Annotated in this window: 39 protein-coding genes and 2 pseudogenes (2 of these 41 running past the window's edge); 24 read left to right on the forward strand and 17 right to left on the reverse strand. The window is 71.8% G+C overall.

The genetic code is table 11. From position 1 onward, the window contains the following. The 3 genes from ACZ48Z_RS06860 to ACZ48Z_RS06870 all read left to right on the forward strand — a co-directional run. Nucleotides 1-20, forward strand: partial view of an arabinofuranosidase catalytic domain-containing protein gene (locus ACZ48Z_RS06860; RefSeq protein ID WP_468734732.1) — the final stretch only. The gene continues 1477 nt to the left of window position 1, outside the view; only the last 20 of its 1497 coding nucleotides appear in the window; its start codon lies off the left edge, out of view; it ends in the stop codon at nucleotides 18-20. Between the two features lie 193 nt (nucleotides 21-213). Next, nucleotides 214-2823: a LamG-like jellyroll fold domain-containing protein gene (locus ACZ48Z_RS06865; RefSeq protein WP_468734733.1), complete on the forward strand. Its 2610-nt coding sequence runs from the start codon at nucleotides 214-216 to the stop codon at nucleotides 2821-2823. Nucleotides 2824-3048: 225 nt separating this feature from the next. Continuing rightward, entirely contained in the window at nucleotides 3049-5622 is a 2574-nt protein-coding gene (locus ACZ48Z_RS06870) for a beta-galactosidase (RefSeq protein WP_468734734.1), read from the forward strand. Between the two features lie 235 nt (nucleotides 5623-5857). Here the strand turns inward: ACZ48Z_RS06870 and ACZ48Z_RS06875 are convergent, their stop codons facing one another. After that, on the reverse strand, nucleotides 5858-6535 hold the full coding sequence (locus tag ACZ48Z_RS06875) for a uracil-DNA glycosylase (RefSeq protein WP_328745105.1): 678 nt from the start codon (nucleotides 6533-6535) through the stop codon (nucleotides 5858-5860). A gap of 118 nt (nucleotides 6536-6653) precedes the next feature. Between ACZ48Z_RS06875 and ACZ48Z_RS06880 the strand changes: the two genes are divergently transcribed. Both ACZ48Z_RS06880 and ACZ48Z_RS06885 read left to right on the forward strand, forming a co-directional pair. After that, the gene (locus tag ACZ48Z_RS06880; RefSeq protein ID WP_468734735.1) at nucleotides 6654-7673 is read left to right on the forward strand and encodes an N-acetylglucosamine kinase; all 1020 of its coding nucleotides are present in this window, start codon (nucleotides 6654-6656) and stop codon (nucleotides 7671-7673) included. 95 nt (nucleotides 7674-7768) lie between these two features. Next, on the forward strand, nucleotides 7769-8692 hold the full coding sequence (locus ACZ48Z_RS06885) for a sirohydrochlorin chelatase (protein WP_468734736.1): 924 nt from the start codon (nucleotides 7769-7771) through the stop codon (nucleotides 8690-8692). Between the two features lie 78 nt (nucleotides 8693-8770). On the opposite strand, the gene ACZ48Z_RS06890 is transcribed toward ACZ48Z_RS06885, so the two are convergent. Together ACZ48Z_RS06890 and ACZ48Z_RS06895 are read right to left on the reverse strand one after the other, a co-directional pair. Further along, a complete protein-coding gene (locus ACZ48Z_RS06890) occupies nucleotides 8771-9802 on the reverse strand; it encodes a lactonase family protein (protein WP_468734737.1) in 1032 nt (343 codons plus the stop codon). 108 nt (nucleotides 9803-9910) lie between these two features. After that, nucleotides 9911-11398 carry an FUSC family protein gene (locus ACZ48Z_RS06895; protein WP_468734738.1) on the reverse strand — a complete coding sequence of 496 codons (1488 nt, stop codon included), beginning with the start codon at nucleotides 11396-11398 and terminating at the stop codon, nucleotides 9911-9913. 208 nt (nucleotides 11399-11606) lie between these two features. Here ACZ48Z_RS06895 and ACZ48Z_RS06900 point away from each other — a divergent pair, with 208 nt between their 5' ends. Further along, nucleotides 11607-12083 (forward strand): Lrp/AsnC family transcriptional regulator, encoded by a 477-nt coding sequence (locus ACZ48Z_RS06900; RefSeq protein WP_468734739.1) that lies wholly within the window; start codon nucleotides 11607-11609, stop codon nucleotides 12081-12083. 44 nt (nucleotides 12084-12127) lie between these two features. Here ACZ48Z_RS06900 and ACZ48Z_RS06905 read toward each other — a convergent pair whose 3' ends face one another. The 3 genes from ACZ48Z_RS06905 to ACZ48Z_RS06915 form a co-directional block, all read right to left on the reverse strand. After that, nucleotides 12128-13543 (reverse strand): FAD-binding oxidoreductase, encoded by a 1416-nt coding sequence (locus ACZ48Z_RS06905; RefSeq protein WP_468734740.1) that lies wholly within the window; start codon nucleotides 13541-13543, stop codon nucleotides 12128-12130. A gap of 112 nt (nucleotides 13544-13655) precedes the next feature. Next, nucleotides 13656-16316: an ATP-binding protein gene (locus tag ACZ48Z_RS06910; RefSeq protein WP_468734741.1), complete on the reverse strand. Its 2661-nt coding sequence runs from the start codon at nucleotides 16314-16316 to the stop codon at nucleotides 13656-13658. Between the two features lie 321 nt (nucleotides 16317-16637). Further along, the gene (locus ACZ48Z_RS06915; RefSeq protein WP_468734742.1) at nucleotides 16638-17135 is read right to left on the reverse strand and encodes an FBP domain-containing protein; all 498 of its coding nucleotides are present in this window, start codon (nucleotides 17133-17135) and stop codon (nucleotides 16638-16640) included. A 70-nt stretch (nucleotides 17136-17205) separates the two neighbouring features. On the opposite strand from ACZ48Z_RS06915, the gene ACZ48Z_RS06920 reads away from it, so the two are divergent. Both ACZ48Z_RS06920 and ACZ48Z_RS06925 read left to right on the forward strand, forming a co-directional pair. Beyond that, complete coding sequence (locus ACZ48Z_RS06920; protein WP_468734743.1) at nucleotides 17206-17775, forward strand: TetR/AcrR family transcriptional regulator; 570 nt, start codon at nucleotides 17206-17208, stop codon at nucleotides 17773-17775. A 16-nt stretch (nucleotides 17776-17791) separates the two neighbouring features. Further along, nucleotides 17792-18961, forward strand: coding sequence for a GDSL-type esterase/lipase family protein (locus ACZ48Z_RS06925; RefSeq protein ID WP_468734744.1), 1170 nt, complete (start codon nucleotides 17792-17794; stop codon nucleotides 18959-18961). A 179-nt stretch (nucleotides 18962-19140) separates the two neighbouring features. Here ACZ48Z_RS06925 and ACZ48Z_RS06930 read toward each other — a convergent pair whose 3' ends face one another. Continuing rightward, nucleotides 19141-19932: a LysR substrate-binding domain-containing protein gene (locus ACZ48Z_RS06930; protein WP_468734745.1), complete on the reverse strand. Its 792-nt coding sequence runs from the start codon at nucleotides 19930-19932 to the stop codon at nucleotides 19141-19143. Nucleotides 19933-19990: 58 nt separating this feature from the next. On the opposite strand from ACZ48Z_RS06930, the gene ACZ48Z_RS06935 reads away from it, so the two are divergent. Further along, the gene (locus ACZ48Z_RS06935; protein WP_468734746.1) at nucleotides 19991-20374 is read left to right on the forward strand and encodes a DUF5997 family protein; all 384 of its coding nucleotides are present in this window, start codon (nucleotides 19991-19993) and stop codon (nucleotides 20372-20374) included. A gap of 75 nt (nucleotides 20375-20449) precedes the next feature. Further along, on the forward strand, nucleotides 20450-22621 hold the full coding sequence (locus tag ACZ48Z_RS06940) for a TerD family protein (protein ID WP_468734747.1): 2172 nt from the start codon (nucleotides 20450-20452) through the stop codon (nucleotides 22619-22621). 209 nt (nucleotides 22622-22830) lie between these two features. Here the strand turns inward: ACZ48Z_RS06940 and ACZ48Z_RS06945 are convergent, their stop codons facing one another. Beyond that, nucleotides 22831-23706 carry a fructosamine kinase family protein gene (locus ACZ48Z_RS06945; RefSeq protein ID WP_468734748.1) on the reverse strand — a complete coding sequence of 292 codons (876 nt, stop codon included), beginning with the start codon at nucleotides 23704-23706 and terminating at the stop codon, nucleotides 22831-22833. Between the two features lie 172 nt (nucleotides 23707-23878). On the opposite strand from ACZ48Z_RS06945, the gene ACZ48Z_RS06950 reads away from it, so the two are divergent. The 5 genes from ACZ48Z_RS06950 to ACZ48Z_RS06970 are packed head-to-tail and all read left to right on the forward strand — an operon-like array spanning nucleotide 23879 to nucleotide 29240. Then, nucleotides 23879-25213: an ABC transporter substrate-binding protein gene (locus ACZ48Z_RS06950; protein WP_468734749.1), complete on the forward strand. Its 1335-nt coding sequence runs from the start codon at nucleotides 23879-23881 to the stop codon at nucleotides 25211-25213. After that, nucleotides 25210-26115, forward strand: coding sequence for a carbohydrate ABC transporter permease (locus ACZ48Z_RS06955; RefSeq protein ID WP_468734750.1), 906 nt, complete (start codon nucleotides 25210-25212; stop codon nucleotides 26113-26115). The genes ACZ48Z_RS06950 and ACZ48Z_RS06955 overlap by 4 nt, the downstream gene beginning before the upstream one ends. Further along, on the forward strand, nucleotides 26112-27056 hold the full coding sequence (locus tag ACZ48Z_RS06960; protein ID WP_468734751.1) for a carbohydrate ABC transporter permease: 945 nt from the start codon (nucleotides 26112-26114) through the stop codon (nucleotides 27054-27056). The genes ACZ48Z_RS06955 and ACZ48Z_RS06960 overlap by 4 nt, the downstream gene beginning before the upstream one ends. Before the next feature lie 25 nt (nucleotides 27057-27081). Then, complete coding sequence (locus ACZ48Z_RS06965; protein WP_468734752.1) at nucleotides 27082-27990, forward strand: 5-dehydro-4-deoxyglucarate dehydratase; 909 nt, start codon at nucleotides 27082-27084, stop codon at nucleotides 27988-27990. Then, nucleotides 27987-29240, forward strand: coding sequence for a glucarate dehydratase family protein (locus tag ACZ48Z_RS06970; RefSeq protein ID WP_468734753.1), 1254 nt, complete (start codon nucleotides 27987-27989; stop codon nucleotides 29238-29240). The genes ACZ48Z_RS06965 and ACZ48Z_RS06970 overlap by 4 nt, the downstream gene beginning before the upstream one ends. Nucleotides 29241-29337: 97 nt before the next feature. On the opposite strand, the gene ACZ48Z_RS06975 is transcribed toward ACZ48Z_RS06970, so the two are convergent. Next, nucleotides 29338-33285 (reverse strand): nSTAND1 domain-containing NTPase, encoded by a 3948-nt coding sequence (locus ACZ48Z_RS06975; protein ID WP_468734871.1) that lies wholly within the window; start codon nucleotides 33283-33285, stop codon nucleotides 29338-29340. A 249-nt stretch (nucleotides 33286-33534) separates the two neighbouring features. Between ACZ48Z_RS06975 and ACZ48Z_RS06980 the strand changes: the two genes are divergently transcribed. From ACZ48Z_RS06980 to ACZ48Z_RS07000, 5 genes are all read left to right on the forward strand, one after another. Continuing rightward, complete coding sequence (locus tag ACZ48Z_RS06980) at nucleotides 33535-33999, forward strand: hypothetical protein (RefSeq protein WP_468734754.1); 465 nt, start codon at nucleotides 33535-33537, stop codon at nucleotides 33997-33999. A gap of 355 nt (nucleotides 34000-34354) precedes the next feature. Next, nucleotides 34355-35167, forward strand: coding sequence for a hypothetical protein (locus ACZ48Z_RS06985; protein ID WP_468734755.1), 813 nt, complete (start codon nucleotides 34355-34357; stop codon nucleotides 35165-35167). A gap of 174 nt (nucleotides 35168-35341) precedes the next feature. Next, a complete protein-coding gene (locus ACZ48Z_RS06990; RefSeq protein WP_468734756.1) occupies nucleotides 35342-36397 on the forward strand; it encodes an NAD-dependent epimerase/dehydratase family protein in 1056 nt (351 codons plus the stop codon). Between the two features lie 138 nt (nucleotides 36398-36535). Beyond that, nucleotides 36536-38239, forward strand: coding sequence for an NlpC/P60 family protein (locus ACZ48Z_RS06995; RefSeq protein WP_468734757.1), 1704 nt, complete (start codon nucleotides 36536-36538; stop codon nucleotides 38237-38239). Between the two features lie 411 nt (nucleotides 38240-38650). Next, complete coding sequence (locus ACZ48Z_RS07000; RefSeq protein WP_468734872.1) at nucleotides 38651-41554, forward strand: glycosyl hydrolase 115 family protein; 2904 nt, start codon at nucleotides 38651-38653, stop codon at nucleotides 41552-41554. A 93-nt stretch (nucleotides 41555-41647) separates the two neighbouring features. Here the strand turns inward: ACZ48Z_RS07000 and ACZ48Z_RS07005 are convergent, their stop codons facing one another. The 7 genes and pseudogenes from ACZ48Z_RS07005 to ACZ48Z_RS07035 all read right to left on the reverse strand — a co-directional run. Continuing rightward, nucleotides 41648-43123 carry an MFS transporter gene (locus ACZ48Z_RS07005; protein ID WP_468734873.1) on the reverse strand — a complete coding sequence of 492 codons (1476 nt, stop codon included), beginning with the start codon at nucleotides 43121-43123 and terminating at the stop codon, nucleotides 41648-41650. A gap of 107 nt (nucleotides 43124-43230) precedes the next feature. Further along, entirely contained in the window at nucleotides 43231-44688 is a 1458-nt protein-coding gene (locus tag ACZ48Z_RS07010; RefSeq protein ID WP_468734758.1) for an alpha-amylase, read from the reverse strand. Continuing rightward, nucleotides 44685-47402, reverse strand: a complete 2718-nt coding sequence (locus tag ACZ48Z_RS07015; protein WP_468734759.1) for an MGH1-like glycoside hydrolase domain-containing protein — start codon at nucleotides 47400-47402, stop codon at nucleotides 44685-44687. The genes ACZ48Z_RS07010 and ACZ48Z_RS07015 overlap by 4 nt, the downstream gene beginning before the upstream one ends. A gap of 114 nt (nucleotides 47403-47516) precedes the next feature. Further along, entirely contained in the window at nucleotides 47517-50891 is a 3375-nt protein-coding gene (locus ACZ48Z_RS07020) for a pyruvate carboxylase (protein WP_468734760.1), read from the reverse strand. Nucleotides 50892-51026: 135 nt separating this feature from the next. Further along, on the reverse strand, nucleotides 51027-51815 hold the full coding sequence (locus tag ACZ48Z_RS07025) for a DUF427 domain-containing protein (RefSeq protein ID WP_468734761.1): 789 nt from the start codon (nucleotides 51813-51815) through the stop codon (nucleotides 51027-51029). A 46-nt stretch (nucleotides 51816-51861) separates the two neighbouring features. Next, nucleotides 51862-53070: a cysteine desulfurase-like protein gene (locus tag ACZ48Z_RS07030; protein ID WP_468734762.1), complete on the reverse strand. Its 1209-nt coding sequence runs from the start codon at nucleotides 53068-53070 to the stop codon at nucleotides 51862-51864. Between the two features lie 42 nt (nucleotides 53071-53112). Further along, nucleotides 53113-53328, reverse strand: a pseudogene (locus ACZ48Z_RS07035) (MerR family transcriptional regulator); the annotation flags it as partial. Here ACZ48Z_RS07035 and ACZ48Z_RS07040 point away from each other — a divergent pair. From ACZ48Z_RS07040 to ACZ48Z_RS07050, 3 genes and pseudogenes are all read left to right on the forward strand, one after another. Next, nucleotides 53325-53459: pseudogene (locus ACZ48Z_RS07040) on the forward strand (alkene reductase); the annotation flags it as partial. The pseudogenes ACZ48Z_RS07035 and ACZ48Z_RS07040 sit on opposite strands and share 4 nt — an antisense overlap. A gap of 74 nt (nucleotides 53460-53533) precedes the next feature. Further along, nucleotides 53534-54793, forward strand: coding sequence for a glycosyltransferase family 4 protein (locus ACZ48Z_RS07045; RefSeq protein ID WP_468734763.1), 1260 nt, complete (start codon nucleotides 53534-53536; stop codon nucleotides 54791-54793). Beyond that, complete coding sequence (locus ACZ48Z_RS07050; RefSeq protein WP_468734764.1) at nucleotides 54790-55560, forward strand: hypothetical protein; 771 nt, start codon at nucleotides 54790-54792, stop codon at nucleotides 55558-55560. Before ACZ48Z_RS07045 ends, ACZ48Z_RS07050 begins: the two co-directional genes overlap by 4 nt. Before the next feature lie 60 nt (nucleotides 55561-55620). On the opposite strand, the gene ACZ48Z_RS07055 is transcribed toward ACZ48Z_RS07050, so the two are convergent. Then, the gene (locus ACZ48Z_RS07055; protein ID WP_468734765.1) at nucleotides 55621-56778 is read right to left on the reverse strand and encodes a cytochrome P450; all 1158 of its coding nucleotides are present in this window, start codon (nucleotides 56776-56778) and stop codon (nucleotides 55621-55623) included. A 124-nt stretch (nucleotides 56779-56902) separates the two neighbouring features. Here ACZ48Z_RS07055 and ACZ48Z_RS07060 point away from each other — a divergent pair, with 124 nt between their 5' ends. Continuing rightward, a protein-coding gene (locus ACZ48Z_RS07060; RefSeq protein ID WP_468734766.1) for a hypothetical protein crosses the window boundary here: on the forward strand, nucleotides 56903-57671 show its 5' portion. The gene runs 593 nt beyond the window's last position; only the first 769 of its 1362 coding nucleotides appear in the window; its start codon is at nucleotides 56903-56905; its stop codon lies beyond the right edge, outside the window.

A 57671-nucleotide genomic window follows, 5' to 3' on the forward strand; every position in this document is an offset into this window, starting at 1 on the left:
AGTGGAACATCGCCCCCTGACCGAACGACCGACCCGCCGATGGTCCGCCGCCTCCTCCCCGGCGGCGGACCATCGGCCCGTCCCGGACCACGGTCACGCCGCCGCTCCCCGCGGACGCCCAGACGGCTTGACCGAAGAGATAGGGGCACCCCCCGTCACGCCCTCGCCCTCAGCCGTTTCGACCGATCCGTCTCGCAAAAGAGGAACTGCCGCATGCCTTCAGAAGCCGGACTCCCCCGCAGAACCGTCCTGACCGCCCTCGGTGTCGCCTCCCTGGCCGGGACCTTCGCCGCTTCCGCTCCTGCCCGGGCCGCCGAACGCTCCGGCACCGCCGCGGCCGCGGACCTTCCCGCCCCGGCCGCGCACTGGAGTTTCGACGAGGGTTCCGGCACCTCCGCCGCGGACGCCTCCGGCAACGACCGCACCGCGACCCTCCAGGGCGCGGCCGGCTGGGACACCGGCAAGGTCGGCGCCCACAGCCTCGGCCTCACGGCGGGCGGCAACGCCACCGCTTCGGGGCCCGCCCTCGACACCTCCAAGGCGTTCTCGGTCGCCGCCTGGGTCAACCTCAGCCAGCTGGGCGGCTACCAGACCGCCGTGAGCATCGACGGCAAGGTCGTCAGCTCCTTCTACCTGGGGCTGCGCGACGACACCGGCACCTTCGCCTTCGCCCGGCTCGACTCGGACGCCACCCAGAACGCCGCCGTGGCTGCCGCCGCCTCGGCGCCCACCGCCGGCACCTGGACCCATCTGACCGGCGTCAGCGACCCCTCGGCCGGCGTCACCCGCCTCTACGTCAACGGCGTACTCGAAGGGCAGGCCGACTACACCGCGGGCTGGGCCGGCACCGGCGACACCGCCATCGGCCGGGCGCTCTACGGCGGCGGGCACGTCGACCAGTGGCACGGCCTCATCGACGACGTGTGGATGTTCCCGACCGCCCTGACCTCCGACCAGGTCGCGACGCTCGCCGGGGTGCCGGTGGAGACCACGACACCGCTGCTGAGCGTGGACGTCGCCCACCCCGCGCACGCCGTCTCCCCCATCCTTCCCGGCCTGATGTTCGAGGACATCAACCACTCCGGCGAGGGCGGCATCTACGCCGAACTGGTGCAGAACCGCTCGATGATGGCCGACGACAGCACGCCCGTGCACTGGTCCGCGGTCGGCGGGACGACCCTCGCGCTGGACATGACGACGCCCCTCAACGACGTCCTCACGCGTTCCCTCAAGGTCGTGCTGCCGAGCGGCACCGGGGCCGGCCACCGGGCAGGCGTGGCCAATGACGGGTTCTGGGGCATACCCGTGCGCCCCCGGACCACCTATACCGCCCGCCTGTTCGCGAAGGCGTCACGACGCATCGGTCCGCTTACGGTGGCGCTCGAGTCGGCGGACGGCGCGACCGTGTACGCGTCGGCGAGGGTGCCTCACATCGGCACCGCCTTCCCCGACCGCCCCTTCGAACTGACCCTGCGCACCGGCTCGGGCGCCCCCGTGACCGGCGACGCGAGGCTGACCGTCACCACCGCAGACCCCGCCGCCGCGGGCGGGACCCTGTGGCTCCAGCACGTGTCCCTCTTCCCGCCCACCTACCACAACCGCCCCAACGGCCTGCGCATCGACCTGATGGAGAAACTGGTCGCCCTGAAGCCGAAGTTCCTGCGCTTCCCCGGCGGAAACTTCCTTGAGGGCAACACCATCGCCACGCGGTTCAACTGGAAGAACACCATCGGTCCGGTCTGGGAGCGCCCCGGCCACATGGACGACGCGTGGGGCTACTGGTCCACGGACGGGCTCGGGATCCTCGAATACCTGGAATGGGTCGAGGACATGCGCGCGCAGCCGGTGCTCGCGGTCTTCGCGGGCTACGCGCTGAGGGGCGAACACGTCACCGGCGACGCGCTCAAGCCGTTCATCCAGGACGCCCTCGACGAGATCGAGTACGTCACCGGCCCCGTCACCAGCACCTGGGGTGCGAAACGGGCCGCCGACGGACACCCGAAACCGTTCCCGCTGGAGTTCGTGGAGATCGGCAACGAGGACTGGTTCGACTCCTCGGGGTCCTACGACGAGCGGTTCGCGGCCTTCCACGACGCGATCAAGGCGAAGTACCCGCACCTGAAGCTGATCGCCACGACGACGGTGACGAGCCGCACGCCGGACCTGATCGACGAGCACTACTACCTCGCCCCGTCCGCCGCCCAGGCCTCCACCCACAAGTACGACAACCGGGACCGCGGTTCGACCAAGGTCTTCGTCGGTGAGTGGGCCGCGCAGGAGGGCCGCCCCACCCCCGACCTCAACGCCGCGCTCGGCGACGCCGCCTGGCTGGCCGGGCTGATACGCAACTCCGACCAGGTCCTCATGGAGTGCTACGCGCCCCTCTTCTCGCACGTCAAGAACAACGTCTGGGCGACCAACCTGATCGCCTACGACAACCTGACCAGCTATGTCTCACCCAGCTACTGGGCCCAGCAGATGCTGACCAGCCGGCTGGGCGACACCGTCCTGCCGGCCACCGCACGCGCGCTTCCCGCCGTCGCCACGGTCGCCACCCGGGCCGGCAACCGTCTCTACCTCGCGATCGTCAACTGCGGGACGGAGAAGGTGGATGTGCCGGTCGAACTGAGCGGCCTGGCCAAGGGGGTCAGGAAGCACGCCACCGCCACCGTCCTGACCGGCCCCTCGCGCACGGCCACGAACACGCTGACCGAGCCTGCCGCGCTCACGCCCAGGACGAGCACCGTCACCGGCGCGGCGGCGGCGTTCACCAGCACGCTGCCGCCGCTGTCCGTCACCGTCCTGGAACTCCACCTGACCTGACAGGCGGGGTTTCACCGTCCGGGCCCTCCCCGCGATCTTCGGGGGAGGGCCCGGCCCCACACCTGTGACCACAGCCGCGATGCCTGCCGTTTCAACGCCACCCGGCCCACCCGACCCGCGAAACCCACCGGAAACAGGGTCTTGTACCGGACTTATGACGACAGTTAGCTTAACCACTGTTCGAAGTCCGGCTCGATCATCCACGGGAGTCACGTGAGCCACCCCATGACAGTCGGCACCGGCGTCACCCTCGACGCCCGGGGCATCCGCACCGAGGGCGGCCCGCGGGTCGTGCTGTGCGCGTCCCTGTTCTACTTCCGCCTGCCGCGGGAGCAGTGGCGTGCCCGGCTCGAACAGGTCCGGGACTCCGGCTACACCTGCGTGGACGTCTATCTGCCGTGGAACTTCCACGAAACGGCGCCCGGCCGCTGGGACTTCGAGGGCCGGCGTGATGTCGCCGCGTTCCTGGACCTCGCGCAGGAGGCCGGGCTGTACGTCATCGCGCGGCCCGGTCCCTACATCTGCTCGGAGTGGGACGGCGGCGCGCTGCCGGCCTGGCTGGGACTCGACCCCGACCTGCGCGTACGGCAGCACGAGCCGCGCTACCTCGCCCAGGTCACCGCCTGGTTCGACCAGGTGCTGCCGCTGCTGGCCGAGCGCCAGTACCCGGCCGACGGACCTGTCGTGATGGTGCAGTTGGAGAACGAACTGGACTTCTTCGACTGCGAGGACCGCACCGGATATCTCACCGCCCTGCGCGACCAGGCGAGCCGCCACGGCATCACCGTGCCGCTGATCGCCTGCTCCGGTCAGGGCGACATCGAGGGGGCAACCGGCGACGTCCCCGGTGTCGTCCCGGCGTGCAACTTCTACCCGGACGACGACTCCCCGGACATCGAACCCGAAGTCCGGCGCTACGCCGAGGTGTTGGCGGAGCGCGGCCTGCCGCTGCTGATCACCGAGACCAACCGGCGCCATCGCACCCTGCGGCGCCTCCTGGCGAGCGGCGCCTCGCTGATCGCGCCGTATCTCCAGTCGTCCGGCTGGAACTTCGGGTACACGCCGTCCACGGGGAACTGGGGCGACCCCGGCAACTTCATGAGTCACGGCTACGACTTCGGCGGCTACGTCTCCTCCACCGGATCCGAACGTCCCGAGTACGCCCAGGGGCAGTTGCTGGCACGGGTGATCGACACTCTGGGGCCTCAACTCGCCCTGGCCACCTCGGCGTTGCCCCGGGTGCCGGTGACGGCGGACTTCCCGACGAGTTCGTCGCCGTCCGCCCTGGACCTCGACGGGGGCGGCCAGTTGATCGCCGTACCCCATCTGGGCCCGGCCTCCGGCACGGCCGTCGTGAACGGTGTGCCCGTCGCCGTCGCCCCGGACTCGTGTCCGCTGATGCTGGTCGACGTGCCTCTCCAGCCGTGGGGTCATGACGGGACGCTCGGCCTCGCCTCGGCGGATCTCGTCGCCGCGAAGGACGGCGTACTGACGTTCTCCTCCGAGGTGCCGGTCACCGTCGTCCTGGGGGACACACGGGTCGAGATCCCGGCGCCGAGGGCCGGCGTGCCCGAGCGGGCGACAGTCCAGGGGCTGATCCTCGTCGCGCTGGCGCCGGAGGACGCCGTACGCCTGCGGGCGACGGACCGCGACGGCACGGTGCGCCTGGCCGACGCGCCGTCCGCCCGGAACACGGCACCGCCCGTTCCCGTGCACGAGGTGCGGCGGCGGGCGTCAGCGGCTCCCGAGAAGCCTGCGGGGACCCACGAACTGCCGCCGCCACTGGAGGCGTTGGGTGTGTACCGAGGGCGCGGAGCCTACCGGACCACGGCCGATCTGACCGGTGTCGACGAGCTGCTGCTCGTCGGTGCGGCGGACATCGTCGACCTGTCGGTCGGTGGGCGGACGCATCCGACGATCGCCGGGTTCGGCGCGGCCGAGCGCATCGACGTCCGCGAGGCGACCGGCCGGGTCGATGTCGAGGCCGTCGTGGAGATCTGGGGGCACGCCAACTTCGACGACGCGCGGCTGCCGGCCCTGCGCCTGGGCGCCCTGCGGGGGCTCGGCGCGCTGTGGGCGGTCCGGGGGCTGAGGGACGTGTCCGCCCTGTGGTCGGTGGAGGGCCACTGGACAGGTCGACCGGCGCCGTTGCGCACACTCGGCGGATGGAGCAGCACCCGTGTCGGCCTGCCCGTCACCTACACGCGCGAGATCGGTTCGGCCACCGCGTCGGCGCTGCACCTGCGGGGTGTGGTCGAGCCGCTGCGGGTGAGCGTGGACGACGGTGAGCCGTGGACCGTCCATGCCGAGGACCCCTGTGTGCTGCTGTCCGCCGGGACCCATCGGGTCTCGGTCACGCTGCCGCACCACCCGAGCGGCGGCGGCCTGCGTGCCGAACTGCTCGACCTGGAGCCGGTGACGGACTGGTCGTGCGCCGCCCAGGACGACGAGCTGCTGACCGGGTTCGCCGCCGCGGCCGACACCGCGCAGGGACAGGACATCCGGCTCCCGCTGGCCCTGAAACCGGGGCAGGAGGTGTGGCTCGACGTCGATCTGCCGGCGTCCGGGGACGGCCGTCTGGTGCGGCTGGAGGGTTCGCAGATCCGGGTGACCGGATGGGCCGCCGGGGAGTGCGTGGGCCGGGTCTGGCTCGGTGACCGGCCGGTGTTCTCGGGCGGAGAATCGACCGTGCTGTGGATCCCTGCCGGGTGGTCCGGTCTGACCCTGCTGGTGAAGGGCTGCGCCGGGCAGGACAGTCCGGAGCTCCGGACGCTGCGGCTGGGGTCGTCCGACGACTGACGAAGCGTGGTGGCGCGGTGCCGAGCACCGCTTCACGGTTCTGCCGGCCTCGTTCGAACGGTGTCGTCGACAGGATCGTGCGCGCCGTCGACCCCCGCTTTCGGAGCCTCCGGTCTCGACCGTGAGCGTGTCACCGGCGCCGGAGCCGGGCGCCGGACACCGGCGGCGACCCGGCCCGGCGAGGACCGGAGCACGCCGTCGACATCGGGCCGACCCCGGTGTCGACGGCGGTGTTCTACGGCAGTTGCCAGTTCACCGGCTGTGCCCCCTGGCCGACCAGCAGGTCGTTGGCCCGGCTGAACGGGCGCGAACCGAAGAAGCCGCGGTCCGCCGACATCGGTGACGGGTGCGCCGACTCGATCGCCGGGAGGTCCCCGAGGAGGGGCCGGCAGTTGCGGGCGTCGCGCCCCCACAGGATCGACACCAGAGGCTTCCCACGTGCCGCCAACGCCCGGATGGCCTGTTCGGTGACGTCCTCCCAGCCCTGCCCGCGGTGCGCTCCGGGCTTGCGCGGCGCCGTCGTCAACGCCCTGTTGAGCAACAGCACGCCCTGCTCGGCCCACGGCGTCAGATCGCCGTTCGACGGCCTGGGCAGCCCGAGGTCGGAGTGCATCTCCCGGAAGATGTTCTCCAGACTCCCCGGCAGGGAACGCACCTCGGGCGCCACCGCGAAACTCAGCCCGATCGCCATTCCCGGCGTGGGGTAGGGATCCTGACCGACGATCAGGACGCGGACGTCGTCGAAGGGCTGCTGGAAGGCTCTCAGGACGTTCGCCCCGGCCGGCAGATAGGTCCGGCCCGCCGCTATCTCGGCCCGGAGGAAGTCCCCCATGACGGCGATGCGTTCGGCCACCGGTTCAAGAGCCTTCGCCCAGCCCGCTTCAACAAGTTCATGCAAGGGTCGTGGTGCCACGGCGTGTCACTCTACTGGCAGACATCAGCACGCCGCATACACGGGGAAGCGTCCGGACGGAGAGCGTTCCACGGGCGCCGGTCCTCGTCCCCGCCCCGTCTTCGAGAAGGAGTCGAACTTGTCCCGGCCCGCACTTTCTGCCGTGCCCGGTCCGGCGGGTGCCGGTGCCGGGGAAGGGTTCCTGGCCGTCGACTCCGGCGGCTCGGGCCTGCGGGTCGTCCTGGGCGCCCCAGGTAGGCGGCCCACGGCCCCGCGGGAGTCGCGCATTCCCGTGCGTACGGGGCCGCGCGGCATCGATCCGGGGCATCTGATGGAACAACTGGTGCCCATGGTCCGGTCGTTGTCGGCCGAGGCGGATGTGGCCGGGCTGGGCACCGCCGTGGTCGGGGCGGCCGGTCTCGCGACCCTGGGCGATGCGCTGCGGGCCGAGCTTCCGGGCGCGCTGGAGCGGGAGTTCGGCGTCCGGACCGTCGCGCTCGCCGCGGACGCCGTGACCGCCTACACCGGTGCTCTCGGCCCACGTCCAGGTGCGGTCGTCGCCGCCGGAACCGGTCTGATCGCGATCGGCACCGACCTGAAGTGCTGGCGCCGCGCGGACGGCTGGGGGCATCTGCTGGGCGACTGCGGGAGCGGCGCGTGGATCGGGCGGGCAGGGCTGGAGGCCGCGCTGCGCGCCCACGACGGGCGGCCCGGGGGCTCGACGGCACTGCTGGCCCTGGCGGAGGAGTCGTTCGGACCGGTGCGGGAACTGCCCGGCAAGCTCTACCCGCGTACGGACCGGCCCGCCGTGCTCGCCTCCTTCGCACCTCAAGTGGCGGTGTGTGCCGAGGACGACCCGGTCGCCGGCGGCATTCTGCGCCGGGCGGCCCGGCACATGGCCGAGTCGGTGGCCGCCGTCTGTCCGGCGGAGGGTGAGCCGTGCGTCAGCCGCACCGGTGGCCTGTTCTCGACGGGTGCCGCCCTCGTCGTACCGCTGGAGGAGGAGCTGGAGCGACTGCTGCCGCACGCCCGGCTGGTCGCCGCGGCGGGCGGGCCGTTGGAGGGATCGGTACAGATCGCCACAGAACTGGCGCGGGGTTCGTTCATTCTCCCGAGTGACGCGTCGATGTTGTACGTGGTGACCCCAAAGAGGGGCTGAAGCGGACGTAACTCATCAGACAAAACCGGACGGATACCGCTCACCTGCACCCTCCCCGAACAGGGGAGCCCCGCAAACCAGTAACATGCCTCGCCATGAGCTCCCCCACTGGGCCCGCGTCCGGCCTGCCCGTACGAATGCCGCGACCTCGCCAGCCCGGGCGGCACCGCCGACCCGAGCCTCTGGCTGCTCCCGAGGGCGCGCCCGCGCTCGTCCTCGCGGTGCCGGGCACGCCCGCGGCCGCCACGCGCAGTCTCGCCGAGGAGGTCGTGAGCATCGCCCGCTCCGAGCTCCCCGGCCTCGACGCCCGGATCGGGTATCTCGACGGGGACGACTCGGAGTTCCCCACGCTCCAGGCCATCCTCACGCATGCCGCGGAGGAGCGCACCGCGCGTTACGAGCAGGCCAGGGCCGCCGGGGTCGACGTCAAGGAGCCCGAGGGTCCCGTCGCCGTCGTCGTACCGCTGCTCGCCGGTCCGGACAACTCGCTGCTGCGCCGGATCCGCCAGGCCGTGATGGACAGCCGGATCGCGGCCGACCTCACCGATGTGCTGGGCCCGCACCCGCTGCTCGCCGAGGCACTGCACGTACGGCTGTCGGAGGCCGGTCTCGCCCGCGCGGACCGTGCCCGGCTGTTCACCGTGGCGACGGCAGCGGACGGCATCGTGCTGGCCGCCGTGGGCGGCGAGGAGGCCGTACAGGCGGCCGGGATCACCGGCATGCTGCTCGCCGCGCGTCTGGCCGTGCCGGTGATGGCCGCCGCGCTCGACCAGGACGGCTCGATCGCGTCCATCGCCGAGCAGCTGCGGTCCTCCGGTTCGCAGCAGCTGGCGCTGGCGCCGTACCTGATAGGGCCGGAGATCGACCCCGCCGTGATCGAGGAGGCGGCCAAGGAGGCCGGCTGCTCCGCCGCCGACCCGCTCGGCCCCTACCCGGCGATCGGCAAGCTCGCCCTCGCCAAGTACACGACCGCGCTGGGCATCGCCCCGCAGCAGGCTCAGGGCGCCCCGGTGCGCTGACCGCACACCGCAGCCGCGACGCCGAAAGGGCCCGCTCCCCGTCGGAGCGGGCCCTTCGGCATGCTGTGGCGCCCTGGTTCAGTCGAAGATCACGCAGGACGCGGCCGGTACCTCGATCGAGCCCTCGTAGCGCGGCAGACCCGTCTCCGGATCCACCGCGAACCAGGTCACCTCGCCGGAGCGCTCGTTCGCGACGTACAGGAATCCGCCGGACTCGGCGAGGGCGCGGGGCCAGTCGCCGCAGCAGTGAACCGTGCCGACCAGCCGCAGGGCGTCGCCCTCGACGGCGAACGTGGACAGGACGTCCTCACCCCGGGTGGCGGTCCACACGAAGCGGCCGTCGGGGGACGTGACGACACCCGACGGGTACGCGTCACCCGAGGGGGCACCGGCCAGCACGGGGGCCTCGCTCAGCGGCTTCAGGGCGCCCTCCTCGGCGTCCCAGCGGCAGACGGTGACGGTGGGGGTGAGTTCGTTGAGGACGTAGGCGCGGGTGCCGTCGGGGTGGAAGGCCAGGTGGCGCGGGCCGGAGCCGGGGCGCAGGGCGATCTCGCGGTGTACGTCGAGGGTGCCGTCCGTCAGCGCGCACACCCGCACCGAGTCCGTGCCGAGGTCGACGCTGACGATCCACCGCCCGCTCGGGTCGGGCTGCACCTGGTGGGCGTGCGGCCCCTGCTGGCGGGGTGTGTTCGGGCCCGAACCGATGTGCCGGAGCACGCCGGAGAGGGCGGCCGCGAGGGTGCCGTCGGCGCGCACGGGGACGGTGGTGACGCTGCCCGAGCCGTAGTTGGCGGTCAGGACGTACCCGGCGTGCACGGCGAGGTGGGTGGGCCCGTTCCCGTCCACCGGCACCGGCGGGCCGGCCGGCTCGGGCCTGTCGCCGGTCACCCGGTACGCGGCCACCGCGCCCTCGGCCTTCTCGCTGACCGCGTACAGCATGTCCCCGTCGGCCGACAGGGCCAGGTACGACGGGTCGGGTACGCCGTTCAGCGCGCCCAGTGCCTTCAGCGCGCCCGTCTGCGGGGTCACTGCGGCCATCACGATGCCGGGGCCTCCGGCCGCCGTGAACGATCCGATGTAGGCCCGTCGCCGCCCGTCGCCGTCTGCCACAGTCGTCCCCTCTCGGTCTGTGCGGTTCGGGGCGACGGTAGCAGCGATCCCCACCGGTCTAGACCAACCTTGGCCAAAATCACCGGCCTCACGGACTCGGCCGGGCGGTCAGGCCCCCACCAGCGGTGACCCGGAGGGCGCCCGCAGCGGCGCCGCCAGTTCCGCGAGCGCCCGTTCCAGTCCGTGCAGATGGGCCAGCGCGGGGCCCTCGGCGAGGGGCCGGTCCGCGGGCGGGAGGCCCCTGCCCTCCGTGAGGGCCTCCACGGCGGCCTCCACCCGCCGGCACGCGGCGGTAAGGCGGTCGTCGTGCGAGGCCTCGGGGTCGGCGGCGACGGCGACCAGGCCGCGGATCTCCCGCGCGCAGTCGTCGAGGAGGGCGAGCACCCGGCGGGCGCGTCGCCTGCGGCCCCGCATGGGGTTGAGCGGGTGGACCAGCGGGGCGACCGCGAGGCGGACCCTGCCCAGCAGCTGCTCCAGTTCGCTCACGCGGCCGCCCGGGTCGACTCCCGCCCCACCGGCGAGCCGGGCCGCGGCCTCCGCGGTGCAGGCGTGGACGCAGTGCAGGGCACGCCGGATCCAGGCGTCGGTGACGGCGTGGGTGGTGACCGGAAGCACGAACAGCACCGCCAGCACGGCCCCGGCCGCGCCGACCCCCGTCTCCGCGAGCCGCAGCGCCAGCAGTCCGGGTTCGAGGACGCCGAGAAGGCCGTAGAGGAGCTCGGCGAGCAGGGTGACCCAGAGCATCATCCAGGTGTAGGAGACGGCGGCCGTGTAGAAGACGCCGAAGACGCAGACGGCGACCAGGACGGCCGTGGGCGTCGGCGCGCCCCGCAGCGGTACGGCGATGAGCAGACCCAGTCCGATGCCGATCACCGTGCCGAGGACGCGGCGGAAGCCGCGCACCAGGGTCTCGCCGCGGGAGGTGGTGTTCACGAAGATCCACCAGGTTGCGCCGACGGCCCAGTACCAGCGCTGGCCGGAGATCAGCTGGCCGACGACGAGAGCGAAGCCCGCGCCGGCCGTGGCCTGTACCGCCTGGCGGGTGGTCACACGGGCGAGCCCGGTGCCGGCGGGTGGTGTGGGGGCGGGGGCCGGAGGCAGCCGGCGTTCGTAGCGCCACAGGCCGAAGCGGACCGCGGCGGCGGTGAGCAGGGACAGCAGGACGGCGGCGTACAGCTCGGGCAGTTCGCCGGTGGTCGCGTGCAGGAACTGCGCCACGAAGAAGGTCATGAACGCGAAGACGCCGAGGCTGTGCCCGCGCGGCCCCCAGCGCCGCGCGTACACGCCCGCACCTACCACGGCGAGGAAGGTGAGGTCGCGGGCGACGGGGTGGTCGTGGAGTCCGGCCGCGGCGGTCAGGACGGGCAGGCCCACGGCGGGCAGCAGCGCGGTGGTGACCGCCTGCCCTCGCACGGTGGCGTCGGTGACGGTGAACAGGGCGAGCAGCGCGGCGAGGCCACCGGTGACGGCACCGGCGAGCGAGTGGCCCGCGAGGCCGCACAGCAGGACCGCGAGGCCGATGCCGAGCACCGCCCGGGCGGCGAAGCGCAGCCGGACCCGGCCGGGGTCCGGCGCCGTGAACACCCTCTTCAGCACGTACCGCCCCCTGCAATCTTCGGCTGCCTCGGACACCGGCATGGAAAAGGCGCCGCGGGGTCCGCAGCGCCATCGACGGGCTCATTGCAGCATCCTCGCCACTGTCGGCTCAAGCGGGGTCGAATATGCTGGGCCATTGGCACAGCGGAAGCGGTTCCGGGGCGTCCGGCGACGGGCCAACGGACCATGCACGAGGAGGCCGTACGCCATGGCCGTGGACGAACTCGACACCCGGATCCTGCGGTTGCTGCTGGAGCAGCCGCGTACGAGCGTGCGTGAGTACGCCCGGCTCCTCGGGGTCGCGCGCGGGACGCTGCAGGCGCGGCTCGACCGGCTGGAGCGGGACCGTGTGATCACCGGCACGGGGCCCTCGCTGTCGCCCGCCGCGCTCGGTCATCCGGTGCTCGCGTTCGTGCACATCGAGGTCACCCAGGGGCGGCTCGACGACGTGGGGGACGCGCTGGCCGCCGTGCCGGAGATCGTCGAGGCGTTCTCGATCGCGGGCGGCGGGGATCTGCTGACGCGGGTCGTGGCGCGGGACAACGCACATCTGGAGGACGTGATCCAGAAGGTGATCAGTCTGCCGGGGGTGGTGCGGACGCGCACCGAGGTGGCACTGCGGGAGCGGGTCGCGTACCGGCTGCTGCCGCTGGTGGAGTCGGTGGGGCGCGCCACCCGGAACTGATCGTCGACATCCGTCGGCGCACCCCACCGGCCCCTCGCCCAGCCCTACGGCCGCGCCCCGTGCGTCGGCCTCGGTGCCGGCTGGATGTTCTGGTTGAGGCGGAACACGTTGTCCGGGTCCCGGTCGGCCTTGATGCGGGCGAGGCGGTCGTAGTTGCCGCCGTAGCTGGCGCGGACGCGCTCCTGGCCCTCGTCCATCATCATGTTGACGTAGGCGCCACCGGCCGCGAACGGGTGCAACGCGTCGAAGTAGTCGACGGTCCACCGCTTGATCAGCTCGGCGTTGGCCGGGTCCGGGTCCACGCCGACGAAGACCGACGCCCAGTTGGCGTTGCGGTACTCCCAGGGGGTGTCCTGCCGGCCCACGTCGTGGGCGGCGCCGTCGACGGGGTACAGGTGCATGCCCGACTGCATGGTCGGCACCTCGGCGCCGAACTTGGCGTGCAGTTCGACCGCCTCGTCGGGGATGCTCTCGACGAAGTCGGCGCGCCAGTACCACTGGTGGCCGGGCGGGTACAGCCCGTCGAACATGGACTGCAGGTCGGGGTGCTGCATCACCATGGGCGCGTGCAGCAGCGGCGCGGGCAGGGCGTCGAGCAGCGGGGCCATCTCGCGGGCGGCGGCCTCTGGGTCGTCGCCCGCGTAGCACCACACCACACCGGCCGTCTTGCGGAGCTGGATCTCCTCGGGGAACGGCGGGGCGGGCGGGACCATGCCGTGCAGGAAGAAGCCGCCCAGCTCGCGGGGTGCGGTCAGGATGAAGTCCCGGTAGGCGGCGAGGACTTCGGCGCTCGCCTCGACGGGCCAGAAGGTCGGTCCGCCGACGACCGTGCTGATCTCGTGCAGGCGGAAGAGGAACGAGGTGACGACGCCGAAGTTGCCGCCACCGCCCCGGATCGCCCAGAACAGGTCGCTGTTCTCGTCGGCGCTCGCCCGTACCCGGCGGCCGTCGGCGAGGACGACATCGGCCTCCAGGAGGTTGTCGATGGTGAGCCCGCACTTGCGGGTCAGGTGGCCGAGCCCACCGCCGGTGGCGATGCCGCCGACGCCGGTGGTGGAGACGATGCCGCTGGGCGTGGCCAGGCCGTGCGCGTTGGTGGCGCGGTCCACCTCGCCCCATACGCAGCCGCCCCCGACCCGTACGGTGCGGGCCTCGGGGTCGACCTGGATGTCCTTCAGCGGGGACAGGTCGGCGACCACTCCCCCGTCGACGGTGCCGAGTCCGGCGCCGTGGTGGCCGCCACCGCGCACGGCGAGCCGGAGACCGTGCGTGCGGGCGAAGCCGATAGTGCGGGCCACCGCGTCCGCGTCGCCGCAGCGGGCTACGAGGGCGGGGCGCCGGTCGATCATCGCGTTGTAGACGGTGCGGGCCTCCTGGTAGCCGGTGTCGTCGGGTCCGATCAACTCCCCGTTGAATCCGGTCAGTTCCCGGCGTGCGGCCTGGGCGGGTGTGCTGGACATGAGGTCCCCCGTTTTCCGAGTCTTTGCCGAATCAGGCTGATTCGCCCGTTCTACTCGCGTTACGCACGGGCGGACATCCGTGACCGTCACCCAGCTCGGCACAACCGGGTACCTACGTCGGGGCGCCGCCGGGCAGGAGTCCGAGCTCCGACGCCCGCACCGCGGCCTGCCGTCGGCTCGGTGCGCCGAGTTTGTCGAGCACCGCCCGCACATGGTTCTCGATCGTCCTGACCGACACGACGAGCCGGCCGGCGATCTCCGCGTTCGTCAGCCCCTCGGCGAGCAGCCGCATGACCTGGAGCTGGCGTTCGGTGAGTCCTGCGGGGTTCTCCCGGGTCGCGGCGAGGGGCCCGCGGGGGATGTGGCGCACACCGAGCCGTCGCAGCTCGGCGCGGAGCAGTTTGGCAGCCGGTTCGGCCCCCAGCGCGTCGAAGGCGGCGAGGGCGGTCAGCTTGTCAGCGGGGTCCGGGCTCTCGGCGAGCGCGCCGGCGTGTTCGTACGGGCACCCTGCGGCCTGCCAGAGTTCGGCGGCCCTGCGCCACTGCCCACGTGCCTGCAGTGCGTACGGATGGTTCGAGTCGTCGGGCGGGACGGGGTGGCCCGCCTTGGTGAGCCAGTAACCCAGGTCGGGCCGGTAGGGAGCGCCGGGCAGCCGGCTCGCCTGGGCGTGGACCGGCCCGGCCGCCTCGATCACCGCTTCGGTGTCCCCGCGCAGCCAGGCCGCCTCGGCCCGCGCCACCGCCACCGGCCCGGTGCGCTGGAGTTCCTTCGTCTCCACGGCGATCTCCCAGGCCTCGGTGAGGAGTTCACCGGCGCCGGGACGGCCGCAGCGGATGCGGACCCGGGCGAGGACGGTCAGGGCGGGACAGCGGGCAGGGACGAAGTCATGCATGCCGTACTCGGCGTGCTTCTCGGCGTCGCCCCAGTCGGCGGCGGCGAGCCTGCGCATGGCGAGTTCGACGTGGAGGTAGTTGAGGAAGCCCAAGTGCTCGGCGCGGTCGGCGAGTTCCATCGCCGGCGGCAGGAACGTGTCGGCGTCGTCGTACTGGAGGTTGTCGAGCAGGGTCCAGATGATGTTGGCGTAGGAGCGGCAGGCGTGTTCGACCTCGCCGGCGGCGAGCGCGACGGCGAGGCTCTCCTCCAGCTGGTCCCGGCCGCCGGGGTCTCCGGAGCGCCAGCGGGCGGTGCCGACGTTGTTGAGGGCGTGCGCGAGGATCGCGGGGTCGCCGGCCTTGCGGGCCAGGGTGATGGCGCGTTCACCGTGTTCGACGGCCTCGGCGTAGCGCTCGGACAGCATGCGCAGCTGGGCGGTGTTGCTGACGGCGAGGGCCAACAGCCGGTCGTCTCCCGCGTGTTCGAGAACCGCCACGGCCTCGCGGGCGGCCTCCTGTGCCTGGTCGGCGTTGCCGGCCCACCAGTGGATGCGGGACAGCCAGCGCAGGTCGGCGCCGAGGGCGAGGGTGTCGCCGAGGGACCGGCGCAGGGCGACGGCCTCACGCTGGGCGGCGACGGCGGCGGCCGAGTCGGCGATGGTGTAGCTCTCCACGGCGTAGCGTTCGAGCAGGTCGGCGAGTTCGGCGGGGGCGTAGCGGTGCCGTTCGCGCAGTACGAGCCGGAGGTGGGCGGCGGCCTCGCGGTGGGCGCCCGCCACGGAGGCGTCCTTCGCCGCGTCGGGTCCGTAGCGGGCGATGGCGTCCTGGTCACCGCACTGGGCCGCGTGGTGGACGACCCGGGCGGCGTCGGATCCGGGGCGGGCCACGAGGGCGGCGAGAACGGCCCGGTCGAGGCCGATGCGCCGGGCGGCGGGCAGGGAGTCGGCGACGGCCCTGCGGATCAACTCGTGGCGGAACGCCACCCGTTCCGGGGTGACGGTGAGCAGGCCGCGCTGTTCGGCTGCGGCGAGGACGGACACCCCGTCCGTGAGCGGGCCGGGCTCCGGGGCCGCGAGGGAGCCGTGCTGCTCCGGCTCCGCCGGGACGGGCGCCCGGTCCATGAGCAGCGCGTCGACCAGGGGGCGTTCGACGGCCGACGGGACGACGGCCAGTTGCTCCAGTGCGTCCACGGTGGCCCCGGGCAGCCCTCGCAGCCGGGCGAGCACGGCGTCGACGACGGTCGGGGGCACTTCCCCGGTGCCGCCTGCGGCGAGGATCTCGGCGACGAAGAAGGGGTTGCCGTTCGTGACCGCGTACACCTGGGCGGGGTCGACCCGGCCGGCGCTGAGGGTGCGGACGGCGTCCAGGGAGAGGCGCGCCAGGGGCAGTCGGTGCACCCGGGGCGCCCGGGACACCTGGCCCAGCAGCTGTCGCAGGGGATGCTCACGGCTCAACTCGTCGTCGCGGTAGGTCAGGACGAGCAGGGCGGGCAGCCGCTCCATCCGGCGGACCAGGAAGCGCAGGGCGTCCAGGGAGGCCTCGTCGGCCCAGTGGACGTCCTCGACGACGAGTACCGCTCCGCGTAGTTCTTCGAGCAGTGCCTCGTGGACGCGGTGGCGGTCGCCGCCCTGCGTGACGGCGTCGGCCAGTGCTGCGCCCACGCTGCCGATGAGGTCGCGGAACGGGCCGAGGGGCCTGCGGGTGGCGAGGTCGTCGCACTCGCCGACGAGGACGCGGATGCCGTGCGGCAGGCGGTCCGGGAGCGCCTTCACCAGGCTCGACTTGCCGATGCCGGCCTCGCCGAGGACGAGCACCACGGATCCGGCCCCGTCCGCCGCCTCCCGCGCGGCCGAGGCCAGTCGCGCCAGCTCGGGCTCGCGCTCGAGGATCCCCCAATCCACGGGCCCGATTGTGCCACCCGAGGCGCCGGAACGGCCCTGCGCTACCGACGTCCTGCGGCCTCGGTGCGCGTGCCGGGGAGGGCGTCGACGCCGGCTGCGGTTCGGCTGGGTCAGAAGGGGCGTGAGCCGATTCCACGGTCCGGTCAACCCGGTCGGCCGCGGCTTCGCCCCGGGTGCGGCCGAGGGTGAACTCCTGGGTGGCGACAGGGTCGCTCGGCCGGACCGACGGCCGGACCGACAGACGGACCGACAGACGGACGGTGGTGGACACCGCGCACCGGGCGGCATACGTCGCCTGAACTCCCCGGCGTCGCGGGCGCCTTACACGGTGCCCGTCACCTTGGCGACGAAGGCGGCGACGTTCGTCACGGTGCGCCGGATCTTCTCGTCCACGGTGAGCGTCTCGTGCAGCCGCGCACCGGGGCCCGCGTCCTTCTTGCCCCGCACATACAGCGAGCAGGCGAGGTCGTCGCACATGTAGGCGCCGACCGAGTTGCCCTGCTGTCCCGCCCTGCCCGCCCTCGGCGCCACCATCAGGGAGACCCCGCCGGTGTGGCCGGTCAGGCACATCGAGCACATGCTCCGCCGCGCCTGCCAGGAATGGGCGGCGGAGTTGCGCATGACGAGGGCCGTAGGGCGACCGTCCAACACTGCCACCAGGTAGGCACGGTCGGGGGCCTGCGGGTCACGCCACCCGAGGTGGTCCAGGTCCTCCCAGGGCCGGTCGGCCAGGTCGCGCGGGACGGACAGCCGCTTCGCCTCGCCCTTGGAGCAGTTCACGAAGGCGGCACGGATCTCTTGCTCGGTCAGCGGTTCCATACGCTCATGCTATTTTGCCTAAATGCTTTAGGCAAATGCATAATCGACTCCGGCACACGAGAGGACGGTCATGGCACGGGTTGGGCTGACCACGGAACGACTGGTGCGGGCGGGCGCGGAGCTGGCCGACGAGGTGGGCTTCGAGCAGGTGACCGTCTCCGAGCTCGCCCGGCGCTTCGACGTCAAGGTCGCGAGCCTGTACTCGCACGTCAGGAACTCCCAGGACCTCAAGACCCGGATCGCCCTGTTCTCCCTGGAGGAGCTGGCCGACCTGTCCGCCGACGCGGTGGCCGGACGGGCCGGCAAGGACGCCCTGACCGCCTTCGCGAACGTCTACCGCGACTACGCCCACGCGCACCCCGGCCGTGCCGCCGCGGCCCGGCTGCGGCTCGACCCCGAGACCGCGGCCGCCGGCGCGGGCGTACGGCACGCGCAGATGATGCGCGCGATCCTGCGCGGCTACGACCTGCCCGAACCCGACAGGACCCACGCCGTACGGCTGCTGGGCAGCACCTTCCACGGCTACGCGAGCCTGGAGGGGGCAGGAGGGTTCAGCCACAGCTCCCCCGACTCCGAGGCGTCCTGGAACCGGATCCTGGACGCCCTCGACACGCTGTTGCGCAACTGGCCCACCCGCTGACCGACAGGCTGAGGACATGCACGACTGGATCACCACACCCGTCACCGCCGACCTGCTGCGCGGCGCCCTGGACGTGGAGCGCACCGAGCTCGGGGTCCTGCCGCACCGTCTGCCCGCCCGGGCCCGCGCCCAGAACACCGACGAACAGCTCGCCATGGCGGAATCCCAGCCCTCGGGCGTACGGCTGGCCTTCCGCACCCGGGCCACGGCGGTGGAGCTGGACACGCTCCCCACCAAGCGGGCCTATGTGGGCGCCCCACCCCGCCCGGACGGTGTGTACGACCTGCTCGTCGACGGCCGCCCGGCCGGGCAGGGCAGTGTGCGCGCCGGCCATGTCATCACCGTCGACATGGCCGCGGGGACGTCCGAGACACGGCCCGGCCGGCCCGGCACCGTCCGGTTCGACGGACTGTCCGCCGGAGTCAAGGACGTCGAGATATGGCTCCCGCACAACGAGACCACCGAGCTGATCGCCCTGCGCACCGACGCCCCCGTCGAGCCCGCGTCGGCCCGTGATCGCCGGGTGTGGCTGCACCACGGCAGTTCCATCAGCCACGGCTCCGACGCGGCGAGCCCCACGCGCATCTGGCCCGCGGTCGCCGCGAGGCTCGGCGGCGTCGAGCTGATCAGCCTGGGCCTGGCCGGGAGCGCGCTGCTCGACCCGTTCACGGCACGGGCCGTACGGGACACCCCCGCCGACCTGATCAGCCTCAAGATCGGGATCAACATCGTCAACCACGACCTGATGCGGCTGCGCGCCTTCGGACCCGCGGTCCACGGCTTCCTCGACACGGTCCGCGAGGGCCACCCGGACACGCCCCTGCTGGTCGTCTCGCCCATCCTGTGCCCCCTCCACGAGGACACTCCGGGCCCCAGCTTCCCGGACTTCGGCGAGATCGGCGAGGGGCGGCTGCGGTTCCTGACGATGGGCGACCCCGCGGAGAAGGCGAGCGGGAAACTGACCCTGCGGGTGATCCGCGAGGAACTGACCCGGATCGTGAAGCAGCGGGCCGCCGAGGACCCGAACCTGCACCACCTGGACGGCCTCGAACTGTACGGCGAGGCCGACTCGGCGGAGCTGCCCCTGCCGGACGGCCTCCACCCGGACGCGGCGACGCATCGGCTGATCGGGGAACGCTTCGCCGGGTTGGCCTTCGGGGCCGACGGGCCGTACGGCAGCGACTGAGACGGCGGGCCACGCGTGCCGGGACATCCGGATCACCGGGCAGGTCCGGCTCGCCCGCCAAAACCACCACAGCCGGCTCCGGGCTCCGGGCTCCGGGCTCCGGGCTCCGGGCTCCGGGCTCCGGGCTCCGGGCTCCGGGCTCCGGGCTCCGGGCTCCGGGCTCCGGGCTCCGGGGAAAGCTAGCCCCTGCGCTTGGGCTTGCCCCGTCGGGCGCCCGCACTCTTCGTGCCGCCGGACCCGCCGCGGCCGCCCTTGGCGGCGCCGGAGGATGATCCCCGCGCCGCGCCCTTCCGGGCACCAGCGGCCGGCTTGCGTCCTTCGGTCTTCCCGGGCCGTTGCTTGCCCTCCGGCTCCGGTTGCGTGCGCCCCCGCGAACTGTTGACGGTCCGCCCCCGCACGATCCCGATGAAGTCCTCGACCATGTCCGTGGTCGCGTCCTCACGCCAGGAAAGCGCCACGCCGGACTCCGGCGCGTCGGTGACCGGCCGGTAGGTGAGGTCGCGGCGGTGGTGGAGGCGGGCCAGGGACTGCGGGACGACGAGGACGCCGATGTTCGCCGCCACCAGCTCGACGGCGTCCGCCGTGGTGGCGGGGCGTTCGAAGGCCGGCTCGCCGGGAGGCCGGTCCCAGCCCATCACGTCGTCGAGCGGGTGGATGACGACCTCGTCGGCCAGATCCTCCAGGGTCACCTCTTCCGCCGCGGTCACCACGTGGTCCTTGGGGACCACGACCACGGTCGTCTCGGTGTAGAGGGGAATCGCGCTGAACACCGTACGGTCCACCGGCAGCCGTACGAGAGCGGCGTCCGCGGTTCCGTCCCGCAGCGCGTCGGAGGCCTCGGCGACGCTGACCTGGAGGAGTTCCAGGGGGATGTCCGGCAGGCGCTCCTTCCAGATCCGCACCCACTTGGCGGGCGTCACCCCGGGGACGTACGCGAGCCGGAAGGAGGGGGATGCTGGTAGGTCTGTCACGCGGCCAGGCTACCCACTGTGGTCGGCGGCCCCGTGCGCGGCCGATAGTCTTGATTCCATGAAGTCGCACCAGAGCGCCCAGACGATGAAGCCCGCGACCGCGGCGAAGAAGCTGGGTGTGTACCTCCCCGCCACCCCCGCCGAGTTCCAGGAGGGTGTCGTCTCGCGCGCCGAGCTGGACGCGTTCCAGGCGAACCCGCCCCAGTGGCTGCAGGACCTGCGGAACAACGGCCCGCACCCCCGCCCGGTCGTCGCGGCGAGGCTGGGTGTGTCCATCGCGGGTCTCGCCCGTGGCGGGGTCACCGAGGCGCTCACCACCGAGCAGATCGAGGCGCTGCGCCAGGACCGGCCGGAGTGGCTGGAGAAGGAGCGCGCCACGCAGGCGGAGGTCCGCAAGGAGACCGCGCGCATCAAGGAGAAGAACCAGGCCGCGCAGGACTGACCGGAGGGCCTCCGGGGCCGGCGTCCGCGGAAAACTCCCGTGCGCCGGGTCGAACACCTCTGCGACCATGCCGGAATGGTCCACCGTCTGGAACGCATGGTCATCCGGCACACCCTTCGCCTCCCCTCCCCCGCGGGCCCCGCCGGGCAGGGCGACGTCGTGGCGCGGCAGTTCGACGCCGCGCTGATGTCCGTCGGCTTCAAGCTGTCCGCGGACGCGCTGAAGCGGTTGTCGGGACTGTCCGGGGGCACGGTCGTCGACACCGCCGTGCGCACACTGGACACGGTGCGCGAGATGGCCGGCGACCATGTGCGGCACAACGTCTACTTCAAGGACTTCCCGGCGAACGTCCCGGACACCTTCGCGTTCTGGATGCGGTGCGTGACCGAGGCGCTGGAGGACGGCAAGGCCCGCCCGGGTGTCCTCGCCCAGCTCCGCAGCGGCGTCGTCAACCTGCTCACCCTGCCGTCGTACGGCGACTACCGGCACACCTACGACGAGATGCTCGCCGCGCATGACGAGCTGACGGCCGCGGTGGGTGACCGGTTGACCGTCCTGCACCTGGGCGGCCCGCTGGACGACGAGGTCAGCGCCCTCTACCTGGCGCTGGCCGGCAGCACCACGCCGCTCGGTGACGAGCACCTGGCCGATCTCGGGGTCCTCGCCGGGCACTGCGCGGACGGCCCCCAGCCGGAGGCGATCCCGGTGCGGGAGAACCGTGCCGTCGTCAACGCGGCCCGGCTGCAGGCGGGTTCGACCCTGCTGCTCGACACCGTCACCGATGTGCTGCGGCTGGCCTGCGCGTTGTCGGGTGGGGACGTGTCCCTCCAGGAGCCGACCCGGTTCCGGGCGCTGTCGCGGCCGGCCCGCCGGGCCCTGCTCGCGGGGCTCGACTCGGTCGTGACGCAGGCCCCGGCCAAGGTGGCCGACGTCCTCACGCACCGCGAGGCGTTCAAGCGGCTCGGCGAGCGTCTGCACCCGCACGAGTACCCGCAGTGGCCGGGTGCCGCCGAGGTGTTCGCCGTCGCCCGGGGCGAGAAGAAGGCGTACACGTTCGACGGCCGGGTCGAGGCGCTGCTCGGCGCGGACGACGTCACCGGGGCCGCGGAACTGCTCAGGTCCGCGCCGGGCAAGCTCTTCCGTGCGCTGGACCGGCTGCTGCGCACCGCCTCCACGCAGGAGGAGCGGGACGCCGTGGTGGCGGCGGCCGAGCAGGTCGTCGGGCAAGTGTCCGGGCGGGTCGTGCTGTCGGTGCGTGAGTACCTGCACAACCGGGGCGAGGAGACGGACCGCCGGAGGGTGTTCATCAACCGGGCCGGGCGCGCGCATGTCGTCGACGACACGCGTGCGGCCGTACCGGAGACGGACCGGGAGCGGCTGATCGCCGTGTTCGACGCGGAGATCGGCCGTCGACTCCCGGCCCCGGAGCGGCTGTTGGTCGACCCGGACGTCCTCGACGTGGCGCTTCCGCTCAGCGGGCGGGCGACAGCCGCCGGGCTCGGGGTGCTGCCGCGCGGGTCGGTCTCGCCGGTCGACGGGGAGCTGCTGCGGTTCTTCGTGTACTGGAAGCAGGCGCAGCGGATCACCGACTACGACCTGTCGGCGCTGCTGCTGGACGCGCGGTACGACACGGTGTCGTGGCTGTCGTACACCAACCTCAGGGAGGTGGAGGGCGAGCACTCCGGGGACATCACCAACGCACCCGACGGCGCATCGGAGTTCATCAACCTGCGGCTCGGGAAGGTGCGGGCCACGTACATCGTCCCGCAGGTCAACATCTACTCCGGGGAGGGGTTCGAGGAGGCCGAGGAGTCGTTCTTCGGGTTCATGCTGCGCGAGGCCGAGCAGCGGGGGCGTCCCTTCGAGGCGCGTACCGTGCGGATGAAGTCGGAGCTGCGCGGGCCGGGCCGGGTGGCGCTGCCGCTGGCGTTCCGGCGTGCGGAGGACGGGAGTTGGCACGCCCGCTGGCTCCACCTGTACCTGAAGGGCAGTCCGTCGCAGAACCGGGTCGAGGACAACCGGGCGTCGGTGGCGACGCTGGTGCGCGGCATCGTCGAGCGCGAGCAGCTCACGGTCAGGTATCTGACCGGGCTGATGGCGAACGGCGGCACCGAAGTGGCGACTTGGGATCCCGGGTCGGTGCCGGACGTGCCGGTCACGTACATCGGCCTGGAGCGTCCCGAGGGGCTGCATCCGGACTCGGTGGTCATCACCCCGGAAAACCTGCGCGACTTGATCCCCGAGTGACTGTTAGCGTGTGTCCTGGCGAGGCCATGAAAGGGCTTCCTTCTCACCGGTCTCACCACCGGGCCTCCAAAGCTCCAGCCCTTTCGCTTTCCTCGCCACTGACGTCGTACCGGGCGACGAGGCCATGAGGGGACTTCCTTCTACTCCACTCTGCAAAAGTCCAGCCCCTTCGCTTTCCTCGCGCTCGTAGGCGGTCCTGGAACGGTTTCTCACCGTTCCAGGACCGCCTTCGCCGTGCTGAGCGCCTGTTCCGCGTACCCCCGCCCGAACAGCACGGCGTGCACCAGCAGCGGGAAGAGCTGGTGCAGCCCGATGCGGGCGGCCCGGCCGTCGGCGAGGGGCGCCGCCTGTTCGTAGCCGCGCAGCACCTCGTCCAGGTGCGGGCAGCCGAAGAGGTGGAGCATCGCGAGGTCGGTCTCGCGGTGGCCGCCGTGCGCGGCGGGGTCGATCAGCCAGGCGTGGCCGTCGGCGCCCCACAGCACGTTGCCGTTCCACAGGTCGCCGTGGAGCCGGGCGGGCGGCTCGGCGGGTCCCGCGAGATCCGGCAGCCGGTCACAGAGCCGCTCGATCACGTCGGCCTCGGGGAGGGTGACCGTGCCGTCGTCCACCGCGCGGCGCAGATACGGCAGTACCCGGTGCTCGGCGTACCACTCGGGCCAGGAATCGCCCTCGGTGTTGCGCATGGGCGCCCGCCCGATGTACGCCTCGCGCGGACCGCCCGGTGGCGGAGAGCCGAAGGCGGGGGCGCCGGTGGCGTGCAGGCCGGCCAGGGCCCGGCCCAGGCCGAGCGCCGCGTCCCGGTTCGGCCGGCCCCGCACAACCAGGTCGGTCACCAGCAGACGGGCGTCCTGTCCGTACACCGTCGGCACCCGCACGGTCCGCGCCTCGGCCAGCCAGCGCAGCCCCGCCGCTTCCGCCCGCGCCTCCTCGATCGTGTCGGCGCGCTTGATCATGAGCGCGTGCCCGCCGTCGAGCGTGACCTCGGTGAGGGCGCCGGACAGGGGCCGTACGGCGGTCACCGGGCGGCCGGTGAGCCGTGCCGCCGCGGCGCCTGGCCCTTCCTCGTCGTACACGTTCGTGTTCATGGTCAGTCACGGTGGCTCAGCCTCTGCTTGTGCGCAACAACGTTGTCAGCGGCCTTGCGCAGGCTCCGTGAAATCTCCGAGCCATGTCTTGACATACGGCCGAAACGATTCGTAGCTTGGGCGATCATTTAGATTCGTGAAGCGGGTTCACGAATATGAACGGAGAGTACCCATGGGCGATCGCCGACGACGCCGCCGCCTGGCCGCGGCGGCCACCGTCGCGGGATTGATGTTCGGAACGGCCGCCTGTGGCTCCGGCTCCGACAGCGCCGGCAGTGGTGACCCGAACACGCTGGAGGTCTGGACCCGGAGCAATCCGGACTCGGCCGCCACCTACGACCGGGTCTTCGCCGCCTTCACCAAGAAGACCGGCATCAGGATCGACTACCAGCCGGTCATCAACTTCGACCAGCAGCTCCAGAGCCGCGCGTCCATCAAGGACCTGCCCGACGTCATGATCAACGACACGGCGCTGATGGGCAGTTACCAGAGCCAGGGCCTGCTCAAGCCGATCGACCCCGCCTCGATCACGGGCGGCGAGCAGATCACCGACAAGTCCTGGGCATCCACCGTCGGCATCGACGGCAAGCACTACGGCATCCCGTACTCCCGTCAGGCCCAGACCCTGATGATCCGCACGGACTGGCTGAAGAAGCTCGGGCTCAAGACGCCGACGACCTGGCAGGAGATGCTCTCCGTCGCCAAGGCCTTCGCCACCGAGGACCCGGACGGCGACGGCAAGGCCGACACCTACGGCATCGTCGCGCCGGGAAGCGGCCAGAACGGCTACGCGGCCTGGTGGGGCGCGAGCTTCCTGTGGCAGGGCGGCGCGCAGATCATCAAGCCGGACGGCAAGGGCACCTACACCCCGGCCATGGACTCGGCCGCCGCAGTGAACACCGTGAGCTGGATGAAGGACAACCTGTTCTGCGGGGCCAAGGGCATCCTCCAGCCCGGCGCCATCACCGCCGTCACGTCCACGGCCACCAACTTCCAGGACGGCAACGCCGGGATGTACATGACGGGCCCGTACAACATCACCACCTTCGACGCCACGCCCGGCAAGGACAAGTACGAGGTCGTCCCCGCCCCCGCGGGCCCGGCCGGCGGTGATGTGCTGGCCGACGGCGAGAACGTCTACCTCGGCGCCAAGACCGGCAAGGACAGGCAGGAACTGGCCCTGGCCGCCTTCCTCGTCTCGCCCGAGGGCCAGAAGATCGCCATGACCAGCGTCGACGGCCACCAGCCCGTCGTACGCATCCCCGTGAACTCCACGCTGGACGCCGCGAAGGTCAGGAACGACGCCCGCTGGAGTGTCGTGCAGAAGGCCTACGAGGACGCCTCCCAGCAGTTCCCGAACGCGCCGGACTTCGCCCCGATCAAGCAGGACACCGCCGACGCGCTCAACTCGATCTTCACGTACTGCGGCGGTGACGTCCGCTCGCAGCTGCGGGAGCTCAACGACACGCTCGCCGGTGACCTCAAGGACCAGGACCTGCTGAAATGACTGCTACCGTCCCCGCTCCCGTGGCCCGCAGGGCCTTCAACAGGAGAGCCGTCGTTCCCTGGCTGTTCCTGGCTCCCGGCCTGCTGCTCGCCCTCGTCTTCAAGTTCTGGCCGATGGCCAAGGGCATCTGGCTCAGCTTCTTCGACGTGCGGCCCTTCCTCGGCGACAAGTGGATCGGTGTCGAGAACTACACCCGGGTCCTGACCGACCACCGCTTCCAGGACGCCATCGGGCACACCCTGATCCTGGGCATCGGCCAGGCGGTCGGCGCGATCCTGCTCGGGTTCGCCCTCGCGCTGCTGCTTGAGGGCCAGGCCCGCTCGCTGAAGTTCCTCCGCACCGCCGTCTTCCTGCCCGCCGTCACGGCCACCGCGGTCGTCGGCGAGCTGTGGCGGCTGATGTACTACCCGACCTCCGACGGCCTGCTCAACAGCGGTCTGCACCTCTTCGGGCTCGGGCCGGTGCAGTACCTCGACAACCCGGGCATCGCGCTGTACTCGACGATGGTGATGGGCATCTGGATCTGGGCCCCGTACAACATGGTGATCTTCCTCGCCGGCCTCGCGGGCGTGGACCGTTCGCTGTACGAGGCGGCGGCGATGGACGGCGTCTCCCTGTGGCAGCGGCTGCGGTACGTCACGCTGCCCGCGATCCGTCCGGCGCTCATGATCGTGCTCACGCTCGCCACGATCCGCGGACTGCGCGTCTTCACCGAGGTCTACGTCCTCACCGGCGGCGGCCCCGCCGGGTCCACGGACGTGTGGATGACCCGCGCCTACACCCTGGGCTTCACCCGCAACGACATCGGCGGCGCCTCCGCGGCCTCGGTCGTCCTGCTCTGCGTGACCCTCCTGCTCACCCTCATGGTCAACAGCCTCCGCAAGAGGGGAGAAGCGCGATGAGCGCCCCCGTCATCGACCCCGTCCGGCCGGCGGCCCCTGACACCCCGGCCGGACGGAGCGCCAAGGCGCAACGGACCACCCCGGCCCGCTTCGACACCGCCCTCGGCTGGGACGACAGGCCCGGCCTCGCCTGGGCCCTGCGCATCCTGCTCTGCCTGATCGCCCTCGCCGTGTTCGCGGCGCCGTTCCTGACGATCTTCTCGGGCGCCTTCACCACCAACCCGAGCGGCTCCTCGCTGTCGTTCCTGCCGCACGACAGCACGCTGTCGAACTTCACGGTGGCGGGCGAGCGCGGCATCTGGGACTACCTCGGCAACTCGCTGGTCATCGCGGGCGGCGGCCTGCTGCTCCAGCTCGTGGTGTGCACGCTGGCCGCGTACGCGCTGGCCCGGCACCGGTTCCGCGGCCAGGCCCTGATCATGATGCTGTTCATGATGACGCTGATGCTCCCCGAGGAGGTCATCGCGATCCCCCTGTCCCTGGTCCTCGGTGACGTGCCCGTCGTCCACCTGGACCTCAAGGGCACGGTCTGGGGCGTCATCCTGCCGCTGGGCGCCTGGGGCTTCTCCGTGATGATGCTGACCGAGTTCATGCGGGACATCCCCACCGAGATCGAGGAGGCGGCCCGCCTGGACGGGGTCGGCGAACTGCGGATGCTGTGGCAGATCATCCTGCCGCTGTGCAAGCCCGCCCTCGGCGTGGCCGGTGTCCTCGGCTTCATCATGATCTGGGACCAGTACCTGCTGCCCCTGATCGCCGCCAAGGACCCCACCGACTACACCGTCACCGTCGCCCTGTCCATCCTGCGCACCGACCCCGAGGTCGGCTCCGGCGTGGTCCTCGCCGGTGCGGTCATCGCCCTGATACCCAGCCTCGTCGTCTACCTGCTCCTCCAGCGCTCGCTGGTCACCGGCATCGCCGCCGGTGCCACCAAGGGCTGACCGACCCCCCACGTTTGAGGGAGACATGAAGTTCCAAGGAGTGCTGTTCTTCCCGGTGACCCCGTTCGCCGCGGACGGCTCGCTGGACGAGGAACGGCTCGCCCAGCACATCGAGAACGGCGTCGCGGACGGGGCGGGCGGCGTGTTCGTCGCCTGCGGCACCGGTGAGTTCCACGCGCTGACGCCCGACGAGATCGAGCGGGCCACCCGGGTCGCGGTCGAGACGACCGCGGGCCGGGTACCGGTCCTCGCTGCGGCGGGCGGCCCCACCCCGGTCGCCCGCGACCATGCCGCCCGGGTCGCCCGCGCGGGCGCCGACGGCATCCTGCTGCTCCCGCCGTACCTCGTGACGGCCCCGCAGCGGGGCCTGGTGCGGTACGTCGAGGAGGTCACCGCCGCGAGCGACCTGCCCGTCGTCTTCTACCAGCGCGGCACCGCCCGCCTCACCGCGGACACGGCCGCCGAGATCGCCGCACTGCCCAAGGTCGTCGGCCTCAAGGACGGCCTCGGCGACATCGAGCGGATGCACCGCATCGTGCGCGCGGTGCGGGCCGTGCCCGGCACCGAGAACTTCCAGTTCTTCAACGGCCTGCCGACGGCGGAGATGACCGCGCCCGCGTATCAGGGCATCGGCGTCCCGCTGTACTCCTCCGCCGTGTTCGCCTTCGCGCCCGAGATCGCCCTCGCCTTCCACCGGGCGCTCGCCGAGGGCGACCGGCCGCTGGTGGACACCCTCCTCGACGAGTTCTACGGCCCCCTCGTCCAGCTCCGCGACGAGGTACCGGGGTATGCCGTGGCGCTCGTCAAGTCCGGAGTGGCCCTGCGTGGACTGGACGTCGGTGGCGTGCGCGCGCCCCTCGTCGATCCGAGCCCCGAGCACGTCGCGCGGTTGGCGAAGCTCATCGACCGCGGTCTGGAGGTGGTCGCCGCATGAGCGAGCCGACCCGCATCAAGGAACTGGTCGTCACCCCCATCGCCTTCCGCGACCCGCCGCTGCTCAACTCCAACGGTGTCCACGAGCCGCTGGCCCTGCGGATCATCCTCCAACTCGTGCTGGAGGACGGCACGGTGGGCCTCGGCGAGTCACCCGGTGGGGTCGCCCGCCTGGAGCGACTCGATGCGGCGGCCAAGGTGGTCGTCGGCATGGACGTCTTCGACACCACCGCCGTCTCGGCCGCGATCGACGCCGCCCTGCTGCCCACGGTGCCTTCGAGTCACGAGCGCGGCTGGACCTCCTCGGCCGTCGAGGTGGCGTGCCTCGACGCCCAGGGCAAGCTGCTCGGCCGCCCGGTCAGCGACCTGCTCGGCGGGACGGTCCGGGACTCGGTGCCGTTCGCCGCGTACCTCTTCTACAAGTGGGCCGAGCACCCGGCCCTCGACGGCCGTGCCGCCGTCGGCGACGACTGGGGCGCGGCCCTGGACCCGGCCGGCATCGTGGAGCAGGCCCGGCTGATGCAGGAGCGGTACGGGTTCAGGTCGTTCAAGCTGAAGGGCGGTGTCTTCCCGCCCGACGAGGAGATCGCCGCGATCAAGGCGCTCGCGGAGGCCTTCCCCGGTCAGCCGCTGCGCCTGGACCCCAACACGGCCTGGACGGTGGAGACGTCTGCGTACGTGGCCCGTGAACTCGACGGTGTCCTGGAGTATCTGGAGGACCCGACCAAGGGCATCGAGGGCATGGCCGCGGTGGCGCAGGACGCGCCGATGCCGCTGGGCACCAACATGTGCGTGATCGCCTGGGAGCACCTGAGGCCGGCGATCGAGCAGAACGCGATCCAGGTCCTGCTGACCGACCACCACTACTGGGGCGGTCTGCGGCGCACCCGTGAACTGGCCGCGGTCTGCGAGGCGTTCGGGCTCGCCCTGTCCATGCACTCCAACTCGCACCTGGGCATCAGCCTGGCCGCCATGACCCATGTGGCCGCGGCGATCCCGAACCTCGACCACTCCTGCGACACGCACTACCCGTGGAACTCTGCGGACGACGTCATCCGCCCAGGCGTCCTGGAGTTCCGCGACGGCGAGGTCAGGGTGCCGGCCGGGCCCGGGCTCGGGGTGGAACTCGACCACGACGCCCTGGACCGGCTGCACCGTCTCTACGTCGACTCAGGGGTACGCAGCCGCGACGACACCGGATACATGCGGCGGTTCCGGCCCGACTACGAACTCAGGCTCCCCCGCTGGTGACATGACCCCCATGAGGCAAGGCGTCCGGCGATCCCGGGCGCCTTGCCTTTTGCCGGCCGCGCTCCCCCGTTCCGCCGTCCGGCCGGCGCTGTTTCGCTCAACTTCCTTTCGGGCAGCGGTTCGTGGGCAGGTCCGGCATGAGCTGTTGCCACCGGGGCCCGGCCGGTGCCCGGGTCAGTCGGCACACGTCGGCGGCGCGGGCGCCCACGTCGGGATTCCACAGCCTCACGCTGCCGTCGATGCCGCTGCTGGCCAGGGTCCGCCCGTCCGGGGCGAACGTCACGCCCCACACAGCACTGGTGTGACCGGTGAGGGTGGCCAGCGGACCCCGTTCCGGCAGGTCCCAGAGCCGCACGGTGCGGTCGTTGCCGCTGCTGGCCAGGGTGCGCCCGTCCGGGCTGAAAGCGAGCCCGCGGACCGCTCCGGTGTGCCCGGTGAACGTGACTGCCGCCCGGTGCCGGGCGTAGTCCCACAGCCGTATGGTGCCGTCGTTGCCGCTGCTGGCCAGGGTCCGCCCGTCCGGGGCGAACGCCACGGCGCGTACGGCGCCGGTGTGCCCGGTGAGCGTGGCGAGCGGCAACCGCCGGGGAACGTCCCACAACCGCACGGTCAGGTCGTCGCTCGCGCTCGCGAGGGTGCGGCCGTCACGGCTGAACGCCACGGCGTTCACGAAGTCCGTGTGTCCGGTGAGGGTGGCCAGCAGCTGTCTGCGGGCCACGTCCCACAACCGGACCGTGCCGTCCGGACCGGCTGACGCCAGTGTCCGGCCGTCGGGGGCGAAGGCCACCGAGAACACCGCACCCTTGTGACCGCGCAGCGCTCCGAGCGGCCGACGCCCGGCGACGTCCCACAACCGCACCGTGCCGCCGGAGCCCGCCGAGGCCAACGTCCGGCCGTCGGGGGCGAACGCCACGGAGAACACCGCACCCTTGTGTCCCCGCAGCACTCCGAGCGGCCGACGCCCGGGCACGTCCCACAGGCGCACGGTGTGATCCGCGTCGGCGGCGGCCAGCACCCGCCCGCCCGGGCTGAACGCGGCATGCCAGACCTCCGTGAACGGGCGTGCCGTCAGCGCCGAGCGGCTCAGGTCCCACAGCACGACGGACTCGTCGAACCCCGCCGTGGCCAGCAGCGTGCCCCGGGGGTCCAGCGCCACTCCCAGCACGTAGTCGGTGTGCCCCGACAGGGTGGTCGTGATCTGGTGGCTGCGGACGTCCCACAGGCGCACCGCGCCGTCGCCGCCGGCGCCGATCACCGTGGTGGAGTCGGGGGTGAAGGAGACGGCGTTCACATCGTCGCTGGTGCCCGCGAGGGTGGCGGTGGCCCGAAGCTTCGCCCTGTCCCACAGGCGTACGACGCGGTCGGCGCCGCCCGAGGCGACCGTACGCCCGTCGGGAGCGAACGCCACGCCGAGGACCTCGGCGGTGTGACCGGCGAGGACAGCCGGGTGCCTGTGCCCGGCCGTGTCCCACAGCCGTACGGTGTGGTCGGAACCGCCCGAGGCCAGGGTCCGTCCGTCGGGGCTGAAGGCCAGGGCGTTGATGCCCTCACCGTGGCCCGGGAACGTGACGATCGGCCGGTACCGTCCGGTGGCCCGCCACAGGGTGATAGTGCCGTCGGAACCCGCGGACCCCAGTGTCCGCCCGTCAGGGGCGTAGGCGACGGCCCTGACCGGGGCGTCGGTGCTGAGCGTGGCGACGGCCCGGCGCCCGGTCACGTCCCACACCCGTACGGCGCCACCCGCCGCGCCCGCAACGCCCGCAACGCCCGCAACGCCCGCAACGCCCGCAGCCAGCGTGCGCCCGTCGGGGCTGAAGGCCACCGAGCGCACCTTGCCGCCCGCGGCGAAGACCGCGGCCCGGCGGCGCTCGTCGGTCCGCCAGAGCCTGACCGTACCGTCGCTGCTCCCGGTGGCCAGCACCCTGTCCTTCGGCGCGAAGGCCACGGTGTTGACCGGTCCCGAGTGCCCGGTCAACCGGCCGGAGAAGTACTGCGCCTGGGTGCTGAGCAGGGCGCCGCGAGCCTCTGTGGTCGGCTCGGTGCGAAACGCTTCGGAGGCGAGCAGCATGGCAGCCTCCGGCTGCGCGCTCGCCATCGCGGTCGACCGTTCCGCCAGTGACTGGGACAGCGTGACGCGGCTCTGCCGCAGCGCTTCGGACCGCTGCTGGTAAGCGAGTCCGCCCGCGGTGACGGTCAGGACCAGCAGCACCGCGAGGACGGCGAGCAGATGGCGTTGTTTGCGCGCCTGGCGCCGCGCGGCCTCCTGGCGCCGGAGCTCCTCGGCCCGGCTCGCCTGGAAGAACTCCGTTTCCCCCGGGCCGAGTTCGGCCCGGTCCGCCACCTCCCGCGACCATTCGTCGACGGCGGACAACCGGGACCCCCGGTACAGGAGCGACGGGTCGCGCCTCTCGCGCTCCCATTCCGCGGCCGCGTCGGCGAGCTGCTGCCGGATCAGCAGTCCGGCCCGGTCGGCGTGGATCCAGCCGCGCAACCTGGGCCAGACATGCAGCAGCGCCTCGTGGGTGATCTCGACGGTGTCCCGGTCGACCGTGATCAACCGGGCCCGCACGAAGGCGTCGAGGGCCACGACGGCCGCCGCGGGATCGGCAAGCTGCTCCAGCAGGACCGTGCGGTTCAGCCGGCGCCGGGTCTCCTCGCTTCCGTCGCCGAGCTGGACCAGCCGGACCAACGCCTGCCGGATCATGGTCTGTTCGGCGGGATGCAGGCGGGCGAAGCCGGTCTCCGCCGTCCTCGCGACGGCACCCTGGATGCCACCGCTGCGTTCGTAGCCCGCGATGGTCAGGGTACGGCCGTCCCGGCGCTGCCAGGCGGCCATCAGCGCATGGGAGAGCAGCGGGAGCGCGCCCGGCGGTGCGGGCGCCGACTCGTCCCGGTCGGCCGGTCCCGGCGCGCCGTCCGCTCTCTGCGATGCGGCCGTCGGATCCGAGCGCAGTCCCACGTCCCGCAACAACAACTGGACCAGGCCGGGGGCGAGCACGAGGCCGGCCTGCCGGGCCGGGCGGGTGATCGACTCGCGCAGTTCCCGGACGGTCATCGGCCGCAGTACGAACAGTCCCGCAGCGAACACCGCGGCCAGCTCGGGATGGTCCAGGCAGCGGCCGGTGAAGTCGGCCCGCATCCCGAGGACCACCACCGCCGTCACGTCGCCGGACTCGGCGTCGTCCGCCTTGCCTCGCATCGACAGGGCACACAGAGCCCGGATGAAGGCGCGCCGTTCGGCCTCGTCCGGGCAGAGGGTGAAGACCTCCTCGAACTGGTCCACCAACAGCACCAGCCGGGCCGGGGGCGGTTCGCGATCGTGCCGTCCGTCCTGTGCACGATCCCCCGCCGGGGCCCGGTCCCTCGCCCGGGCGACCGCGGCGGACAGCCTCGCCGGGTCCTCGCGCAGTTCCTCGGCCGTGATGCCCGGATCCGCGCCCAACACCTTGGACGTCCGTGCCAGGAGTTCGTCGAGGGGGTGGGCCGTGGGAGTAAGGGCCACGACCGGCCACTCGCGTGACCCGGCCATCGGCAGTGCGCCGTTGCGCAACGCGGGGACGAGTCCGGCGTTGAGCAGTGACGACTTGCCCGCCCCCGACGGTGCCACCAGCAACAGCGGTCCGTTGCCCACCCGTTCGAAGAGCCGGTCCACCAGTGCGGCCGTCGCGCGCTCACGCCCGAAGAACCGGTGGGCGTCCTGCGCTGTGAAGGCGGCCAGACCCCGGTAGGGGCAGTCCTGCCCCGGCCCCCGCGGCCGCTCGGGCCCCGCGGCGGCCGGGACGTCCTGCGACAGGCGTAAGAGGGTGCCGCCCGCGCGCAGTGCCTCGTCGCAACGGCGTGCGACATCCGGTGTGACCGGCTTGCTCCCGTTCTCGATCTTGCTCAGGTAGCCCTTGCTGTAGTGCACCCGCTGGGCGAGTGCGGTGAGTGACAGTCCGCTCCGGTTCCTGAGACGTCTCAGCTCGGAGGGGAAGTCCGGCGCCCTGTCGCCGGTTCTGCCCTCGTCGGCCCCTTCGTCACCCTGGTCCCCCGTCGCGTGCGGCATCTCGACCACGCCACCTCTCCACGGCGGTCCGCGTCCCCCGTCGGTCACGCCTCGCACCGCCGCCCCATGTCCACGCTACCGCCGGGTCAGTTGGGGCACCGGCGGCGATCAGAGGCAGGTGTTTCCCTGTTTCCCATTGCCGGAGGTCGACGGGAAACACCTCGACATGCCCATGGCCTGGGCCGAAGGCTCGGAACGCGAGTCGGCCACCGAGCCGGCTCACGCAGAGGAACCTTCAGGGAGGGAACCATGAGGACCCGTACTCTTTCGGCCGTTGTGGCGGGGTCGGCCACCGCCGCGCTCCTGCTGTCCGGCGTCGGCACGGCCGCGGCCGTGCCGGCCAAGTCGGACAAGCCCAGCAAGGCCTCCACGCCCGCCACGACCAAGGCAGCCGCCAATCCGGCCAGGGCGGCCTGGGACGGCTACGTCTACCTCTACTACAGCACCGCCTCCAACAGTGCCTGGACCTCCTTCTACGGCCCCGTCCCGGACTTCGCCGGATACACCTTCAACCACGGCGTCGACGGGTACGGCCAGGGCGTGAAGAACAACGTCAACTGGGCGTGGAACAACGACGCGTCCTGGGCCGCGAACATTTGGTACAACGAGAACTACACGGGCGCGGTGGACACCCTGTACCCGGGCGAGTCACGCCAGTTGAAGGTCGGGGTGCGCAACGACAACGCCTCCCTGAACTGGACCTACGTGGGCTGATCCCGGTACGCGTGGCGGCGGGCCGCGGAGACGGAACGACTCCCTCCCGGCCCACCGCTGTCCCGGCCCGCCGCTGTCCCCGTTCGCCGCGACGCCCTCGCAGCGCCGGCCCACCCCGTCATCCGACCGTCCACAGGAGGAGACGTCCATGCGCATGCCCTCAACAGCCTCTGTTGGAAGGGGTGTTCGCGCCGCCGCGGCTCTCGGCGCGCTGGCCGGCCTCGTCGCCGTCACCGGTTGTTCGGAGGGAACCGGAGCAGCCGCCGACCGGCCGCGGGAGTCCGCCACGACACATCAGGGCAGCGCGGCCGGCCAAGAACCGCCTGCGACAGCCGGGACACCGGTGCTCCTTGGCGTGACGTCGCTGGTCCTGCCGATCGAGCCGTATCTGTTCACCAACCGCCAGATGACCGGCGTCCTCCGTGCCCGGCAGGCACTGGTGGTCCCGTGCATGCGCCGGTTCGGCATCGAGTGGCCCGTCTCCGGCTCCGAGCCGGATGCCGGTGCCGGAACGGCATCCGGCATGAAGAACGCGGCCAACATGTCACGCCGCTACGGCATCACGGATCCCGCGGTCGCAGCACGCCTCGGATACCACCTGGCACCCGACGCCCGGCAGCGGCCCGCCAAAGACCCGTCCGCCCGTCCGCCGAACGCCGACACCCTGGCCGTACTGACCGGACGTACCGCCGAGGGCGCCCCGGCCCCTGCCCGCCACCACGGCCGGGTCATACCGCAGGGCGGCTGCCAGGGGGAGGCGACCGCGCGCATCTCCGGCGGTCCGCAACAGCTGGGCAACGACCAACTGGCCAGTGAGATCAACATCGTCAGCTACCAGCGGTCGACGACCGACCCCCGTGTCACGGCGGTCTTCCGCGCGTGGTCGGCGTGTATGCGCGAGCGCGGCTACTCGTACGCCGCGCCCACCGAGGCCCCCGGCAAGGACCCGCGGTTCACGGGACCGGCACCCACGCGGGCGGAGATCTCGCTGGCGCGCGCGGATGTGGCGTGCAAGCGGGAGACCAACGTGATCGGCGTCTGGTTCACCGTGGACTCCGCCTACCAGCGGCAGATGATGGCCTCGAAGAGCGGGGAACTGGCCCGCGCGAAGAACGCCATCCGCACCCAGACGGCGACCGCGGACCGCCTCCTGGGCGGCGGCCCCTGAAGGCACCGCAGCGGACGAGGCCGCCAAGCCGTCCGGCAGGCCGAACCTCCCCGGTAACTCCGCCGACGGGCACATCGTGGGCGTTTCACCGCCGCAGCCGGAAGGTCACGCGATCGACTCCCGCCAAAGATCCACCGGTGCTTCAATGTCAGCCCCGGGTGGAGGAGCGGCGGCATGGGTGCGGAGTCGGGCAGAGTCCTGGTGACCGGCGGCAGCGGATTCGTCGGCAGCCACCTGGTGCGGCGGCTGCTGGAGCGCGGCTACGAGGTGCACACCACCGTACGCAGCCTCGCCAACACGGCGAAGACTGCGCCACTGCGGGCGATGCAGGAGGAGTTCCCGGGCAGGCTCACGCTGTTCGAGGCAGACCTGCTGCACGAGGGGTCCTTCGACGAGGCGATGTCGGGCTGTCGTGTCGTCTTCCACGTCGCCTCGCCGTTCTTCATGCCGGAGAAGATCAAGGACGGCCAGCGGGACATGGTCGACCCGGCCCTGATCGGCACCCGCAACGTCCTGTCCGCCGTGGAGCGGACACCGACGGTGGAGCGGCTGGTGTTCACCTCCACCGTCGGCGCGATCTTCGGCGACTACGCCGACGTACGGGACATGGACGGGCAGATCCTGTCGGAGAGGTACTTCAACACCTCCAGCACGGTGGAGAACAACCCGTACCACTACGCCAAGACGGTCGCCGAGCGGGCGGCCTGGGACGCGGAGGCCTCGCAGGACCGCTGGCGCATGGTGTCCGTCAACCCCGGCCTGATCCTGGGCCCGTCGCTCACGCCCGCCTCCGAGTCCGGCAGCCTCTTCCTCCTGGAGGAGCTCTTCAAGGGCTACTTCTTCTACGGCGCCCCCGACTTCAGCTTCACCACGGTGGACGTCCGCGACGTGGCCGACGCGCACATCGCGGCCGCGGAGAGGCCCGATGCGAAGGGCCGGTACATCCTGGCCGCGGAGACGATGACGTCGTTCCAGGACATGGCCCGCATCATCCGTACCCGCCACCCCCGCGGCCTGCGCATCCCGCGCACCGCGCTCCCGCACTGGCCGGTGCGCGTCCTGGGCCCCGCCTTCGGCCTCACCCAGGACTACATCCGCAAGCACCTCGGCATCCGCTTCCGGGTGGACAACAGCCGCAGTGTGCAGGAACTGGGCATCACCTACCGTCCGGTCGAGGAAACGGTCCTCGACCACTACCAGACCTGGCTCCGGCAGCGGGGCAAACGATGATCCGCATCGGGAGCGCCGGTCCTTACGCGACGAAGGTCACAGGCACATCTCACACTTTTCACGCTTCAACCTTCACGCGAGCCACACAAGTTGGCTAAGTTGACGGGCGAGCAGCACGACGGAAGGGGCACATCTTTCATGGCGCCGGATCGAACTTCGCGCAATGGAGGGTCCAGCCTCCCGGCCAAGCGCAACTCCGCGCTCGCCACGGCCGCGATGGCCTCGGCGGCGCTCCTCTCCCAGACCGGGAACGCCGCAGCGGACGAGGGGCCGAGCCACGACGAGGTGAGCCGGCGGATCACCAACCTGTACGACCGCGCCGAGAACGACTCCGGCACGTACAACGCCACACGCGCTGCCGCGACGGCGTCGAGCCCACGTGGCCGAACCGCGTCGGGTACCGGCGGCGGCCGGGGATCCGAGAGCGAGCCCGGCCTGGATGCCATCGCCCGGCAGTGGTACGGCGTGGCCCGCGCGAAGCTGGGCCCGTTCGTCGAGGCGACCCTGCCTGCCGACCGGGTCGCGGCCCGCCCTGCCGAGACACGGCGTCCGCGCCCGGCCGAGGCCTCCGCGGCACGTGAACAGAAGCCTGCCGAACGGTCCGTTCCGGAGCTCACCGCCAAGCCCGTGCTCGCCCTGCCGAGCGCACCGCAGACGGCACCGGCCGCGCTCACCGCCGCACCGGACCCTTCGCCCGTGTGGGCGCCGGAACCGATCCCGCAGAACCTCTCCGGCACGGGCGAGATCCCCACCGTGAACATCCCGCAGCCCGTCACGGGTTTCCCGGAGTACCCCGCGCAGGCCGGCACCGGCATCCCGGAGTACACCGGCCAGGCCACCACGAGCTTCCCGGAGTACGGCGGTCAACTCGGCACCGGCCTGCCGGAATACACGGCACAGGCCACCACGGGCTTCCCGGCATACGGTGCACAGCTCAGCACGGGCCTGCCGGAATACACCACGCAGGTCAGCACGGGGATACCCGACCGCAGCGGACAGCTCGGTACGGCGATGCCTGCCGAGTACGCCGCGCAGAGCACCGGATTCCCCGAATACTCGGGCCAGTTCAACACCGGCTTCGCCGAGACCACCGGCCAGTTCAGCACCGGACTTCCCCAGATCACCGGCGCATACAGCACCGGACTTCCCGAGACCACCGGCACGTACAGCACCGGACTTCCCGAATACACCGGCCAATTCGACGCCGGTCTCCCCCGGACCACCGGCCAGTTCAGCGCTGTCGCCCCCGGCTACACCGCTCAGCCCACCACGGGCTTCCCCGAGTACACCGCGGGTTTCGGCACCCCGCTCACCGCGCTCGCGTCCCCGCCGGTCGACTCCACCCAGGCCGTCCCGGTCGTCGCCCAGGGCGTCCCGTTCATCCCGGCTCCCCGCGCTCCCGAGCCGGAGTGGCAGGCACCGCAGGCGGCCCCGGCCCCCGTGGACCCCGCCTCCGCGCTGCCCTCCGCGGACCCCGGGTACGACTCGAAGGTCATCCAGGTGCTCGCCTTCGCCCGCTCCCAGATCGGGAAGCCCTGCGTCTGGGGTGCGGCGGGCCCGGGGTCGTACGACAATTCGGGGCTCACCCAGGCCGCCTGGAAGGTGGCCGGTGTCTCGCTGCCCCGCACGGCCGTGGGCCAGGCGAGCTCCGGCACGGCAGTCGAGCTCTACGCCATGCAACCCGGTGACCTGGTCTTCTTCCACGACGACTTGAGCCATGTCGGGCTGTGCACCGGCAACGGCATGATGATCCACGCGCCGGGCCCGGGGTCGTCCATCCGCGAGGAGTCGATCTACCCGACCGGTGAGTCGATCATCCGCGGCGCGGTAAGGCCCGCGTGACCCGAACAGCCACGCGGGCGGTGTGACCCGAAGGGCCACACCGCCGGCCCGGCACGACGGACCCTACGGTCCGGCCGACGCGACGGGCCCGCTGCCGCCCTGAGGCGACATCTGCGCGGCGCGACACGGCCCGAACGCGCGACGCGCACAGACCCACGGACCACGGACCACGGACCACGTGACCCGGAGGGCCCTGCAGTCGGCCGGACGTGACGGGCATGCGGCCGACCTGACGCGACGTATCCGCGAACACGAGAACACACGACGCCACTCCCCTCACGCAGGCCTCTGGACGCCCGACACCCCCTCCCCTATGGTTCCGGAGAAAGCGCTTTCTGGCCTGACCGTGCCAATCTGGGGGAGCGTCTCGTGCCGCACCAGCAATGGACCCGCAAGTCCTTCCTCCGGGGAATGGCCGCCGTCGGCGCGGCCCCCTTCCTCCCCGCCCTGATCCCGGCGGACGCCCACGCGTCCCCCTCGGGCCGCCCCGACTTCCCGCTGGCGGCGGGAGGCACGGCCGTCGGCATCTTCGTGGACCCGGCGGACGACCCCGCCGTGGCCCGCGCCGCCGGTGACCTCCAGGCGGACGTCGAACGGGTCTCCGGGGCGAGCCCTGACCTGCTCCGCACGCTGCCCCGAAGCGCCCCCCTGCTCGTCCTGGTGGGCACCCTCGGCGCGAGTCCCGCCATCGACCGGCTCGTGGCGCAGGGCCGTCTGGACGTGTCCCGGGTGAAGGGCCGCTGGGAGGCCTCGGTGACCCAGGTGATCGAGCATCCCTCGCCCGGCGTGGACCGCGCGCTGGTGATCGCGGGCAGCGACCGGCGCGGCACGGTCTACGGGATCTACGACACCTCGGAACGCATCGGCGTCTCCCCCTGGTACTGGTGGGCCGACGTGCCCGTCGAGCGCCGGGACACGGTGACGGTGCCGGCAGGCCGCTTCGAGCGCCGTGAACCGTCGGTCCGCTATCGCGGCGTCTTCATCAACGACGAGCAGAACCTGACCACTTGGTCCCACCGCACCCAGGAACCCGACAAGAACATCGGCCCCGAGACGTACAAGCGCGTCTTCGAGCTGCTGCTCCGCCTCAAGGCCAACTACCTGTGGCCTGCCATGCATCCGTACTCCGACTTCTTCAACAAGTACCGGGAGAACCCCGAACTCGCCGACCGCTACGGCATCGTCGTCGGCTCCAGCCACCCCGAGGCCCTGCTTCGCAACGGCGTCCACGAGTGGGAGCCGTGGATCGCGGAGCACCCGAACCCGGACGGCAGCGCGCCGGTGTACGACTACACGGTCAACCCCGCCGTCATCTCCGACTACTGGCGAGCCCGGGCGCGACAGAACGCCGCGTACGAGAGCAGTTGGACGCTCGGCATGCGCGGTCTGCACGACAGCGCGCTGGAGACGAAGAACGCCACGACGATCCCGGAGAAGGTCGTCGTGATGAACGACATCATCGCCGACCAGCGCCGCATCCTCGCCGAAGAGGTCGGCCCGGTGGTCGAGCCGCAGATCTTCATCCCGTACAAGGAGGTCCTGGAGCTGTACAACGCGGGCGTCCGGGTCCCCGACGACGTCACGCTGATCTGGCCGGACGACAACTTCGGCAACATGCGCCAGCTGCCGAACGAGGCGGAGCGGGCGCGCTCGGGCGGCAACGGGATCTACTACCACCTCTCCTACTGGGGCCGTCCGAAGAGCTACCTGTGGTTGGACACCACCCAGGTGGCCAAGGTCTGGCAGGAGTTGCGGCGGGTGTACGAGCACGGCACCGACCGCATGTGGATCTTCAACGTCGGTGACCTCAAGTCGATCGAGACCGGCCTGTCGTTCGCGATGGACATGGCCTGGGACGTGGACCGCCGGGAGGCCGACGGCGTCGAGGACTTCCTGGCCGAGTGGGCCGGGAAGCAGTTCGGGCGGCTCCACGCCCGGGAGATCGCCGAGATCCGCACGGAGTACTACCGTCTCGCCGGGGAGCTGCGCCCCGAGTTCATCGCTCCGGGCATCCTCTCGGTCGTCCATCACGGCGACGAGGCGGGGCGCAGGATGGCGGCGTACGACCAACTGCTCGCCCGCGTCCGGACGGTGGGCGCCGAGCTGCCCGAGGCCTACCGGGACGCCTTCTACGAGCTGGTCGAATACCCGGTGCACGGCGCGTACTTGATGAACCTGAAGTACTACTGGGCGGACCGCAACGCGCTCGCCGTCCGCCAGGGCCGGGGTGCCGGGGCGAACCGCTTCGCGGACCTGGCGCTGGCCGCGCACACCGCGGAGGCGGCGCTCACCAGCCGGTACAACACCCAGGTGGCGGGCGGGAAGTGGGACGGGTACATCAATCCGTATCCGTCCCAGATACCCAAGGCGCCGGGACGCCCGGCCGTCACCAGGGTGACCCGTCAGGAGACCTCCGGGCTCGGGGTGGCGGCCGAGGGGAACGAGATCGGGGCGGCCCGGCCGCTGTCGTTCTCCTCGTACACCCGCGACCGGCGCTTCGTCGACGTCTTCAACACCGGGTTCCTGCCCCTGGACTGGACGGCCGAGGCCAGTCATCCCTGGGTGGTGCTGAGCACGGCGGGCGGCTCGCTCACCGAGCAGCGGCGGGTGTGGGTGGAGATCGACTGGGAGCGGGTTCCCGAGGGTGCGCGGGAGGCCGTCGTCGCCTTCACGGGCGCCGGGCAGCGCTTCGACGTGCCCCTGCGCGTGGTCAACGGTCCCGCACGGGCCCGTGGTTTCGCCGAGGCCCACGGTCACGTGTCGATCGACGCCGCGCACGCCGACCGGCGGGTGGCGCGAGGCGGCTGCCGCTGGCGGACCGTGCGGGGCCTCGGACGTCGTACGGGAGCCGTCGAGGCCGTGCCCTCCACGGCGGTTCCGGTCACCGGTGACTTCGCCTCCCGTGCGCCCGAGTTGAGGTACCGGGTGTGGTTCGACAGCACCGGTACCTTCCCCGTCGCCGTCTTCAGGCTGCCCTCCCTCGACGAGCGCGGGCAGCGCCGGGTGGCCGTCGGGCTCGACGACCAGCCGGTCACCGTGCTGTCGGGGCAGGCCTTCGCGACCGGGAACCGGGGGGACGCCTGGGCCCGCCAGGTGGAGGACGGCGTCGAGAAGCTGACCACCACGGTGACGGTCGCCGAGGCGGGGGAGCATGTGCTGCGGATCTTCATGGTCGATCCGGCGATCGCGGTGGACCAGATCGTGATCGACACGGGCGGGCTGCCCGCCGCCTATCTCGCGCCGCCGGAGAGCTTCCATCCGCTGTTCAACCCCGAGCCCGCTCCGGGTCCGGTCCTTCAGGCACCGGACCAGTAGGCCCGCACGAGTCGCGGCCGGCCCGGCCGTCCGGTGGGGAGACAGGCGTAGCCGACGGGCCGGTGCCGCGCGCCCCGCGGCTCGGGCTCGTCCCTACGGCGGTGGCGGGCCGCCCTTGAGGCGTTCCAGGTCGGACGGGCGGACCTGGATCACCACGACGGCGATGATCGCGGCGAGCACGGTGAAGATCGCGGCCATGACGAAGGCGGCCGAGGCACCGGCGGTGAGGACCTCGTCGGACCAGGGCCGCGGGAGTACACGGGTGCGTTCGAAGAGCGCGCGCTCGCCCGGGGTGGCCTGCGCGAGGAAGCGGGGGACCTGCTTGTCCGCCTCGTTGGTACTGGCCGTGCCGAACATGGTGACCAGGATGGACAGCCCCAGTGAACCGCCCACCTGCTGCGTGGCGTTGAGGAGTCCGGAGGCCGCGCCGGTCTCCTCGGTGGGGACGTCGGACAGCGCCATCAACGTCAGCGAGACGAACTCCATGCCCATGCCGAGGCTGAACACGAGCATCGGCCCGAGGACGCTGCCCGCGTAGGTGGAATGGACGTCGGTCAGGGTCAGCCAGCCGAGACCGGCCGCGGCCAGGACCGCTCCCCCCACCATGAACGGCTTGGGCCCGTACGTGGGCAGGAACCGCGAGGCGAGCCCGGCGCCGATCGCGATGACCACGCTGACCGGCAGGAACGCGAACCCGGTCGCCAGCGGGCTGAAGTCCAGCACGTTCTGGGTGAAGAGCGTCAGGAAGAAGAACATCCCGAAGATCGCGGCGGCCAGGCACAGCATGATGCCGTAGGTGCCCGCGCGGTTGCGGTCGGCGAACATGTGCAGCGGCGTGATCGGCTGCCGGGACCGCCTCTCGACCAGGACGAACACCACGAGGAGCAGCACGGCCGCGGCGAACGACGCCAGCGTGAGCGCGTCCCGCCAGCCCTCCTGGGCAGCCCGGATGAAGCCGTACACCAGCAGCACCATGCCGCCGGTGGAGGTCAGCGCGCCGGTGATGTCGAGGCTGCCGGGATGGCGTTCGGACTCCCTGATCCAGCGGGGCGTGGCGAGCGCGATGAGCAGTCCGATCGGGACGTTGACGAAGAGCACCCACCGCCAGTTCAGCCACTCGACGAGGACCCCGCCGGCGAGCAGCCCGATCGCGCCGCCGCCCGCCGAGACGGCGGCGAAGACGCCGAACGCCCGGTTGCGTTCCGGTCCTTCGCGGAAGGTCGTGCTGATCAGGGCGAGGGAGGTCGGGGAGGCGACGGCGCCGCCGACGCCCTGGAGGGCGCGGGCGGCGAGGAGTTGTGTCTCGTTCTGGGCGAGGCCGCCGAGCAGCGAGGCGAGCACGAACAGCAGCACTCCGCAGATGAACACCCGCCGTCTGCCGAGGATGTCCCCGGCCCGTCCGCCGAGCAGCAGCAGTCCGCCGAAGGTGAGGGTGTACGCGTTGACCACCCAGGCCAGGCTGGTGGTCGAGAAGTCGAGTGCGCGCTGGATGTCCGGGAGCGCGATGTTCACGATGGTGATGTCGAGCACCACCATCAACTGGCAGGACGCGATGACCAGCAGGGCCATGGAGTTCCCACCGCCACCGGAGTCCGGTGTGGTGGTCCGTGGAGCAGAACTCGCCTGCGGGTCGGTGCTCATGGTCTCCGTTCGACCGTACGCCCGCCCCGGGCACGTCACCACTTGAGGACGTGGTACCCCCAGGGCTCCAGGGACACGAACAGTCCGGAGTCGGCCAGTTCGTCTCCGTCACGGTCGTAGGTCTGTCCGCCGAGCAGGTCGGTGAGGCGGTGGCGGCGGCCCCGCAGGTCGTCCCACGGCAGGGGCAGCCTCGCCTGGGCCGGGCGGCCGGAGTCGTTGACGACGACCAGGTGGCGGGCGTCGGCGTGGGTCCAGGTCCAGGCGAGGAGGTCGCGGTGGGTGTCGTTGTCGGGCCAGCCCTGCGGGGTCAGCTGCCGCCAGTCGCCCCTGCGCACGGAGGCGGCCGCGGGCAGCAGGCGGCCGTAGAACTCGCGTGACGGCTCGTCGACCGGTTCCTGCGGCCCGCGCCTGAGGAACACCGGTGGCCGTACCCGGCGCCCCTCGAACTGGCCCTCGTGCCACAGGGTCGCGCCGGGCAGGGTCGCCACGGCCACGGCCGCTGCCCTTCCCCGGGCGCCGGGCAGGGTGGCGGCGGCCCGGGGCTCGTCGTGGTTCTCCAGGAAACGGACGAGTCCGCGCTGGTAGGTGAGGTCGGCGCCCAGGTGGGCCCGGACGGAGTCGGCGTTCTCGTGCAGCAGGCGGTCGTGGAGGCGCTTGTCGTAGCAGTGGTCGAAGCCCTGTTGCTGGAGGGCCGGTTCCAGGTCCCAGTAGGCCTCGGCGACGAAGAGGAGGTCGGGGTGGCGGGCCCGCACGCGCGGGATGACATGGGGCCAGAAGTCCTCGGCGGGGGCCGTTCCCGCGCGGTCTCCCCAGGTCTTTCCGAAGATGTCGTTCATGAGCAGCATGGCCATGTCGCAGCGCACGCCGTCGGCCTGGTCGCCGATGGACACGAGTGTCTCGACGGTCGCCGCGCGGAGGGCGTCGCTGAAGGCGTTCAGCTGGACCACGTCGGGCCAGGGCGGGAAGTAGGGGTCGCGGCCACGGGCGTAGATCTGTCCCCCGGCCTCTCCCCCGGTTTCGATGTAGTCGGCCGGAGCTCGCGTCAGGTCGTCGGCCGTGCCGCGGACGAGCCGGTCGGGGGACGACGTCAGCCAGGGATGGTCGGGGGCCACGTGGTTGGGGACGTGGTCGAGGATCAACCGCAGTCCGCGCGCGGCGAGTTGGGCCCGGGCGGCGGCCAGTCCCTCCGGTCCGCCGAGGGCGGCGTCGACGACGTAGTTCCGTACGCAGTACGGCGATCCGGCGATGTCCGCCTCGGTGACGTCGGGCAGGGCGTCACGGAAGGAGGCCATGAGCGCGTCGTCGCGCAGGGCGATCTCCCGTCCGGCCGGGCTGCGTTCCCAGACGCCCATCAGCCAGACGGTGTCCACGCCGGGCCGGGCGACGGAGTCCCAGACCTCCCCCGGCACGTCGCCGAGGGTGACGGGACGGTCGAGACGGCTGCTCAACTCGCCCAGCCAGAGCAGGGTGTTGATCTCGTGGATCACCGTCATGACAGCGGTTCCTCCCTCTCACCCGGCGGCCGCAGGGACTCGCGGCCGCCCCGGCTCCAGTCCTCCTCGCTGATCGAGTGGAACAGGGTCGCGGTGGCCGCCACCAGTCCCGTCCAGCCGGTCTGGTGGGAGGCGCCGAGCCCTGCGCCGTTGTCCCCGTGGAAGTACTCGTAGAAGAGGACAAGGTCCTTCCAGTGCGAGTCCTTGGCGAACACGGTCCGGGCGCCGTGCACCGGGCGGTGGCCGTCTGTGTCGGGCAGGAAGGTGGCGGTGAGCCGGTCGGAGATCTCACGGGCGACCTCGTACAGGTTCAGCTGTCGTCCGGAGCCGGTCGGGCACTCCACGGTGAAGTCGGGGCCGTGGTAGCCGTGCAGGTTCAGCAGGGCGCGGATCAGCAGGATGTTCATCGGGAACCACACCGGGCCGCGCCAGTTGGAGTTCCCGCCGAACATGCCGGAGTCGGACTCGGCGGGCAGGTATCCGACGCCGTAGGTTTCGCCGTGCACGTCGAAGGTGTACGGGTGCTTGGCGTGGTGCTTCGACAGGGACCGGATGCCGTGCGGGCCGAGGAACTCGTCCTCGTCGAGCATGCGGGCCAGGACGCGGCGCAGCCGGTCCTCGCCGAACAGTGCGAAGAGGTACCGGCCGTCGGTGGTGGGGCCCTCGTTCGGGTGCTGGGAGACGAAGGCCTCCACGGCCGGATGCCTACGGATGAAGTCCCTTGCCCCCTCGACCAGTTCGGGGAAGGCACGGTCCGCCCGGCCGCCGATGACGCTCGTCGCCGCAAGCGGTATCAAGCCGACCAGGGATCGCACCTTGAGTGGGGTGGCGGTGCCGTCGGGCAGCCTGAGGACGTCGTAGAAGAAGCCGTCCTCCTCGTCCCACAGGCTGGCGTTGTCCTTGCCGATGCGGTTCATGGCGACGGCGATCCACGCGAAGTGCTCGAACAGCATCTGCGCCTGCTCGACGTAGACCGGGTTCTCCACGGCGAGTTCGATGGCGATGTCGAGGAGGTTCTGGCAGTACAGCGCCATCCACGCGGTGCCGTCGGCCTGGTCGAGCTGACCGCCGGTGGGCAGTGGGGCGCTGCGGTCGAAGACGCCGATGTTGTCGAGGCCGAGGAAACCGCCCTGGAAGACGTTGTTGCCGTCGGCGTCCTTGCGGTTGAGCCACCAGGTGAAGTTCTTCGTCAGCTTGTGGAAGGCGTTCTCCAGGAAGGCGCGGTCGCCGTGGCCGGTGCGGTGCTTCTCCAGTTCGTAGACGAACAGGACGGCCCAGGCGTGCACGGGCGGGTTGACGTCGCCGAAGTTCCATTCGTAGGCGGGGATCTGGCCGTTGGGGTGCAGGTAGAGGCGGTGCAGCAGCAGGTCCAGCTGGGACTTGGCGAAGCCGATGTCGACCATGGACAGGGCGAGGGTGTGGAAGGCGAGGTCCCAGGCGGCGAACCAGGGGTACTCCCAGGTGTCCGGCATCGACATGATCTCGTCGTTGACCATGTGGTACCAGGCGCTGTTGCGGATGCGCGGGTCGGCGGCGAGCGGGTCGACACCGTGTTCGGCGAGCCAGCGCTCGACGTCCAGGTAGTAGTACTGCTTGCTCCAGAGCATCCCGGCGAGGGCCTGCCGGACGAGCCGTCGCTCCTCCTCTCCCATCGCCGGTGGCGTGACACCCGCGTAGAAGGTGTCGGCCTCGGTGCGCCGGAGGGCCAGGAGGGCGTCGAACTTGCCCCAGGGGTCCGCGAGTTCGGTGTCGGTGAGGCGCAGGCGGATGCGGGCACTGTCCCCGGCGGGGATCGTCAGGACGTGGTGGACGGCGGCCTTGGTGCCGGTGCGCGCGGGGTTGACGGCTTCCCGCTCGCCGTGGACGACGTACCGGCCGATGCCGTCCTTGACGTACGGAGTGCTGTTGGGGCTGCCGAAGACGCGCTCGTTGTCGGTCTCGTTGTCGGTGAACAGGCCGGGTGCGTCACCCTCGAAGTACAGCCGGCGGACGCCCAGTTCCTCGTGTTCGGCTCGGATCACGCCCGGTGCGTGCTGCGCCAGACCCGGTACCGCCGTGCCGCCCGCCCAGGACCAGGTGTGCCGGAACCACAGGGTCGGCAGGAGGTGCAGCACCGCCTCGTCGGGGCCGCGGTTGTGGGCGGTGATCTCGACGAGGAGGTCTTCCGGGCCGGCCTTGGCGTACTCGACGAACACGTCGAAGTAGCGGTCCTCGTCGAAGACGCCGGTGTCGAGGAGTTCGTACTCGAAGTCCTCGCGGCCACGGGCCCGGTTGGTGTCGACGAGGTCGCCGTAGGGGAACTCGGCCTGCGGGTACTTGTACAGATACTTCATGTACGAGTGGGTGGGCGTGTTGTCGAGGTGGAACCAGTACTCCTTGACGTCCTCGCCGTGGTTGCCCTCCGCGTTGGTGAGGCCGAACATCCGCTCCTTGAGGATGGGGTCGCGGCCGTTCCACAGGGCGAGAGCGAAGCACAGCCGCTGTTTGTCGTCGCTGACTCCGGCGATGCCGTCCTCGCCCCAGCGGTAGGCGCGGGAGCGGGCCTGGTCGTGGGTGAAGTACGACCAGGCGTCGCCGTCGTCGCTGTAGTCCTCCCGGACGGTGCCCCACTGGCGTTCGCTCAGGTACGGGCCCCAGCGTCGCCAGGGCACCGCACCCGCGTCGGCCTCGGCCAGTCGCCGCCGTTCGGGATCGACTGCGCCGTCACTCGTCATCGCCCGTCCTCCTCGCCGCCCGGAACATGCGTCCAGACTCAGCGCACCGAAGCCGAGCCGCAATGGCGGTGCGCTGTACGGAAGCGGGCGTCACCGTTCCGGAGCAGCTCCGGCTCAGCCGATCTCGACCAGCAGGTCGCCGCCCTCCACCTGCTGGATCTTGTTGATGGCGAGGCGGGAGACCCGGCCGGACTTCGCGGCGGTGATCGAGGCCTCCATCTTCATGGCCTCGATGGTGGCGACGGTGGCTCCGGCCGCGACCTCGTCGCCCTCGGAGACCGCGAGCGTGACCACTCCGGCGAACGGGGCGGCGACATGGCCGGTGTTGGAGCGGTCGGCCTTCTCCGTGGCCGGGATGTCGGAGGAGACGGCGGCATCGCGGATCTGGATGGGCCGCAGCTGGCCGTTGAGCGTGGACATCACCGTGCGCATGCCCCGCTCGTCGGCCTCGCCGATCGCCTCCAGCGCGATGAGGAGCCGCACGCCGGGTTCGAGGTCGACCGCGTACTCCTTGCCCGGCCTGAGGCCGTAGAAGAAGTCCTTGCTGTCCAGGAGGCTGGTGTCGCCGTAGGACTGACGGTGTGTCTCGAACTCGCGGGTCGGACCGGGGAACAGGAGCCGGTTGAGGGTCGAACGCCGGTCCTTCTCCAGGCCGGTGCGGTCCTCGGCGTTCAGTTCCTGGACGGGCTTGGCGTCGGCGCGGCCCTGCAACGCCTTGGTGCGGAAGGGCTCGGGCCATCCTCCGGGCGGGGTGCCGAGCTCGCCGCGCAGGAAGCCGATCACCGAGTCGGGGATGTCGAAGCGGTCCGGGCTCTCCTCGAAGTCCTTGGGTGAGACTCCGGCGCCGACCAGGTGCAGGGCGAGGTCGCCGACCACCTTGGACGACGGGGTGACCTTCACCAGGTGGCCGAGGATCCGGTCGGCGGCCGCGTACATCGCCTCGATGTCCTCGAAGCGGTCGCCGAGGCCGAGCGCGACGGCCTGGGTGCGCAGGTTGGAGAGCTGGCCACCGGGGATCTCGTGGTCGTAGACGCGCCCGGTCGGGGAGGCGAGGCCCGCCTCGAAGGGGGCGTAGATCTTGCGGACGCTCTCCCAGTACGGCTCCAGGTCGCCGACGGCCCTCAAATCCAGCCCTGTCGGCCGGTCGGAGTGGTCGGTCGCGGCGACGATCGCCGACAGGGAGGGCTGCGAGGTCGTACCGGCCATGGAGGCGACGGCCCCGTCCACGGCGTCGGCGCCCGCCTGGATCGCGGCCAGGTAGGTGGCGAGCTGGCCGCCCGAGGTGTCGTGGGTGTGGATGTGCACGGGCAGGTCGAACTCGCGGCGCAGCGCCGAGACGAGCTTCCCGGCGGCGGGGGCGCGCAGCAGGCCCGCCATGTCCTTGACGGCCAGGACGTGGGCGCCCGCGTCGACGATCTGCTCGGCGAGGCGCAGGTAGTAGTCGAGCGTGTAGAGGCGCTCGTTCGGGTCGGAGAGATCCGAGGTGTAGCAGAGGGCCACCTCGGCGATCGACGTGCCGGTGGCCCGCACGGCCTCGATCGCGGGGCGCATCTGGCTGACGTCGTTCAGCGCGTCGAAGATGCGAAAGATGTCGATGCCGGTCTCGGCGGCCTCCTGCACGAAGGCGTCGGTGACCTCGGTCGGGTACGGGGTGTAGCCGACGGTGTTGCGGCCGCGCAGCAGCATCTGCAGGCAGATGTTGGGGACGGCCTCGCGCAGGGCCGCCAGCCGCTCCCAGGGGTCCTCGGCGAGGAAGCGCAGGGCGACGTCGTAGGTGGCGCCGCCCCAGCACTCCAGAGACAGCAGCTCGGGCAGGGTGCGGGCGACCGTGGGAGCGACGGCGAGCATGTCCTTGGTGCGGACCCGGGTGGCGAGCAGCGACTGGTGGGCGTCACGGAAGGTGGTGTCGGTGACGCCGATGGTCGGCGACTCACGCAGCCAGCGGGCGAAGCCCTCGGGGCCCAGCTCGGTGAGCTTCTGCCTGGAGCCGGCGGGCGGCTCGACGGCGGGTGTCCGGGGCAGCTTGGAGACGGGGTCGATCAGCTCGGGCCGCTCGCCGTGCGGCTTGTTCACCGTCACGTCGGCCAGATAGGTCAGCAACTTCGTTCCGCGGTCGGCGGACTGACGAGCCGTCAGCAGGTGCGGGCGCTGCTCGATGAACGACGTGGTGACCCGGCCCGCCTGGAAGTCCGGGTCGTCGAGGACGGCCTGGAGGAACGGGATGTTGGTGGACACGCCCCGGATGCGGAACTCGGCCACGGCGCGCCGGGCCCGGTTGACGGCGGTGGTGAAGTCCCGGCCCCGGCAGCTGAGCTTGACCAGCATCGAGTCGAAGTGGGCGCTGATCTCCGTACCGGCGTGGGTGGTGCCGCCGTCGAGCCGGATGCCGGAGCCGCCGGGCGAGCGGTAGGCGCTGATGCGGCCGGTGTCCGGGCGGAAGCCGTTGGCGGGGTCCTCGGTGGTGATACGGCACTGGAGGGCGGCGCCGTGCAGCCGCACCGCCTCCTGGGACAGGCCGAGGTCGGCGAGGGTGGCTCCGGCGGCGATGCGCAGCTGGGCCTGGACGAGGTCGACGTCGGTGACCTCCTCGGTGACCGTGTGCTCGACCTGGATGCGCGGGTTCATCTCGATGAAGACGTGGTTGCCCTCGCGGTCGAGGAGGAACTCCACGGTTCCCGCGTTGCGGTAGCCGATCTCGCGGGCGAAGCGGACGGCGTCGGCGCACATCCGGTCGCGCAGCTCGGGATCGAGGTTGGGCGCGGGGGCCAGCTCGATGACCTTCTGGTGGCGGCGCTGGACCGAGCAGTCGCGCTCGTAGAGGTGGATGACGTTGCCGTGGCCGTCGGCGAGGATCTGCACCTCGATGTGGCGGGGCTCGACGACGGCCTTCTCCAGGAAGACGGTCGGGTCGCCGAAGGCCGAGGCCGCCTCGCGCGCGGCCGCCTCGATGGACTCGCGCAGCTGGGCGGGGTCCTCGACGCGGCGCATGCCGCGTCCGCCGCCGCCGGCGACCGCCTTCACGAACACCGGGAAGCCGACGTCCTCGGCCGCCCTGACCAGCTCGTCCACGTCGGTGGAGGGCGCCGAGGAGCCCAGGACCGGCACGCCGGCGGCGCGGGCGGCGGCGATCGCGCGGGCCTTGTTGCCGGTCAGTTCGAGGATGTCGGCGCTCGGGCCGACGAAGGTGATGCCCGCTTCCTCGCAGGCCCGCGCCAGCTCGGGGTTCTCGGAGAGGAAGCCGTAGCCGGGGTAGACGGCGTCGGCGCCGGCCTGGCGGGCGGCGCGGATGATCTCGTCGACGGAGAGGTAGGCCCGCACGGGATGGCCCGGTTCGCCGATCTCGTAGGCCTCGTCGGCCTTGAGCCGGTGCAGTGAGTTGCGGTCCTCGTGCGGGAAGACGGCGACCGTCCTCGCGCCCACCTCGAATCCCGCGCGAAACGCGCGGATCGCGATCTCACCACGGTTGGCGACCAGTACCTTGCGGAGCATTCCCGTTCCCTTCGGCCTGCCGGTGACGCCCCCATGGTCTCGGCAAAGACCGCTGGTGGCCATGAGAGTCAGGTCACGTGTCGGGGACCGGTTCGGGACGGTCCCCGCGGGTACGGGCGCCGTGCTCCGCCCGTCTCACTTGAACCTTTCGGTGAAGGGCGTGACGGGGCGCTCCAGACGCTCCCCGTCCACGGTGATGTCGACGGCCTCGTTGTAGAAGGCGAGGAGCCCCTTGATCGCGCTGACGGCGGGCAGCGGGTCGGGGTAGCTCCAGACGATGTTCGTCCCGGTCCGTGACGACCAGTACTCCGCCCTGCCCTTGTACGGGCAGCCTGTGCGCAGGTCGTCGGCGTCGAGCAGATCGAGGCGGACGTCCTCGCGCGGGATGTAGTACCGCGTGGGCAGGCTCGTCTCGAAGAGCAGGACGGGGCGGTGGGTGTCGGCGACGAGCGTCCCGTCGATCTCGACCTGGACATGACGGCTGCTGGGCATGGCGTCGACGCGTTTGTGCGGGTCACGGGGGTGGACGAAGATCTCTTCCTCCTCCTCGTACCAGTGGTCGAGGCCGCTGCCCCAGCGCAGGAACCACGCGAAGGCGATGTGATCGGCCAGGTCGGCGGCCGGGAACGTCCAGGCGGCGTTCTCCACGAGCTCACCGTCGGCTTCGAGGTCGTAGAAGACCTGTGATCCGGTGTGGCTGCCGGTCTGCGGGTTCTTCGCGGGGCGCAGCAGGTCCTCGCGGACGTCGGCGCGCGGGAAGGCGTAGAGCGGGACGGGCATGTCCGGCTCCCATACGAGTACGGGGTGCCGGCTGTCGACGACCGTGACGTCGCCCTTGCGGCCGCGCACCCAGCGTTCGCTGGGCTCCCACAGCAGGCCTTCCGGGGTGGTCCGTACGTCTCGTGCGGTGGGGAACGTGGTCATGGGCCGCTCTCCTTCGCCGGTGCACTCCTTCCTACTCTGCCCCGGATCACCTCGCCAGGAAATCCGAAAGCCCGGTCAGGAGCCGGTCGACGTCCCGCGAGTCGTTGTAGGGCGCGAGGCCGACGCGGAGGCCGCCGGTGTCGCCGAGGCCGAGGTGACGGGAGGCCTCGACGGCGTAGAAGGAGCCGGCGGGGGCCTGGACGCCGCGCTCGGCGAGGAAGGCGTACGCGTCGGCCGTGCTGTGGTTCTCGAAGGTGAGCAGCACGGTCGGGGTGCGGTCGGCGGCCCTGGAGTGGACGGTGACGCCGTCCAGTGCGGCCAGTCCCTTGTCGATCTCTGTGCGCAGGAGGTGCTCGTGGCCTTCGAGTGCGGCGAATCCGGCGGTCAGCCGCTCGCGCCGGGTGCCGGTGGCCGTGGTGTCCAGCCGGTCGGCGAGGAAGTCGACGGCCGCTGTCGTCCCCGCGAGGAACTCGTAGGGCAGTGTGCCCAGTTCGAAGCGCTCGGGGACCGCGTCTGTGGACGGCAGGAGCTTGTCCGGGCGCAGGGTCTCCAGCAACTGCGGGCGGGCGGCGAGGACTCCGTGGTGCGGGCCGAGGAACTTGTACGGGGAGCAGGTGTAGAAGTCCGCGCCGAGTTCGTCCAGGTCCACGAGGGTGTGGGCGGTGTGGTGGACGCCGTCGGCGTACACGAGTGCTCCCGCCTCGTGTGCCAGGCGGGCGATCTCCGGGATGTCGGGCCGTGTGCCGATCAGGTTGGAGGCGGCGGTGACGGCGACGAGCCGGGTGCGCCCGGACAGGACGGATCGGATGTCGTCGGCGGTCAACTCGCCTGTGGCAGGGTCGAATTCGGCCCAGCGCACGGTGGCTCCGGCCTGTTCGGCGGCCTGCACCCAGGGGCGGATGTTGGCGTCGTGGTCGAGGCGGGTGACGACCACCTCGTCGCCGGGCGACCAGGTCCTGGCGAGGGTGCGGGAGAAGTCGTAGGCGAGTTGGGTGGCGCTGCGGCCGAAGACGATCCCTGCCGGGTCCGCCCCGAGCAGGTCGGCCATGGCCCGGCGGGCTCCGGTGACGAGCGCTTCGGCGTTGCGCTCCCCCAGCGTGATCCGTCCCCGGTTCGACAGGGGCTGCGACAGGGCGTCGGCGATGGCCCGGACGACGGACCGCGGGGTCTGGGTGCCGCCCGGCCCGTCGAAGTGGGCGGTGCCCGCGGCCAGGGCCGGGAAGTGGGAGCGGATGGCGGCGATGTCGTACGTCACGTGGCACTCCTCGGTCCGGCCGGTTCCTGGGGTGTCAGCCTGTCACGCCGTTCGCAGGGTCTTCCGGTGGGCACGGTTCGTGGCCATCAGGACGTCGAGGGAGTCCCGGGTGCGGACGAGGTCGGCGATGTGGTCGGTGAGCCGGTCGCGCTCCTCGGCCATCCGTTTCAGTGCGGCGTCGGACGTCTGCTCGCCGGGCGATTCGACGCACGGCAGGAGTTCGGCGATCGTGCGGCACAGGCCTGCCGCGTAGTGCCTTCCTCGCCGACCCCGACCTGGTCGAGCGGCTGCGCACCGGCCTCCCCATCGCCCCCGCCGACGAGGGCACGTACTTCCAGGGCGGCGACAACGGCTGTCTCACATATTCCGCATACCAGCACACGGCGTGACGCCAAGGCGGCGAGGACACCACGAAAGGGTAACGAAGGTCAACCGAAGGCAATGTCCGGTGGTCTAGCCCGGCATGAGGATCTCTTTCCTGCTTCACAACGCCTATGGGATCGGAGGCACCATCACCACCACCTTCAATCTGGCCCAGGCCCTCGCCGAACGGCACGAGGTGGAGATCGTGTCGGTGCTGCGGCACCGGGAGCTCCCCGACTTCGTGCTGGATCCCCGGGTCTCGCTGCGGCCGCTGGTCGATCTCAGACAGGACAGGGAGCACCCCTCCCATCTGAGACCGGCGCGCGTCTTCCCGCGCTCCGAGTACCGGTACGGGCAGTACAGCGAGCTGACCGACCGGCGAATATCCGAGGCCCTCGCCACGACCGACGCGGACGTGGTGATCGGCACCCGGCCCGGGCTCAACGTGCATCTCGCGCGCGAGGCGCCCCGCCATGTCGCCCGGGTCGGACAGGAGCACCTCACCCTGGCCAACCACCCGCCCGCGCTGCGCACCGCGCTGCGCCGCGCCTATCGCGAGCTCGACGTGCTCACCACGGTGACCGAGGCGGACGCGAGCGCCTACCGGCACCGGATGCGGCTGCCCGGCGTACGGGTCGAGGCGCTCCCCAACAGCGTGCCGGATCCCGTACTGCCCGCGGCGGACGGCTCCGCGAAGGTCGTCGTCGCCGCCGGACGACTGGTCCCGGTGAAGCGGTACGACCTTCTCGTCGAGGCCTTCGCCGCGGTCGCCGCCGAGCATCCCGACTGGCAGCTGCGCATCTACGGCAAGGGCGACGAGCACGACCGGCTGCGGGGCCTGATCACCGAGCTCGGACTGTGGAACAACGTCTTCCTCATGGGCCCCGCGGCCCCGATGGAGGCGGAGTGGGTCAAGGGCTCGATCGGCGCGGCCACCTCCGACTTCGAGCCCTTCGGCATGACCATCGTCGAGGCGATGCGCTGCGGGCTGCCCGTGGTGAGCACCGACTGCCCCCACGGCCCCGCCGAGATCATCGCGGACGGTGTCGACGGCCGGCTGGTGCCGGTCGGGGACCGGGACGCCCTGGCCGCCGCCCTGCTGGACCTCGTCCGGGACGACGAGCTGCGCCACCGGATGAGCCGCGCGGCCCTCAAGAACGCACAGCGGTTCGCTCCCGGTCCCGTCGTCGAACAGGCCGAGCGGCTCCTCACGGAGGCCGTGTCGGCGAGGAGAGCGGGGCGACCGGTCGTGCGGAACAGCGCGGGCGCGGCACTCGCCGCCCGGGGCTTCGCCGCGCGCGACTCGGCGCTGGCCGCGGCCGGCGGTGCGCTGCGCGTCGTACGGAAGGGGCGGTCGTGACCACGCCACGTGCCGGATGCGCGGTGGACGCGCAGGGCCGGATCACCTTCGAGGTGCCGCACGCCCAGGGGCGCCGGCTGCTGCTGCGGCTCCGCCCGAAGAAGGGGCAGCCCGAGCAGACCCTTCACCTCCTCGACCTGGCCACCGGCGAGGAAGGGCACGCGCATGCCGTACTGGGCGCGGATCCCGTGCTCGCGGAGGGCCGGTGGGACGTGTATCTGCTCCAGGACTCCGAGCGCACCCGTCTGCGCCCCGGCCCGCGTGACCTTCGTGCCCTGGTCGGCGGACATCTGCGGGAGGGGCGGTCACCGCTGGCCGTGCGGGTTCCCTATGTCACCAAGGACGGCTACCTCGCGGTGCGGACCTGGCTGCGGCCGGCGCACGCGGAGGTCGACCGCGTCGACGTGACGGACCGGGCGCTGACGGTCACGGCCCGGCTGCACGGTGCCGCGCCGCTGGACGGCGCCGCCGTGGAGCTGCGTCTGCGGCGGGGCGGGGTCGTCCGTACGGTGACGCCGACTGCCTCGGACGACGGGCGCGGCCTCTCGTTCACGGTCGACGACCAGGACCTGGACGCCGGGATCTGGGACCTGTTCGTACGGCCCGCTCCCGGCGCCCCGCCGATCCGGCTCGCCCGTCTCCTGGACGACGTGGCGGACCGCAAGAACGTCTTCGTCTACCCGGGCGCTCCGCTGGGCGGTGCCGTCGCGCGGCCGTACTACACGGTCGACAACGACCTGTCCCTGGAGGTGAAACGGGCCGGCTGAGGAAGGGTCGCTCCCGGACCGGGCGTCGAGGCGTTCGCGGAGGCGGCGCCTCGTCGGAGGTCATCCCCAACGCGCGTGCAGCGTGGGCGGCTTGCGGAAGACCAGGCCCTGCGGGGCGGTGGGGTGATCGGAGTCGAGGCGGAGAGCGGGGAGGCGGTCGAGGAGCTGCCGCAGGGCGATGCGGGTCTCCAGGCGGGCCAGGTGGGCGGCGAGGCAGTAGTGGGGGCCGTGGGCGAAGGCCAGGTGGAGGCGGGCGTTCGCGCGGCGGACGTCGAAGCGGTCGGGCTCGGGAAAGACGGCCGGGTCCCGGTTGGCGCCGGTCAGGGAGACGGTGACGAGGTCGCCCTTGTGGATGTGGGCCGGGCCGAGGGTGGTGTCGCGGGTGGCGTAGCGGTCCACGACGGCCGCGCCGGGTTCGAGGCGCAGCGACTCCTCGATCGCGCCGTCCAGAAGGGCGAAGTCGGCCTGGACCAGAGCGAGTTGGTCGGGATGCCGGAGGAGATGCAGCAGCGCGTTGGTGATCATCGCCTCGGTGGTCTCGATGCCGCCGAACATCAGCACCGCGGCGTTGGAAGCCACTTCCGGCAGCGCCAGCCTTCCGGCCGCCGAGGCGAGGAGGGAGGTGGCGGCGCCCTCCGTGACGGTGGCCCCGACCGCCTCCCGGAGCCGCGCGTACGCCTCCGGTCCTTCCGGCCCCGCCGTCCGGCCCTCCGTGATGTCCGAGACCGTCCGCACGATGGCGTCGTACCAGGACAGCACCGTGTCCGTGTCTGCGCCCAGCAGTCCGAGCGCCCTGGTCACGACCGCGACGGCCAGCGGGGCGGCGACGGCGCGTCGGAGGTCTCCGGCGCCCGCCGGTTCCACTGCGGTGACCAGGCGGTCGGTCTCCTGCTCGATGAACTCGGCGAAGCCGTCCCGTACTTCACGCGGGCGGAAGGGCGCGGTGAACGGCTCGCGGTGACGCACGTGCTCCTCGCCGTCCAGGGACAGCATGCTCGGTCCCACGACCTGCGCGGTCGAGAAGCGGGGGTCGTCGACGGTGAAGGTGTCGGCGTCCCGCATCACGTCGAGCGCGAGATCACGACGGGTCACCAGCCAGCCGTTCAGCGCGGGCAGCCAGGACACCGGCTCCTGGGCGCGGAGCTCAGCCAGGCGCGGATGCGGGTCCAGGGCGAGTTCGGCCGACGTGGTGGCGGTGCCGAGCGGATATCCGATCACGCCACAGGCTAACCCGGTGGAAAAAACACGTGGCAGCCGAGCATGGGGAGGCCCTACGCTCCACCCCGATGACGACTCACATTCCTGAACGATGGGGGGTCCCGTCCGCGCAAGGTGAGTGCTGATGCTCCCTTCGATCGCGCACGAGGATGTCCGTACTTCTTTCTGGCCGCGTGTGCGCGAGTTCGCCGTGCCGGCCTCCATGATCGAGACCGCGACCGTCCGTCGCCTCGCCGGGGACTGGGCGGGGGCGTGTGCCGCCGCGGGCTTCGACGTCGATCTCGACCTGCGTGCCGTGGCACGACAGCACGGCCCGGAACTCGCGTCCCGGATCCGGGCCGACCTGCGCGCCCTCGCTCCCGACCTGCTTCGCTGGCACATGCCGAGAGTCGCTCCGGACGGGCTGCTGCGGCCGGGGCTGACCTCGACGCTGGCCCGTTACGAGGCCGACGACGACACCGTGCATCTCGTGGCCCGGACCGCGCCCGCCTGGGCTGACGCCGGGCAGCGGATCAGCCTCGCGCTGTGGTCCCACGCCACGGCCGGGGCCGAACGGCATCCGCATCCGCGCCCGAACCGACGGTTCCGGCTGGACCTGCACCGGCATCTGTGGGACGCGGGCCGGGCCGGTGAACTGCGGGAGCGGGCGGGGGCAGGTCCGCCCGGCGCTCAACCCCCTTGGCCGGACACCGGGTTCCTCGCCTCGCTGCCGCACGGCTGTGCCGTCGACCGGTGGGTGGCCGAGGCGCGGATCCTGCTCGGTGACGAGGGCCGGGCCGCCGGTCGCGTGCTGGTGCGATGCGGCGGACGGCGTCGGCTGCTGGTGGAGCTCACCGCGGGCGACGACTCGATACGAACGCCGACGCCCGCCGACACCACCTCCAGGCTCCCCG

The organism is Streptomyces sp. NPDC031225 (genome assembly GCF_055570355.1).

What these genes read in the sequence shown, in the direction of transcription:
- ACZ48Z_RS06865 (WP_468734733.1), top strand. Translation starts at nt 214, where the DNA reads ATGCCTTCAGAAGCCGGACTCCCCCGCAGAACCGTCCTGACCGCCCTC.
- ACZ48Z_RS06870 (WP_468734734.1), top strand. Translation starts at nt 3,049, where the DNA reads ATGACAGTCGGCACCGGCGTCACCCTCGACGCCCGGGGCATCCGCACC.
- ACZ48Z_RS06885 (WP_468734736.1), top strand. Translation starts at nt 7,769, where the DNA reads ATGAGCTCCCCCACTGGGCCCGCGTCCGGCCTGCCCGTACGAATGCCG.
- ACZ48Z_RS06900 (WP_468734739.1), top strand. Translation starts at nt 11,607, where the DNA reads ATGGCCGTGGACGAACTCGACACCCGGATCCTGCGGTTGCTGCTGGAG.
- ACZ48Z_RS06905 (WP_468734740.1), bottom strand. Translation starts at nt 13,543, where the DNA reads ATGTCCAGCACACCCGCCCAGGCCGCACGCCGGGAACTGACCGGATTC.
- ACZ48Z_RS06915 (WP_468734742.1), bottom strand. Translation starts at nt 17,135, where the DNA reads ATGGAACCGCTGACCGAGCAAGAGATCCGTGCCGCCTTCGTGAACTGC.
- ACZ48Z_RS06920 (WP_468734743.1), top strand. Translation starts at nt 17,206, where the DNA reads ATGGCACGGGTTGGGCTGACCACGGAACGACTGGTGCGGGCGGGCGCG.
- ACZ48Z_RS06925 (WP_468734744.1), top strand. Translation starts at nt 17,792, where the DNA reads ATGCACGACTGGATCACCACACCCGTCACCGCCGACCTGCTGCGCGGC.
- ACZ48Z_RS06935 (WP_468734746.1), top strand. Translation starts at nt 19,991, where the DNA reads ATGAAGTCGCACCAGAGCGCCCAGACGATGAAGCCCGCGACCGCGGCG.
- ACZ48Z_RS06940 (WP_468734747.1), top strand. Translation starts at nt 20,450, where the DNA reads ATGGTCCACCGTCTGGAACGCATGGTCATCCGGCACACCCTTCGCCTC.
- ACZ48Z_RS06945 (WP_468734748.1), bottom strand. Translation starts at nt 23,706, where the DNA reads ATGAACACGAACGTGTACGACGAGGAAGGGCCAGGCGCCGCGGCGGCA.
- ACZ48Z_RS06950 (WP_468734749.1), top strand. Translation starts at nt 23,879, where the DNA reads ATGGGCGATCGCCGACGACGCCGCCGCCTGGCCGCGGCGGCCACCGTC.
- ACZ48Z_RS06955 (WP_468734750.1), top strand. Translation starts at nt 25,210, where the DNA reads ATGACTGCTACCGTCCCCGCTCCCGTGGCCCGCAGGGCCTTCAACAGG.
- ACZ48Z_RS06960 (WP_468734751.1), top strand. Translation starts at nt 26,112, where the DNA reads ATGAGCGCCCCCGTCATCGACCCCGTCCGGCCGGCGGCCCCTGACACC.
- ACZ48Z_RS06965 (WP_468734752.1), top strand. Translation starts at nt 27,082, where the DNA reads ATGAAGTTCCAAGGAGTGCTGTTCTTCCCGGTGACCCCGTTCGCCGCG.
- ACZ48Z_RS06970 (WP_468734753.1), top strand. Translation starts at nt 27,987, where the DNA reads ATGAGCGAGCCGACCCGCATCAAGGAACTGGTCGTCACCCCCATCGCC.
- ACZ48Z_RS06975 (WP_468734871.1), bottom strand. Translation starts at nt 33,285, where the DNA reads ATGCCGCACGCGACGGGGGACCAGGGTGACGAAGGGGCCGACGAGGGC.
- ACZ48Z_RS06980 (WP_468734754.1), top strand. Translation starts at nt 33,535, where the DNA reads ATGAGGACCCGTACTCTTTCGGCCGTTGTGGCGGGGTCGGCCACCGCC.
- ACZ48Z_RS06990 (WP_468734756.1), top strand. Translation starts at nt 35,342, where the DNA reads ATGGGTGCGGAGTCGGGCAGAGTCCTGGTGACCGGCGGCAGCGGATTC.
- ACZ48Z_RS06995 (WP_468734757.1), top strand. Translation starts at nt 36,536, where the DNA reads ATGGCGCCGGATCGAACTTCGCGCAATGGAGGGTCCAGCCTCCCGGCC.
- ACZ48Z_RS07000 (WP_468734872.1), top strand. Translation starts at nt 38,651, where the DNA reads ATGGCCGCCGTCGGCGCGGCCCCCTTCCTCCCCGCCCTGATCCCGGCG.
- ACZ48Z_RS07005 (WP_468734873.1), bottom strand. Translation starts at nt 43,123, where the DNA reads ATGGCCCTGCTGGTCATCGCGTCCTGCCAGTTGATGGTGGTGCTCGAC.
- ACZ48Z_RS07010 (WP_468734758.1), bottom strand. Translation starts at nt 44,688, where the DNA reads ATGACGGTGATCCACGAGATCAACACCCTGCTCTGGCTGGGCGAGTTG.
- ACZ48Z_RS07015 (WP_468734759.1), bottom strand. Translation starts at nt 47,402, where the DNA reads ATGACGAGTGACGGCGCAGTCGATCCCGAACGGCGGCGACTGGCCGAG.
- ACZ48Z_RS07020 (WP_468734760.1), bottom strand. Translation starts at nt 50,891, where the DNA reads ATGCTCCGCAAGGTACTGGTCGCCAACCGTGGTGAGATCGCGATCCGC.
- ACZ48Z_RS07025 (WP_468734761.1), bottom strand. Translation starts at nt 51,815, where the DNA reads ATGACCACGTTCCCCACCGCACGAGACGTACGGACCACCCCGGAAGGC.
- ACZ48Z_RS07045 (WP_468734763.1), top strand. Translation starts at nt 53,534, where the DNA reads ATGAGGATCTCTTTCCTGCTTCACAACGCCTATGGGATCGGAGGCACC.